The following is a 56,293-nucleotide window of genomic DNA, read 5'->3' as shown; positions in this document are numbered from 1 at the left end:
CAGGGCTACACCCGTTCCGAGATGCCGGATGACATTCACTGGATGATCAATCAGCTCAACCACGGTGTGTCCTGGCTGGACAACCAGGCCGGCTGGTTCAAGGCGCTGGAAAGCCTGTACAGCAGTGACTTCCGTGATCACTTCAGCGGGATCGACCCGTATCGCCAGTTCTTCGACCGCCTCGATCACAACCAGCTCGAAGGTCGCGACCCGGTGCACAAATCGATGTACCTGTGGGCCAAGTCGTACCTGCCAAACTTCGTGCTGACCACCCTGGGCGATCGCATGGAAATGGCCAACAGCATCGAAGGTCGCGTACCGCTGCTCGATCACCACGTGGTCGAGCTGGCCTGCAAGATGCCGGTCTGGATGAAAGTCCGTGGCTCGACCGAGAAGTTCATCTTCCGCGAAGCCATGCGCCCTTACCTGCCGCAAGCCTTGTATGAGCGCAAGAAGCATTACTTCCGTGCACCACCGGCCACGCTGCAGCAGCAAGGTCGTCTGTATCAACTGGTGCAGGACGTGCTGCACGGCAGCGAGCTGGACAACCTGCCGTTCTTCGATGCGGCAAAAGTCCGTCATCTGCTCGATCGTCTGCCAGGCCTGACGCCGAGGGAACAAGGCCTGCTTGATCCGATGCTAATGGAGCTGACCAGCCTCTGCCTGTTGCAGCGTCGCTACAAGATGCAAGCCACCGTCAACCCGCAGAGGGTACGAGGAGTCGCTGCATGAAAATCGCGATCATTGGCGCAGGCCTCAATGGCCTCGCCTGTGCGCTGATGCTCAAACGCTTCGGGCTGTCCTGTACGGTGTATGAACGCAGCCTGGGTCCTCGGGACTCAGGTACCGGGATCTACGTCTGGCCCCAAGGCGTGCAAGTACTGCGCTTTTTGTTCAATAGCCGCGAGTTCCTGGAGCACGGCAAGGCGATCGAGTTCCTCGACACCTACTCACGCGAAGGCCAGTTGATCCACAGCCAGCCGGTGCGACCGAGCGGGCTGGGGATCCCCGCACCGGCAATGATGTTCCGGCGTACCGAGCTATTCCGCCTGCTGTTGCAGGAACTGGGCGACGGCGCCGTGCGCTTTCAGATGGGCTGCAACCGCTTGCAGGATCTGGGACAAAAGACCCGGGTGAGCTTCAGCGACAACAGCGAGGAAGACTTCGACCTGGTGATCGGCGCCGACGGCGTCGGTTCCACCGTTCGCGAATTCATCAACCCGAACCTTGCGCCTTACGACACCGGTCTGGTGGCCAGCCGCGGCATGGTGGATTTCGGTTCGGACCTGCTCAAGTCCGATCGCTGCCAGATCTTCACCTCTGCCTTCGCGCGCGTGGTGACATACCCGCTGGATGCCCACAGTAACTATCGCTACTGGTTCGCCGCGTATCAGCATCATCACCAGCCCCTGCATGATCGGGCCGGCTTGCTGAAGCTGTTCGCCGAGCTGCCGAGCGAGGTGGTACGGATGATCGCCGCCACCGAGGAATCGGAGATTCTCACCCACAAGATGACAGCCCTGACCGGCGACGGCGCCTGGCAACGTTCACGGGTGGTGATGCTCGGCGACAGTATCCACGCGATGCTGCCGACCCTCGGCTATGGCCTGACCCTGGGTCTTGAGAACGGCTTCATGCTGGCCCAGGCGCTGATCGGCCATTGCGACGACAACCTCGACAGCGCACTGCAACGCTACGAGATTCGCGCCGCGGAACGCTCACGGTCGATGCTCAAGGTGATGAGCGACATGACGGATCTGTATTACTTCGAAGAAGACCGAGCCATGACACCGACGCGCATCTCCCCCATCGTCAACCGCTTCCAGGACCTGGCCCTGACCACGGTTTTTTGAGGGAATTGCCATGAGCGAACTCTTTCGCAAGCGGGTCGCACACTTTGTTGCGGAGCACATCACGCCCCATGTCGCCGAGTGGGAAACCCTCGGCACCTACCCGCCGGCACTGTACCGGCGGGCAGGCCTTGCCGGCCTGTTGGCACTGGGTCAGAACCAGAACCAACTCCCCGATGATCCACGCGCCGTGGCCATCCTGGTGCAGGAGCTGACCCGCAGTGGCGCGCAGGGCATCACCATGGGCCTGGCCTCACACTTTGTCAGCCTCAAGGCGCTGCAACGATGTGCACCTGAGCTTGCGAGCAGTGTGGTGCCCGCGGTGTTGAGCGGTGAATGCAGTATTTCCCTGGCGTTGACTGAACCCCAGGCCGGTTCGGACCTGCGCGGCATGAGCTGTCGTGCCGTACTCGAAAACGGGCAATACCGGCTGACCGGCACCAAGGCCTTCGTCTGCAACGGTGAAGGGGCGGACTGGCTGTTATTGATCGCGCACTCTCCGGACGGTCTGGCGCTGTTTCTCGCCGAAGGTCATGCCCCAGGCATCACGCACACCCCGCAGCGGTGCCTCGGTTGGCGGTGTCTGCCTTTGACCGACCTGCACTTTACGAACACCCCGGTGGTCCGCCTCACTCAAGGCTCCGGGGTCGGGCGCATCTTGCAAAACAGCCTGTTGCAGGAACGCCTGAATCTTGCGGTGATGGCCGTAACCTCCGCCGACATGGCGCTGCAAGCCAGTATCGACTGGTGCAAGCAGCGTCAGATCGGGGGCAAACCACTCTTCGACAAATCGGTGATCCGCCAACGACTGGCCGAGTACCACGCGGAACTCGCGGTGGCGCAACACTATGTCGAGTCGGCAGTGAACTGGATGGCCGACGGCAACCTCGATCCACGCCGGGTAGCCATCGCCAAGAACCAGTCGGTCGCCGTGCTGGAGAAAATCGCTCGTGGCGCGGTGCAAGTGCACGGTGCCCACGGCTGCATCGAACCGGCCCTGGTGGAGCGGATCCATCGCGACGCGCGCCTGCTGGCCATCGGCGGCGGCACCCACGAAATCATGCTGGACATCATCGGACGATCTTTATAGGAGCAGGGACATGCGCCAAATCAGCGAACACGCCGCCGCCCATTCCAGCGCGTTGCTGGAACACGCCTACCAGCGCTACTGCGGTTTGCGGCTGGTGGAACAACGAGAGGGGTTCTGCCAATGTCGACTGGTGGTCAGCGAGGCCATCGACAACCTCAGCCAAACGCTCCACGGCGGGGTCATTTACTCGATGCTGGATGTGGTGAGCATGCTTGCCACACTGCCGCTGCTAGGGCCAGAGGAATATGCGCTGACCAACAGTTTCAATAGCATGTTGATGTCAGCCACACCCCTGCACAGCGAAGTAATTATTGAGGCCGAAGTTGTAAGAAACGGCCGAAACCTGATATTTACTCAAGCAGCCGCTTGGAAAATAAACAGTGATCAAACCCGTACTAAAATCGCTTCAGCGCAATTAAGCAAGTTCCGCCTAAAACATCAGTGGTAACCTCGAAAGCCCCGCTCCTGGGGCTTTCCAGCCCTCCTCCAACGCTTGAGCCGCATCACCCCCCCCCAAAACGCCGACAAAGCTTCTGTAAGAGGGGCCTTGAGAAACACATGAATGTCATGGGTGGGTGAACCTGAATTTATGCGCTATTCCTGTCTCTCCGATTGTTCAAAACTTGCTCTCAAACAGCCGCTGCATTACCTGAGAGAGAGAAAGCAATGAGTCAAAAAATACTGGTGATACGTTCGTCGATCAAAAGCGATGGTGGTTTTTCCGGGCAACTGGTGGACTACTTCCTGGACCAACTCAAAGAAGTCATTCCTGAATCCTCCATCGTCGTTCGCGACATCGCCAAGACGCCGATTGCCCACCTCAATGCCAACACCATGGCTGCGCTGTATGGCCGCGAGCCGAGCGACGATGAAGGGCGCCAAGCCCTGAGCCTCTCGAACGAACTGATCGAAGAAATCAACGAAGCCGACCGCATCGTCATCGGCCTGCCGCGCTACAACTTCGGTGCGCCTTCGCTGATCCACGCCTACATCGATCAACTGGTCATCTCCGGCGTAACCTTCACGTACAACGAAACCGGTCCTGTCGGCCTGATCGACAGCAAGCCGGTGTACGTTCTGACCGCCAGCGGCGGCATCTACAGCAATGGCCCGGACACCATGGCCCTGTGGCTGTCGCAGATCCTCTGTTTCATTGGCCTGACCCAGATCAAATACGTCTACGCCGAAGGCCTGGGCATGGGTGAAGAAAGCCTGGCCAAAGGTCTCAAACAAGCGCGTCACGAGATCGACCAGGCAATCAACGAACTGGGCGAACGACCTCGCCTGAAAATGGTTGGTTCGCAAGGGAGGTAACATGACCAAAGCGGTGAACAACACCCTCAACGATCAGCTGTTTCTCTCCGAGCTCGTGGCTGAAACCGACCGTTACCATCTGTACATCTCGCAGGCTTGCCCTTTTTCGCACCGTGCCTATCTGGTCCTGAGCGTACTGGGGCTTGAGGGTGTGCTGAACGTCTCGTCGGTTGCCGCACGCCGTCATGACCAGGGTTGGGAGTTCGACAACGTGGACCAGGACCCTCTGCACGGTGAAGTGTCCTTGCTCTCCACGCTGTATGAACATTCCCGACCCGGGTTCGCCGGTAATCAATCGGTGCCCGTGCTGTGGGACAAACACCAGGAGCGGATCGTCCATAACGACTCCGCAGACCTCGCCTGGCAGATGGCGACCCGATTGCTGCCGCTGGCGAAGACGCCCATCGAACTGGTGCCCGACGACCTGAGCGACAAAATCGCGAGCCTCAACGACTGGTTGCACACGCACGTCAATCGCATGGTTTACAACATGGGGTTTGCCAGCGACCAGCAGAGTTATAGCGAGGCGTTTACGGTGTTCTTCAACGCCATGGACGAACTGGAAACGCGTCTCGCTGATCAACGCTACCTGTTCGGCGACCGACTGACGTTATCCGACCTGTTCCTGTTACCCACGCTGATTCGTTTCGAGGCTGTGTATTGCCTGCATTTCAAGGCCAATCTGCGCCCGCTGCAAGACTACCCGGCACTGTACGACTACCTGTGCCGGTTGACCCAACGCGAAGACGTGCGGCGCACCATCGACATGGAACACATCAAACTGCATTACTACTACTCCCACAACCACATCAACCCGACACGAATCGTTCCCGACGGCCCACAACTGGCCTGGCTGGCACAATCCGCCTGATCGAATATGCATCCTCCGAGTCCGGGCCCCACCCGGACTCATCTCCTCCGACATCCCTCTCGCCTGTATTCTTTCTGTCATACAACTAGAACGAGACAATTAACGCACCGTTTTTATTTATTTTTTTGTCCGCCAAAAGATCACCCGGCATCGGCTTCATGACTCACATGAAGATTCTGAATAGGTACTGGTTAATTAATTCACTTTAAACAATCAAGCCACTTATGAGAAAAATCGAACCCACGCAGAACGCTGTCTAATTACGTCATCGCAGGATTTGCTATTCACTGACATACCAAATACGCCCCCCCACCGTTCCCGACCAGAAAGCCCTACACACATCGGTGTGGCTATAGCTGTGGACACGAGTGGGAGTCTAAAAACAACAGACATCCAATGGTGAACGAACACAGCCGAGGAACACGGCCCAACAGTTGATAAAACCAAGCTGTTACAGGGGGCATGAAAGAGCGCCTGTTGCCGTAAATAACAACAAGATCAACTCGCACACATGAACCAGAACAACCAAGCGATTCAACAATCTCTCTATCGACTCCGCAGAAAAGAACGGAAAACTTGCATGCGCATTCAAGTAGCCAAACGCAATACCCAACTCTGGAAGTCCGCCGTTGAATTTGTAAAACGTCGGTACATGAAATCCTTTAATGCCATCATCGAGCCATCTCCCGAGTACTTTTTAATCGTTTTACAAAACAATGACTCCATTCAGTCTTGTGCAGGTTTTAGTTTTGCCAAGTCAGGCCCTCTGTTGTCCGAGTGCTATCTGGACTCAACGTGCGAGGAGACACTGTCCAGCATCACCAACACCCGGATCGAACGCGACTGCATCGTCGAAGTCGGCAGTACCGCGTCGATCAATCCGGTTGCCGGCCAGACCTTGTTCAACATGCTCTCGGTGGTGACCTGGTGCATGGGCGCACGCTACCTGCTGTGCACCTGCACCCCCCACTTGATCAAAGTGATGGGCAACTGCAACGTCAGGGTCAACAAGATCTGCGATGCCGACCCGCAACGCATGACCTCCCAAGCGGAAGTCGAATGGGGCTCCTACTACGACCAGACGCCTATCACCGGTTACATCAAGCTGGGCGAGATGGAGCGTCACTACCACGAGACCGTCCTCAAGACCGTATTCCGACTCGACGTGCAGAGCGAGCAAGCAGCATGACGCATTTTGTCGAACGCTTGCTGGCCCAGGCCCAACGCACACCGGATGCCGTCTGCGTCGTCGACATTCCTTCGGCGCAAGGCACGGGCGGGCGCCGTCTGACCTACGCACAGGTGCTGGACCATGCCCGGCAGCTTGGGCAACACATGAACCGCCAGTTCCCCCACGAAAAGCGCACCATCGGCATCGTCATGCGCAACAGCAGCGACTGGGTCATTGCCGACTTCGCCTGTCTGCTCTTCGGCTTCACCTCCTTGCCGCTACCTTTGGGTTTCAGTAAGTACCAGGCCGAACACCTGGCCTTCGAATGTTCGGGCTTCCTGGTCGATGACAAAGGCCTGGAGACTCTGGAAAAGCGCTGGGAAATCGACCTCAACGCCAGCCGTCTGGTCCATGTACCCAGCGCACTTCAGACCCCGATTCCAGTGCCGGAGGGCCCAAGCTTCATCGACAACGCCGATGCTGAATGGATCTGCAAAGTCATCCACACCTCCGGCACCACCAGCAAGCCCAAAGGAGTGAAGCAAAGTCTGGACGGCCTGAGCGCCGTGCTGCAATCGCTACTCGGCGTGGTTCCGGCCGCCTTTCAGAAACGCTACCTGTCGGTGGTGCCGCTGAGCCTGTTGATCGAACAGGTCACGGCGGTCTACCTGCCGCTACTGTCCGGCGGCACGGTATATTTCCTGGACGAGCACACGCCGCTGATCGGCGAGGCTGGCTACACCACCTCGGCGATCCTTGCGCAACTGCTCAAAACCCGGGCGAGCGCGGTCACCGTACCGCCGATGATGCTCGACGTGTTCCTTGAAGTGGCCGAGCAAAACACCGACCCAGAGCTGCTGTCGTTGCTGCGCAACGAGTTGTACATCACCGCCGGTGGCGCTCCGATCAGCAGCGAAAAACTGCAACGCCTGAGCGCGCAGGGTATTGAGGTTCATCAGGGTTACGGGCTGAGCGAGAACGGTTCGGTGGTGAGCGTCAACACCCCTACCCACAGCAAGCTGGGCAGCGTTGGCAAACCCTTGCCTCACGTCCAGGTCCGGGTGACGGATCAGCAACGGGTAGAAATCAAAAGCACCTCAATGTTCCGGGGTTACTCCTGGGTCGATCCGAGTGCCTGTTCCTTCACCGAGGATGGCTGGCTACGCACAGGTGATATCGGCGAGCTCGATGACGAGGGCTTCCTGTTCATCACCGGACGCGAGAAAAACATCATCTGCCTGCCCAACGGCCGCAATGTGTCTCCGGAGCAAATCGAGCTGGAGTTCAAAGAGCAAACCGGCGTGAACGATGCGCTGATGTTCATGACCGCAGACGGTCAACTGGCGATCGTGCTCAGCGTCGGGCCGCAGTTCAACCACCCACAAACCCAGGACTGGGCGCAACAGCGCTTCTCGGAAGTCGAGCTGCCGCAGACCATCTGGCCACTGGCGTCGGACGCCCCGCAGTTGCAAAGCCTCTATACCCTCAACGGCCCGGCCCGTAGAGCCCACGCCACTGACCTGCATCGTCAGACATGTACTCACTAAAGGACTAGCGACATGACTCAATCTACTTATCAGGCGCGGGTCATCACCGATCGCGAGTATGCCTTGAGCACCGACACCGCGGCGGTTTTCGAAGAGCTCTCGAGCGCCGGCGTGATTATCTTCCGCAACTGCATCCAGTCTCTGGACGAGTTCGGTGCCTTCGTGAAAAAACACAGCTCGCGCCTTAGCCTGGACCCGGGTCGCGTGATCGCCAAAGGCGTCGCACAATTGGTGGACGCTGGCACCGATGCCGTAGGCCTGCACTGCGAAAACGGCAACGCGCCAATCTGGCCGGACCTGACATGGTTCTTCTGCGAAATCGCCCCCACCAAAGGTTCGCAAACCACCTTGTGCGATGGGGTGAAGGTCTACCAGGAACTCAGCGAAGAGGCCCGTCAGCGCTTCGAGAGCAGCCGTATCCGCTACCGCCGCACCGTGCCGGGCGAAAAGTGGCGCAAGATCGTCTGCTACTACAAACCGGAAATCCAGCAGCTGGAAGACGCCAGTTTCGAGCACCTGAGCGAGATCATCGGCCAGGACCCCAACACCCGGATGGAATACAACCCGGGCACCGATTGCGTGGCCTACGCCTACAGCGTCCCGGCGTGCCAAATCTCCAGTTTCTGTGAGCTCCCCGCTTTCGCCAACAGCATTCTCGGGCCGTCCTTCAACTACGAGAAACCGGTGATCGATTTCGAGAACGGCGAAGAGATTCCCTCCGAGCTGCTGGCGGAAATCACCGAAATCACCAAACGCAATACTCACACCGTGGGCTGGCAGGACCTGGACCTGGTGATGATCGACAACCGCCGGGTCATGCACGGCCGACAAGCGATCATCGATGACCAGCGTCGCATCTTCAATGCGCTGAGCTACCGGTAATGGCCGCCATGACGAATCACCCAGGTCAGACCTGGGCTGTCGAAGGCCAGTACGAAAGCTTCATCGACAACCACGGCCATCAACTGATTGACCTCAGTGGCGGGTTCGGCCTGCAAGTACCCGAGGTGGTGCAAGCCGTGAGTCGGCAGGTCGATAAAATCGGCCTGTCCAACCGTGTCCTGCTGTCCGCGCCGTTGATCGAGTTGTGCAAGCAACTCAGCGACTTCATGCCCGAAGGGCTGGAGAACTCGTATGTCTGCAACTCCGGCGACGAGGCGTTTGAAGGTGCGCTGAAACTCGCACGCTCGATCAACCCCCATCGGCGTACGGTGATCGCCGTGGGTGGCGTGGCGTACGGCTCGTTGTCTTATGGACGCTACCTGAGCGCCCCCGAGCATTACCCGGAGTCCGGGGGATTTCTGGGGATCAAGGTGGTGCATGTCGACTCGGCGCACGACCTGCCGGACATGGCGATCTGGCAGGACTGTTTTGCCCTGTGCTACGGCCCGTTGCGCACGGCCGCCAACGGACTGCTGGAAGCGGTTGACCCGATGCTGATCGCCAGTCTGGAACGGATCGCCAACAGCCAGCGAATAGCGACCCTGTTCAACGACGTCGACACCTGTCTGGGTAGCGTCGGGCATCTGCTGTCGCAGAGTCTGTCCGGTGCGCGCCCGGACATCGTTGTTCTGGGCAAAAGCCTGGGCGGCGGCTGCATCCCCATCGGCACCTACACCTGCAGCCATGCGCTGGCCTACAAGGCCTACGGCAAAGTCTCGCCTGCCAAACACGGGAGCACCACCGCCGGTAACCCGCCATCGTGTATCGCGGCACGGACCGCCCTGCGCTATGCGCAGGAAAAGCGGCTGGACCAGCGCAGTCTCGACAACGGCAAGGCGCTGGCCACAGAGCTGGCCGACTTCAGTGCACGGGCCATCGGCGGCATCGTCAAGGTACCGCTGGCCAGCACTGAGCAAGCCATTGAGGCGCAACGGGCGCTGTACGCCGCCGGTGTGCATATTCGTCGGCCAAGCGGGCGTGAACTGCTCTTGCGTTGCCCATTGGTCGCGCGCACGGAGCGCGTCGTCGACGCCGCACGCCTTATAAAAAGGACCTTGCAATATGCTGCTTAACAGCCTGGTGGATGACTGCTACAAACACTGGACGCCCTCGGCGGCCAAGCTTTATCGAATCGCTAATACCGGAATCGAACGCTCCGCCGAAGGTGCGATCGTCACCGACCATCGCGGCAAGCATTTCATCGATTGTGCGTGCAGCTATGGAATATTTCTGGTCGGCCACCAGAACCCTCTGGTCAAGTACTCCAGCCAGCGTCAGTTGAACCGGATGGCCTGGCAGCCCGAAGGGCTGACCCACGACTCGCAACACCAGTTGAGTGAGACCCTCAAGCGTCTGGCACCCGGCGAGTGGGGCGATGTGCGCTACACCATGACCGGTGCCGAAGCCATCGAGCAAACCTTGCGCTACGTGCTCAAACGGCAGTTGCCGCGCAAACGGATCGTGGTCATGCGCAATGCCTACCATGGCAAGACCCTGACCACGATGGCGATCCTCGGCCAGCAGTACCAGAGCAACCAGCATGGCCTGAACCGCCTGACGGTCGACTTCATTCCCTACGGAGACTTCGCCGCACTGGAACACGCCATCACCGACCAGGTGGCGGCGGTCTACATCGAGCCGATCCTCGGCGGCGCCTACCTGACCCTGCCCGAGGTCGGCTACAACACGCGGATCCGCGAATTGTGCAGCGCCCACGGCTGCCTGATGATCGCCGATGAAATCCAGACGGCGTTCGGTCGCTGCGGTAAATGGTTCGCCGTCGATTACGACAATGTGGTGCCCGACATCATGGTGCTTTCCAAGGGCTTGACCGGCGGCTACGCAGCCATCGCGGCGGTGATGTACAGCCGCGCCTTGATCGAACAGTTGCCACTCGACCCTCTTGAAGATCAAGTCTGCGGCCAGGGTGGCTTGCCTTATGCCTGTGAAACGGCCCTGGCCGCAATCCATGCGATTGAAGACGGCCAACTGATCGAAAAATCCCGGGCTGCCAGCACACAGCTGTGCCGGGGATTGCAGCTACTGGCCGAAGCCTACCCGCAGATCATCAGCGACGCGCCAGCGATTGGCCTGATGACCGGTTTGCGCCTCAAGGGCGCGGTGTGGGAGAGCTTGATCGGCATGGAACTGACCAAACGCGGGGTTCACGCCGGGCACTCGTTGAACGAAAAAGCCTCGGCTCCGGTGTTGCGTTTCTATCCACCGCTGACCATCAGCACCGGGGAAATCAGCCAGGTCCTCAAGGCCCTGGAAGAATCGCTCGAAGCCGTTGCCAGCAAGCCGCGCTGGATGCTCAAACTGATGACTCCGATCATCCGTAACCTCTACCGCCTCCCTTACGCCATGACCCCACGGAGCGCAGACCAATGATTCGCGTAGACGATCTCTCCCTGGTTGAAATGGCCTCGCTGATCCGTCATTCAACCCTGACCAGCGAAGCCATCACCCGCCACTACTTGCAGGCCTTGAAAGAACGCAACCCTGCTGTCAACGCGGTGATCCAGAAGTACACCGACGAAGCGATCCTTGCGCAGGCCCGCGAGGCCGACGCCGCGGTTTCCCGGGGTCAGTCTCTGGGGCCGCTGCACGGTGTGCCGATCACCATCAAGGACGTGTTGCATGTCGAAGGTTATCGGCTGTCGCGCGGGCTCACCGAGTTTCTCGGTGACGCCAGTCAGAAAGATGCCACTGCCGTTGCCCGCCTGCGTGCTGCGGGAGCAATCATCATCGGGCTGACCAACGTACCCGAACTGTGCATGGCCTTTGAAACCGACAACTTCGTCTATGGCCTGACCCGCAATCCCCACAACCTGAACCGTTCCGCCGGCGGCAGCAGCGGTGGCGAAGGCGCCGCTATTGCCGCCGGAATTTCCCCGGCGGGCCTGGCGTCGGATGCCAGCGGCAGCGTGCGGGTTCCGGCGCACTTCAACGGGGTCTGCGGCTTCAAACTGACGCAAGGCCGAGTGCCGTTGACCGGACAGTTTCCACGCGAGCGCTCCGGGCTCTTTCACCACACCTCCAGCTTCGGAGTGATGGGTCGTTATGTCGCAGACGTCGAAGTCATGGGCCGACTCATCACCGGGCCCGACGGTCATGACCCGGACACCGTCGACGTGCCCTGGCAAGGACTGGATAAACCGCTGGATCAGCTGCGGGTGGCATTCCTGTATGAAACCTCACGGGTTTCACCGTCGCCCGCCGTCGCCCGCACGCTGGATACGGTACGCGAGCTGACCGGCAAGATAGTCGCCAGCATCAGCGACGAAGAGCCGCCGATGCTCGAAGAATCTTGCGATGTGCTGTGGCGTCTGTTCATCACTGGCGGCGATTCGGCCAGGGGCTGGAAACAGTTGTTCAGCGACATTGGCAAGAAGTCCTTCACCCCGGCCCTCAACACTCTGGTGGCCATGAGCGAGGAAGTCGAATGCAGCATCGACCAGGTGAAGCTCGACTGGAACAACCTTGATCGCATGCGCTACCAGCTGGCGGCGTTCTTCAGAACTCATGACCTGCTGATCACGCCGGTCCACCCCACGGTCGCGTTCGAGCATGGCCACTCCCTGAACGATCGTCACCAATATGGCTACGTGTTCCCGTTCAGCCTGTCCGGGTCACCGGTGCTGGTCATTCGGGCCGGGGTCGATGAAGCCAGCGGTTTGCCGATCGGTATCCAGATCGTCGCCCCGCACTGGCAGGAGGCGCGGCTGATCGAGTTCGGCAAGCGCCTGGAGGCCGCCTTGCCAAAATGGCAGGCGGTGATTCCCGCTCAGTAACCCTCCCCCCGCTGCAACCGTTGCCCATCGTTATCTCGGCAGCGGTTGCCGGACTTTGCTGTATCTCCCTACTTCCCAGGACATCCGCACCATGAACAACTACGTGGCAATCTACGACGGTATCGGCGAAAAGTTTGACCAGGCCATCAGCAAGGCCAGCGAGCGAGAGGTGGAGGTCAACACCTTCTTCCACATGCTCGGCGATGTGAACAACAAGCGAGTGCTCGACCTGGCCTGCGGCCATGGGTTCTTCGCCCGACAAATGATCGAACGCGGGGCTGATGAAGTGGTGGGTGTCGACATCTCAAGCGAGATGATCAAGCTTGCGATCAAGGACAGCCTGGACGTGCCGAACCTGCAGTACCACGTGCATGACGTGGCGCTGATGCCTCACTTGGGCAGCTTCGATCTGGTCAGTGCCGTCTGGCTGCTGTGCTACGCCGACAGCGAGGAAACCCTGGTGCAGATGCTGGTCAACATCCACGACAGCCTGCTGCCTGGCGGTCGGTTGATTGCCTACACCTCTAACCCGGACTTCCGCCTGGGGATCTGCAACTTCACCCGCTACGGCCTGACCATCCTCAGTGAAGAGCCCATAGAGGGCGGCTTCTCCTGTGATGCGCAGTTCGTCATCGAGCCACCGGTGCCCTTCCACTTTTATCGCCTCAGCCGTGAGGTCTACGAGCGCGCCATCCGACGAGCCGGTTTTAGTCACTTCGAATGGGTCGTCCCGATGATCCCGCAAAAGCATCTGGACGAATTTGGCGAAGCATACTGGTACGACTTTCAACGCAATTGCGATCAGGTGGGGCTGGTGTGCCAGAAATGAGCGTCCGGTGGGTTCTTCAGACCGGGGTAATGCGATAAGCGCAACGGCGGGCATTCATCAGAATGTGCTCCACGCGCTCAACCCTGGCTTGCAGAACCTGCTCGAACACATTCAGTTCGGCACGGCAGAAACCCTGACACGCGGCCGCCGCCGCGCAGATAGGACAATGGTTCTCGATCAACACGAAGGCCCCGTCCGGTTGCTCGCTCCACTCGGCCATATAGCCTTCACGGGCACGCAGGGCCGCAAGGCGTTTGACCCGTTCCTGAAGGGTCTCGGCACCGGCCAGTTCTTGCAGGTACAAGGTACGACTCTGCTGCTCGCGAACATCGATCAGACGATCGATGGCCTCGGGGCCGAAGGTCTCGCGCACGGTCTGCAAGAGCTGCACGGCCAGTTCCGAATGGGTATCGGGAAACCGCGCATGGCCAGCAGCTGTCAGATGCCAGACCTGCGACGGGCGTCCGACGCCCCGGACCTCGGACTGAGCGTGCACCAGGCCGCTGGCGGCCAGCTTGACGAACTGCTGGCGCGCCGCTTCCCCCGTGGTACCCAGTGCGCGTCCGGCATCGGCCGCCAATTGCGGGCCAAGGGTCTTGAGCATGTAAAGCAGTCGGTCGGCTGGCGACATCAAGACTTCATCCTGTTTTTCCAAGTATTTTCTTGACAAATAACGGCCCCCGCAGCTTCAATATTTAAAGAATTTACTTGGTAAATCTAACCCAAGCCTTGAAATCAGGCAATTGACTCTCGCAATCCGTCGGGTCGCGAGTCACAGCAGGAGGTTGTATGTCTACGGAAGAAAGCAGCTGGAGCGATTTACTCTCCGGAAAAAACGCCGCGCGATCCATCGCACTGTCAGGAGGCGTTGCGCTGCATGCGATCAATATTTACATCGCCACGACCATCCTGCCCTCCGTGGTCAAGGAAATCGGCGGGCTCGACCTGTACGCCTGGAACACCACACTTTTCGTCGTCGCATCCATCCTGGGCTCCGCGCTCACGGCCAAAGTCCTGCAACGCACAGGGCCACGCGTTTCCTATGCGATAGCCGCGTTACTTTTCCTCATCGGCAGCCTCATCTGCGCACTGGCACCGAGTATGCCGGTGATGCTGGTCGGTCGCTCGGTTCAAGGCCTGGGCGGTGGTTTGATGTTCGCCCTGTGCTACTCGATGATTCAGTTGGTGTTCGAAGAGCGTCTCTGGCCTCGAGCCATGGCTCTGGTCTCGGGTATGTGGGGGATCGCCACGCTGATCGGCCCGGCCATCGGCGGCATTTTTGCTGAAATGGATGCCTGGCGCGCCGCCTTTGGTTCGTTGGTCCCTGTGACGTTGGCGTACATCCTGCTGACCAGCAACGTGTTGCCCAAACGTGACATGAACCAACCGCCCGTGGGCCGCTTGCCCTTGCTGCAACTGTTTCTGCTGGCCGCGGCAGTGCTATCGGTATGCGCCGGCAGCGCCTCGTCGCTTCCAACCTGGAACCTGCTTGGCATAGGCCTCTGCCTGCTGCTGGTATTTTTCCTGGTTCGTCATGAATCCAGCACCCTGACGCGACTGCTGCCCAAGGACGCCTTGCGGCTCAATACCCCACTCTGTGCGCTGTACGCGACCATGGGACTGTTGGTGATCGGCATGACCAGCGAGATCTTCGTACCGTACTTCCTGCAAACCCTGCACGGGCAAACACCGCTGATTTCCGGCTACCTGGCGGCCCTCATGGCCGCTGGCTGGACGTTGTCTGAAGTGATGAGCTCCGGCTGGCGCGAGCGTGGCGTGCGCCGCGCAATCATCAGCGGCCCGGTGTTTGTACTGGTCGGACTGATCATCCTCGCCGTCGCCACACCGTTCAACAGTGGCGGAGACTGGGCGCTGCTCGCCCCAATCTGCATTGCCCTGACCTTGGTGGGATTCGGCATCGGCATCGGCTGGCCACACCTGCTGACCCGGGTCCTGCAAGTGGCCTCGGCCGAAGACCAGGACTCAGCCGCATCCTCCATCACCACCGTACAACTGTTCGCCACCGCGCTGGGCGCCGCACTGGCCGGCATGATCGCCAACATGGCCGGGCTCAACGACCCTTCCAACGCCGAAGGCACCGCCAACGCCGCGCGCTGGCTGTTTGCGCTGTTCACCATTGCGCCGATTCTGGCGTTGGTGACCGCAGTCCGTTCGACGCGCATTCGGCCAGACCTCGCAGCGGCCTGAAGCGGCTCTAGCGACAATAAAAAACGGTGTTGACCGCAATGCTGTTCACTTAAGCCGGAGACCGGAGCTTTTTGATTTCAAGCTCTACGGTGAAAAACCCAGTAAAACGCCGCTTTCTCATGTCGAGAAAAGCGGCGTTTTTCCTTATTTGCCATCGGTGCGGCAGGACGACGATAGCGCGCTGACTGACCACAGCTGTAGCACCCAGAGAGCTAGGCCGCGCAAGGGAACAAATGGGGGAACAGAAACAGCAGAAAGCAAAAAGGCCCCATAAAATGGGGCCTTTAAGTATAGATATGGCGGAGAGATAGGGATTCGAACCCTAGGTACCGGTGAAGGTACAACGGATTTCGAATCCGTCCCATTCGGCCACTCTGGCATCTCTCCAACGGCGCGCATCATAACAACACTTTTGCCGGAAGCGAACCCCCTAAGCGAAATTTTTCCGTGCTATCAGATGCTTGCGTCGATTAAAGCGGTACGCCCAGACGATTGGCAACTTCTTCGTAGGCTTCGATGACGTCACCGAGGCCCTGACGGAAGCGGTCCTTGTCCATTTTCTTGCCGGTCGCCTTGTCCCACAGGCGGCAGCCGTCCGGGCTGAATTCGTCGCCCAGGACGATGGAGCCGTCGGAGAACACGCCGAATTCGAGTTTGAAGTCGACCAGCAGCAGGCCAGCGTCGTCGAACAGTTTGCTCAGGACTTCGTTGACCTTGAGTGACAGTTCTTTCATGCGAACCAGTTGCTCGGCGGTGCCCCAACCGAAGGCCACAACGTGGGATTCGTTGATGAACGGGTCGCCCTTGGCGTCGTCCTTCAGGAACAGTTCGAAGGTGTAAGGGTTGAGCTTCATGCCCTCTTCGACGCCCAGGCGCTTGACCAGGCTGCCGGCGGCGTAGTTACGCACGACGCACTCGACCGGGATCATGTCGAGCTTCTTCACCAGGCATTCATTGTCGCCCAGCAGTTTGTCGAATTGGGTCGGCACGCCGGCTGCTTCGAGTTTCTGCATGATGAAGGCGTTGAACTTGTTGTTCACCATGCCTTTGCGGTCGAGCTGCTCGATGCGCTTGCCGTCGAACGCCGAAGTGTCGTTGCGAAACAGCAGGATCAAGCGGTCAGCGTCGTCGGTCTTGAAAACCGATTTGGCTTTGCCGCGGTAGAGTTCTTCACGTTTTTCCATGATGGGCTCCGCTTGCTAAGTAGGTGGGCTAGGCGATGTGTCGCCAGTCGAGCCCTGAATCTTGATCGGCCAGTTGCAGCCAGTCCGGGTCGCACCCGAGAGTGTCGACAAAACATTGCCGGGCCAGCTGCGGCAGGTTGTTCTTACTGCTCAGATGGGCCAGGACCAGGTGTTGCAGGCCTTGCCAGCCCAACTCGGACACCAGGAATGCCGCCTGATGGTTGTTCAAATGCCCCAGTTCACCGCCTACCCGTTGCTTGAGAAAGTACGGGTAGTGACCGCGAGCCAGCATGTCACGGCAATGGTTGGACTCGATCATCAACGCATCGAGGTCCCGATAGCCGTCCAGCACCTTGTTGCAATACGAGCCCAGGTCGGTCAACAGGCCGAAACGCCGCTCACCGTCACTGAAGACGTATTGCGTCGGCTCCTGTGCATCATGGGCCACGGCAATGACGCCGATGCTCAGTGCGCCGATCTGCAGTTGCTCGCCGCCGGCCAGAAGGCCAGCCGGTTCAATTGGTTTGCGCATCCCGCGCAGGGTACCGCGACTGAGGTAGACAGGCAGATTGTAGCGCCGAGACAGTAAACCCACGCCATGCACGTGGTCGGTATGTTCGTGGGTCACGAGTATCGCGCTCAGCTGCGCAGGGTTCACACCCAGGCGCAGCAGGCGTTTTTCGGTTTCCCGCAGGGAGAAACCACAATCCACCAGCACATACGTGTCAGCGCTGGCTATCAGCGTGCCGTTCCCTTGGCTACCGCTGCCGAGAACGGCAAAACGCATGTGATCAGCCCAGATTGTCCTGAATCACGCTCAATACCTTGCGCGCCACTTCTGCCGGCGCCACGGTGTTGATGTTTTTCTCGACGGTGACCTGGACGTTGTCGCCAACCTTGCTCAGGCGAACCTGATAACGCTCGGCACGGGCTTCAACTTCTTCCTTGTCCGGCTTGCTGCCGAACAGACCACTGAAGAAACCTGGCTTCTCGTCCTTCTTCTCGGCTTTTTCGGCCAGGTTGATGTAGTACAGACCCAGGCTGCGGTTGATGTCTTCAACGCGCCATTCGCCCTGTTCCAACGCACGACCGACGCTCGACCAGGCACGATCCAGGTCGGTGCCGACGTTCAGGACTGGGTTACCGCTGCCGTCTTCGCTCAGGCTGACACGACTTGGCGTATCGGAATCACGCGAAGCCAGCATGGAGACCGAACCGCCCTTCTCCGAGGTGCGGCTCATGCTCGCGAGCATGTCGTCGACCAGTGCCGCGTCCAGGCCAGTGTTGACCGAACGGTTGGTGAAGGCCACGTCGGAGGTGCTACCGGCAGGACGCTCGGCGCTGACCACGTAGATTTCACTGGTGTTGCGCTGCACGCCTGGCTCGATGCGGACCCGCACGCGGGTTTCGCTGTCGGCGCCGACACCGGCTGCGCTCAGGCGCTTGGCCATCGCGGCGGACAGTTCGTCGGAATGCTGCCAAGTGGTGGTGAATTCGCCGGTTTGCGGACGCTGTTCGTCCAGACGGAAACCGTTGTCCTGGAAGAACTGCACAGCCACTGGCCAGGCTTCGGCCGGCGGGTTCTGAGCGACGATCCAACGCGAATCACCGGTCTTTTGCAGGGAGTAGGCGCTGGCGTCAGCCCCTGCCGACAACGGCTGCGGACGAGGCACGATGTACTCGCCCTTGACGGTGTCATCGGCCACGTTGCGCGGGATCGGCAACAGCGGATCCAGACGTTTGGCGGTGCTGACATCCGACGGCAATTGCATGGGTGCAGTCTGTTGCGCTTCCAGGTAATCGCTACCGCGGTCACGGAAATAACCTTCCGGGCCCCAGACCCATCCGCAGCCACTGGTGCTGGAGATGATCAAGGCAAGTGCGGAAAGTCCGGCCAATCGCTTCATGCGTAGTACTTCCTCAATTAAACCAGGACGCCGCACTGGCGCAGGGCCGTGCGAAGCGTTTCATGACAAGGTGCGCTCAGCCAGGTCAGCGGCAGGCGAATGCCTTCGTGCATCAGGCCCATTTCGACCAAAGCCCACTTCACCGGAATCGGGTTGGCTTCGATGAACAGATCCTTGTGCAGCGGCATCAATTTTTCGTTGATTGCCCGTGCAGTCTCGGCGTCGCCCTTGAGCGCGGCCTCGCACAGGTCAGCCATTTCGCGCGGGGCGACATTGGCGGTGACGGAGATGTTGCCCTTGCCGCCCATCAGGATCAGCTCGACAGCGGTCGGATCATCGCCGGACAGCACGATGAAGTCCTTGCTCACGCCATCAAGGATTGCCTTGGCACGCTTCATGTCGCCGGTGGCTTCCTTGATACCGATGATGTTCGGCACAGTGGACAGGCGAATCACGGTCTCGGCCTGCATGTCGCAGGAGGTGCGGCCAGGAACGTTGTAGAGGATCTGTGGAATGTCGACCGCTTCAGCAATGTGCTTGAAGTGCAGGTACAACCCTTCCTGAGTCGGCTTGTTGTAGTACGGAACGACCAGCAGACAGGCGTCGGCTCCGGCCTCTTTGGCGTTGCGGGTCAGTTCTACGGCTTCGCGGGTCGAGTTGGCGCCGGTACCGGCAATGACCGGAATACGGCCATTGACCTGCTTGACCACGGCTTTGATGACGGCGATATGCTCGTCTACATCGAGGGTTGCCGACTCGCCGGTAGTACCGACCGCGACAATGGCATGGGTGCCGTTTTCAAGGTGGAAGTCCACGAGTTTGCTGAGGCTGTCCCAGTCAAGACGCCCTTGTGCATCCATGGGTGTGACCAGTGCCACCATACTGCCCGCAATCATGAAACCGCTCCTGCCGGAAAAAGAGAGCGGTAATGGTACTGGCGCCAAGATGCTTGTACAAGCGAAGTACTGCGCTGCTGCCATTCCCCTTGGCGCTGCTTTTCGCTACCCTTCAGACTTTGATCGGTACTGATAAGCTCGTACGCCGGGTTCCAGCCTCCATTTTCGGCATCACAAGCCCCGATCCAGCGTTGCCACCCCTCGCTCTTGCCACTCTGGAGCACGTTGCAACCTTGCGGCTCGGGTTTTTTGAATTCGCATCCGCAGGCTCGCTCCCGGTAAAAAAGCCCGTAGAAGTATCGACCGCTCATCGCTTTAGGAATGCTGCATGTCCACCCCCACAGTTCGCGAACAATTCCTTGTCATCAGTGCCCTCGGCGCCAACCCCATGGAGCTGACTAACGTCCTGTGCCGCGCCAGCCATGAAAACCGCTGCGCCGTGGTCACCTCTCGCCTGACGCGTCATGGCGAGTGCAGCGCGTTGATCCTCGAGATCTCCGGCAGCTGGGACGCCCTGGCGCGCCTCGAAGGCAGCCTGCCGAGCCTCGCCAAGAAGCACGCCTTTACGGTCAATGTGGTGCGCAGCGCGGCGCTGGAGAATCGTCCTCAGGCACTGCCATACGTCGCTTATGTCAGCTCGGCTTATCGCTCTGACATCATTAACGAGCTGTGCCAGTTCTTCATGGACCACAACGTCGAACTGGAAAACCTGACCTGCGACACCTATCAGGCTCCGCAAACCGGCGGCACCATGCTCAATGCCACGTTTACCGTGACCTTGCCGGCAGGTGTGCAGATCAGTTGGCTGCGCGATCAGTTCCTGGATTTCGCCGACGCGCTGAACCTGGATGCCCTGATCGAACCGTGGCGCCCACAAAACCCAATGTAAGGAAGCTTTCATGGCCGTTGCCATCGACCAACCGGTTGCCGACTTCGAAGCACCCGCCACCAGCGGGCAGACCGTCAACCTCGCGAGCCTCAAAGGCAAGCAGGTGGTGATTTACTTCTATCCGAAGGACAGCACGCCAGGCTGCACCACTCAGGGTCAGGGCTTTCGTGACCAGCTTGACGCCTTTAAAGCCGCCAATACCGAAGTCTTTGGCGTGTCCCGCGACAGCCTTAAATCACACGAAAACTTCAAGGCCAAGCAGGCGTTCACCTTCGAGTTGATCAGCGACAAGGAAGAAGCGCTCTGCCAGCAGTTCGACGTGATCAAGCTGAAAAAGCTCTACGGCAAGGAGTATATGGGCGTTGATCGCAGCACGTTCCTGATCGACAAGGACGGCGTGCTGCGTCAGGAATGGCGCGGAGTGAAGGTGCCGGGCCATGTGGATGCGGTATTGGCTGCAGCTCAGGCGCTGAACAAGGCCTGATCGTTGACTTCTGTGGGGGCCAGCTCCCACAGACGCTTCACAACAGCGGTGCCACCACCGGCTCTTTGCGCGGCCAGGCGTCCAGCACAGCCTTGAACAGGGTTGCTAGCGGAATCGCAAAGAACACCCCCCAAAAGCCCCACAGCCCGCCAAACAACAATACCGCGCAGATGATCGCCACCGGATGCAGATTGACCGCTTCCGAGAACAACAGCGGCACCAGCACGTTGCCGTCCAGCGTCTGGATGATCCCGTAGACCGCCATCAAATAGATGAACTGATCGCTCCAGCCCCACTGGAACAGCGCAATCAGCATGACCGGCACGGTCACCACCACGGCGCCGACGTAAGGCACCACCACCGACACGCCCACCAGCAATGCCAGCAGCGCCGCGTAGTTGAGGCCCAGAACAACGAAACCGATGTAGGTCACGCCACCGCAAATGAAAATCTCGATGACTTTGCCGCGAATGTAATTGGCGATCTGCCGGTTCATCTCATGAGCGACGCGGGTGATCAGCGCCCGCTCACGGGGCAAGTAATCCCGCACCCACTGACCGATCATCTCCCGATCCTTGAGAAAGAAAAACACCAGGATCGGCACCAGCACCAGGTAGATCATGATGTTCACCAGCAACGGCAGACTCGACAGCGAGAACGTCAGCGCCCACTGACCGAACTTGCCAATCTCGCCCCGCGCCACTTCGATGGCCTGCAGCACCTGCTCATCGGATACCAGATGCGGGTAGCGCTCGGGCAGCAGCAATAACAGCGACTGCCATTTGGCGAGCATGCCGGGCAACTCGTTGAACAGCGTAATCAACTGATGCCAGAGCAACGGCACCACAACCACGATGAACACCAGCAATAGCCCCATGAACAACGCAAAGACCAACCCCACCGCCACCCCGCCAGGCATGCGCAGGCGTTCGAGAGTGACGACCAACCCTTGCATCAGATACGCCAAGACCATCCCGGCCAGCACTGGCGCAAGCATGCCGCCCAGCGTCAGCACGGCGGTAAACGCCAGAAACAGCAGGACCGCCAGCACAACAGCCTCTTCATCGGAGAAGTAGCGCTGAATCCAGTCGCGCAACACTTTGAACATCAATAATCCTTAGAAACGAACGCAGCAGAATTCAGGCTTTTTTCAACCAGTAGCGGTAAACACCCGCTTCATCTTCTTCACGAAGCAGCGTATGACCGGCCAATCGGGCAAAGGTGCGGAAATCGCGCTGTGAGCCCGCATCGGTGGCAATTACCTTCAGCACTGCGCCGCTGGCCAGTCGATTGAGTTCCATCTTGGCCTTGAGCAACGGCAAGGGGCAGTTCAGGCCGCTGGCGTCGAGCTCGGCGTCATGGGCTACAGCGTCGGTCATTGCATCACTCCGGGGTCAGGTGGTCGAGCGGCTAGAATATCTGGTCCGAAGCGTAGTGTCCGGCTACAGTAAGGTCTTTGTCGACTAAGGCTTTGTGCATGACTTTTTTGCGCCCTACCCTGCTGACGCTCGCTTGCCTGCTCGCCTCACCGGGCTTCGCCGACGACCTGCCGTCACTCGGCGACGCCAGTTCTGCCATCGTCTCGCCGCAACAGGAACATCAGTTGGGCCGTGCCTGGCTGGCGCTGTTGCGCAGCCAGGTTTCGCAGCTCAACGATCCGCAGCTCAAGGACTACGTTGAATCCAGCGTCTACCGCCTGGTGGAAACCAGCCAAGTCAATGACCGGCGCCTGGAGTTCATCCTGATCAACAGCCCGCAGCTCAATGCCTTCGCGGCACCGGGCGGCATTGTCGGGGTTAACGGCGGCTTGTTCCTCAATGCCCAGACCGAAGGCGAATACGCTTCCGTACTCGCTCACGAATTGGCTCACTTGTCGCAGCGCCACTTCGCCCGTGGCGTCGAAGCCCAACAGCGCATGCAGGTGCCGATGATGGCCGCGCTGCTGGCCGGGATCGTGATTGCCGCAGCTGGCGCCGGCGATGCCGGGATCGCGGCCATTGCGGGTACACAGGCGGCGGCCATTCAGGAACAGCGGCGTTTCTCTCGCCAGAACGAACAGGAAGCTGACCGCATCGGCATCCTCAATCTGGAAAAGGCCGGTTACGACCCGCGCTCAATGCCGACCATGTTCGAGCGATTGGCTCGCCAGTACCGCTTTGACGCCAAGCCACCGGAATTTCTGCTGACTCACCCGGTGACCGAGTCGCGGATCGCTGACACGCGCAACCGCGCCGAACAGGCAAAACCTGGCGGCATCGAAGACTCTATGCGTTATCAGCTGATTCGTGCACGGGTCCAGTTGATCTATGAAGAAACTCCAGGCTTGGGCGCCAAACGTTTTCGCGCCCAGCTTGATGAAAACCCGAAAAACGATGTCGCTCGCTATGGCCTGGCCATCGCCCAGATCAAGGGCGGCCAGCTGAATGAAGCACGGGAAAACCTTAAGTTGCTGCTGGCCAAGTCGCCGAACGAGATCATCTACAACCTGGCGCAGGTCGATCTGGACATCACCAACAATCGTCTGCCGGACGCCCAGTCCCGGGTTGACCGAATGTTGACTCAGTATCCCGGCAACTACCCGCTGAACTCGGTGCGTGTTGACCTGCTGCTCAAGCAGAACCGTGCGCCCGACGCGGAAAAAGCACTGGAGAATCTGCTCAAGAGCCGGCCTGACGATCCGGACGTCTGGTACATGGTGGCCGAGACTCGCGGCCTGTCAGGCAACATCATCGGCCTGCATCAGGCCCGCGCCGAGTATTTCGCCCTGGTCGGGGATTACCGTCAGGCCATCCAGCAACTGGATTTCGCCAAGCGCAAGGCAGGCACCAACTTCCCGCTGTCATCTCGAATCGACGCACGGCTACGTGAGCTGATGGAACAGGAGCGCATGATCAAGGACATGATGGGCTGACGCTTGTCAGAAAAAATTGCAGATATAAAAAACCGCCTCTTTCGAGGCGGTTTTTTATTTAGCCAACAACCGGATTACTCAGCCAGTTTGAAGGTGATGAAGCTGGCGCGACCTTGACGCAGAACCCGCATCGACACCGAGCGGTTCTTTGGCAGCGCCTTGGCGATATCCGTGAACTCCTTGGCAGAACCGATTGCCTGATTGTTCAGGTGAGTGATCACATCGCCTGGCTGCAGGCCAATCAGAGAAGCAGGACCGTCCTGGACTTCCTTGATCACGACGCCGCCTTTGAGGTCGTAGGTTTTCTTCTGTTCTTCCGTCAGCTCAGCCACCGAAACACCCAGCCGATTGCTGCTGCGCTCGGTGCTGGATTTCGGCAGCGCATCCAGCTCTTTGCCTTCTTCCGGGATAGCGCCGACAGTCAATTCGACATTCTTGCGCTTACCTTCACGAATCACTTCCAGATCAGCCTTCGAGCCGGCCTTCAGCGCGCCCACCAGATGTGGCAGATCGGCAGACATGACGATCGGTTGGCCGTTCATGCTCAGGATTACATCCCCTACTTGCAGGCCACCCTTGGCAGCCGGGCCGTCATCCTGGATCTGAGCCACCAGCGCGCCGGCTGGCTTATCCAGACCGAAGGACTCGGCCAGGTCCTTGTTCACTTCCTGGATGACTACACCCAACCAGCCACGGCTGACTTTGCCGCCGCTTTTGAGCTGATTGGAAACGTCCATTGCGACATCGATAGGGATCGCGAACGAAACGCCCATGAAGCCGCCGGAACGGGTGTAAATCTGCGAGTTGATGCCCACCACTTCACCGGCCAGGTTGAACAGCGGACCACCAGAGTTACCTGGATTGATCGGCACGTCGGTCTGGATGAACGGTACATAGTTTTCGTTCGGCAGGCTGCGACCGATGGCACTGACGATACCTTGAGTCACGGTATGGTCGAAACCGAATGGCGAGCCAATAGCCACGACCCACTGGCCGGCTTTCAGATCCTGGGATTTGCCGAGTTTCAGGACCGGCAGATCCTTGCCTTCGATTTTCAACAGCGCCACGTCGGAGCGTGGATCGGTGCCGATCAGCTTGGCCTTCAATTCGCTGCGGTCGGCGAGACGAACGAGAATTTCGTCGGCGTCGGCGATTACATGGTTGTTGGTCAGGATGTAGCCATCAGGCGAGATGATGAAGCCCGAACCCAGAGATTGGGCTTCACGCTGACGATCACCGCGGGGCGTACGCGGCTGTGGCGGCATACCGCGCTCGAAGAACTCGCGCAACATGGGCGGCAAGCCTTCAAGGTCGGGCATCTGCTCGTTCACTTTGCGATCCGGTAGTTTCTGCGTGGTACTGATGTTCACCACCGCGGGCGAGGCCTGCTCGACCAACTGTGTGAAGTCAGGCAACTCAGCCGCTTGAACAGCGACCGCCTGACCAAGCACCAGCACGGTGGCAAAAATAGAGAGATAAGACTTCAAGCGTGGTATCGACATACGGCTCCCGTTACGACGAGCATGGTTAAGCGATATGGAGCAAGGAACACCGGGAACAATACGCCGGTATTTTTGTTCCGAGAACAACAAACAAGGCCAGAGCCGAGGGGCTCTGACCTATAGAAAAAATCGGGGATATTTGCAAGTTGAAATGCTCACCAAACATTTCGATTTCAGCTCACTACTTGGTTGCAGTGGCGTCGCTGCGCATGGATAGCGCAATCCGTTCGGCGGTGCCAATCGGAATCTCACCGACCACGGTCACCATCATCTCGCCTTGCGGGGTAGTCAAGCGTCGGGAAACTGCAACGGTCGGCCCCAACTGGGTGCGAGTGTCAGTAATTGTTGCGCCATTCAACGGCTCAAGGAAAACCGAGAAACGGGCCAGACCATCGTCATACATCAGACTGTTGACTTGGGTTTTGGTCTCTGGATCCTTGCGGGAGGTACTGCTGGTCAGCTCGAAACCAGGTGGTAACCAGTCCGAACGCCATACTTGCGCCGTCTTGATTGCAGAAGCCTTGTTGCTGTCGAGGGCAACCGTTTTGCAATCGGCGCCAGGCTGCAAGTCGCTGTCGGACGGAACATCGGCGGTATCCAGTTGCGTGAACTGGAATCGCTCCAGCAATTGCCCTTTTTCATTCAAAAGCAATGATTTGAGAGGCAGGCCGGTTTCTTTATCCAGATGCAATTCAAAACCGTAGCGGTGCTGATCGCGAGGTGTCAGTGAAACGATTACTGCCGCACGCCCGGCCACACGCGACTTGCCAATGACGGCAAGGTTGTACCAATTCTTTAGTTTTTGTGGATCGAGTGTACGAGCAGCGGAGCTGGAGGAATCTCCAAGCCCTGCTATCAGAATGCCGCTAACGCATTGAGTACGCCCATCAATACGCACGACTTCCTGTGCCGAGCCGTCGAGCTGGAGTAACCGCTCGCGGACCTTGCCATCCTGGACGCGGTGCCAGATGTTGTGGGTAGAAAAACTACCGTTACGCTCGTAGACGAATGTACCGTGAAAGCTTTGCTGTTGCTCGGCTTGGCCCAGACGGGTCAACCAGTCCTGGGCTTCATCAGCATGGGCTGGAACAACAAACCAGCCACCGAGCAGAAGCGTAAGTAGAGGGATGGCGCGCATGATCCTCCTTAACGGTTTTCCAGACTTGCTGCACGAGCGTAAGGCAGAGCGCTCTCAGTACCTTTCAGTGCAGCCTGTTGAGCATGTTGGCGCAAGTAGCCTGGCAGACGCTGATCGTGCCAGCCTGGCTGACCTTGCAATACGCCGTTGGCCATAGGGCCAGTGGCTTCCGAACTCTCATTGTAGCCTGCTAATACAGCTGGACCCTTGACCTGAGGAACGGCCAGACCTGGTTGACTGGATTGTTGAGCCAGTTCGACCCCAGCGATCTCGTCTTGGTTATACAGACGAACACCTGCCAGTACGGCGAGGGTTACCGAAGCAGCGACCGCCAGACGACCCAGGCTGCGCCACGGACCACGGGTGGTTTTTGCAGGTACGGCTTCGTCAGCCAGCGCAGCAGAGACTGCCGCAGCGATATCCAGACGTGGAAGCAGCAAATCCTTGTGCATAACTGCCCGAGCGATTTGATAACGAGCCCAGGTATCACGGGTTTCAACATCGTCAAAGGCATTCAATACCCGACGCAATTCCAATTCGTCCGCTTCGTTATCCATCACTGCGGACAGCGATTCCTGCAGGGCTTCACGACTCATGGCGTTCCTCTCTTGGCTGTCGCCGCTGTCTCAGTTTTCCTGCAACAACGGCTGCAGGGCTTTATCGATGGCTTCCCGAGCGCGGAAAATCCGGGAGCGCACGGTACCCACCGGACATTGCATGACGGCCGCAATGTCCTCGTAACTCAGACCATCGAATTCACGTAAAGTTAAAGCCGTACGCAAATCTTCTGGCAGTTGCTGAATGGTTCGATGGACGGTGCCTTCGATCTCATCCCGCAGCAATGCACGTTCTGGCGACTCGAGATCCTTGAGGCCATGATCGCCATCGTAGAACTCTGCATCCTCGGAACTGACATCGCTATCCGGCGGCCGACGGCCGCGTGAAACCAGATAGTTTTTCGCCGTGTTAATGGCGATGCGGTAAAGCCACGTATAAAACGCGCTGTCCCCGCGAAAATTTCCAAGTGCCCGGTACGCCTTGATAAAGGCTTCCTGCGCCACATCCTGGGCTTCATGGGTGTCGTGCACGAAACGCACGATCAACCCGAGAATTTTGTGCTGGTATTTCAGCACTAGCAGATCGAAAGCTCGCTTGTCGCCGCGCTGAACGCGTTCGACCAGCTGCTGATCCTCTTCCTGGGTTAGCATGAACTCTCCTCGATAAGCTCGGAGGAGGCTTGCATAACTAAACAACCAGACTTGCAAACATAGACTCGGGCTTTTCGCAAAAGTTCTCCCCCTCCAAGCAAGTTTCCTGCGGGCTCTGATTTGGCACGCACGAAAAGCGCAGCGCGGGTCAACCCGGCTGCGCGAATAATCTTGTCATCGGATTCGCCGGCAAGGATCAAATCACAGATCCCGCGTTGAAGCCGACACTGTCCCTTGAATCAGGCAACGGTCTATTGATCTTGGGCCTTTGGCAAAAGTTCCAAATACTTATAGCTGCGCACGACTGACATTGTGCAACCGTGAATAGAAAAAGACTGTTAAATCGTTGATACAGTCGTCTTGTCGCCGAACCGGCCGAAAAACCATCCGACGAAGCGTCAGGTATTTTCCGTCACAGTAGTTTCACAATGCCATGTGTGCTCGCTATTGTGCCGCTCCCCCCCTCTATATACTAGTGGGCTGTGTGGCTGTCTTGACTCGCCGATCCCAGGTGTCTTGCGCCAACCCCGACCCGGGTCGCTTTGAGCGGAATCCTGAAATGAGCCAACAGTTTCAACACGATGTTCTGGTAATTGGCAGCGGTGCTGCCGGCTTGAGCCTTGCGCTGACCTTGCCCGGTCATTTGCGCATCGCCGTACTGAGCAAAGGCGACCTCGCCAATGGCTCGACTTTCTGGGCCCAGGGTGGCGTCGCTGCCGTCCTGGATGACACCGACACCGTTGAATCACATGTCGATGACACCCTCAATGCCGGCGGCGGCCTGTGCCACGAAGACGCTGTGCGCTTTACCGTCGAGCACAGTAAAGAGGCGATTCAATGGCTGATCGACCAAGGTGTGCCCTTCACCCGCGATGAACAGTCCGGCACCGAAGATGGTGGATTCGAGTTTCACCTGACCCGCGAAGGCGGTCACAGCCATCGGCGCATCATTCATGCCGCCGATGCCACGGGCGCAGCGATTTTCAGAACCTTGCTCGACAAGACCAGGCAACGACCGAACATCGAACTGCTGGAGCAGAGGGTCGCGGTCGACCTGATCACCGAAAAACGCCTGGGCCTCGAAGGTGATCGCTGCCTCGGCGCCTATGTCCTCAATCGCGGGACCGGTGAAGTCGACACCTACGGCGCTCGTTTCGTGATCCTCGCATCGGGCGGCGCAGCAAAGGTCTATCTCTATACCAGCAACCCCGATGGCGCCTGCGGTGACGGCATTGCCATGGCCTGGCGTTCGGGCTGCCGGGTGGCGAATCTGGAATTCAACCAGTTCCACCCCACTTGCCTGTATCACCCGCAAGCCAAGAGTTTCCTGATCACCGAAGCCCTGCGCGGCGAAGGCGCACACCTGAAGCTGCCCAACGGCGAACGCTTCATGCAACGCTTCGACCCTCGCGCCGAGCTGGCCCCGCGCGACATCGTCGCCCGGGCCATCGACCATGAAATGAAGCGCCTGGGCGTCGATTGTGTCTATCTGGACATCAGCCACAAGCCGGAAGCGTTCATCAAGACTCACTTCCCGACGGTGTACGAACGCTGCCTCGAATTCTCCATCGACATCACCAAGCAACCGATTCCGGTGGTTCCGGCGGCGCACTACACGTGCGGCGGCGTGATGGTCGATCAGCAGGGTCGCACCGACGTGCCGGGATTATATGCCATTGGCGAAACCAGCTTCACCGGCCTGCACGGCGCCAACCGCATGGCCAGCAACTCGTTACTCGAGTGTTTCGTTTACGCGCGCTCGGCGGCGGCGGACATTCTTGAGCAGCTGCCGCAGGTTTCGATTCCGATCGCTCTGCCCGTCTGGGATGCGAGCCAGGTCACCGACTCCGATGAGGACGTAATCATTGCGCACAACTGGGACGAACTGCGGCGATTCATGTGGGACTACGTCGGTATTGTGCGCACCAACAAGCGCTTGCAACGGGCACAGCACCGCGTGCGTCTGTTGCTGGATGAAATCGACGAGTTCTACAGCAACTACAAGGTCAGTCGGGATTTGATCGAACTGCGTAACCTGGCCCAAGTGGCCGAGCTGATGATTCAGTCAGCCATGGAACGCAAGGAGAGTCGCGGCCTGCATTACACCCTCGACTATCCGAACATGCTACCGGTTGCCCTGGACACTATTCTGGTGCCGCCCACCTACGTCGACTGAACGTGAGCCGAACCCGCAGGCGCCGGTGCAGATCCGCCGCCTGCGAGTCGCGGGGAACGCAGATTGATCTGACCCGCCGCTCGTCTCGCAGTCGAAAACGCAGCACCACAATCAATGGCAATGCCAAGCTGTCCGGTCGCAACTGCACTGGCTGCCAAGCTGCTGCCTGATTCCACAACTGCCAGCCATCGGCATCGCGACGCAAGCCGCGAAATGCCTCAGGATGCGTCAGCAGAATATGCCTCGGCAACGCCCAACAGCCGTGAACCACGCACAGCACAACGCCGAGCAGACTGGCCCAGACCGGTATAGACAGAAGGAACAGCGAGCCCAGCGCGAACAGCTGGGCCAGAAGATACGCCGCCAGCAATTGCCGTGAGGCATGCCAGCGGCATTCGAACGCATTACTTGGGCTGGACACGATCCAGGATCATGCGAACCATGCGTTGAAGCTCCGGATCTTCCGATTCGGCGCGTTCCATGAACCAGCCGAACATGTCCTGATCTTCGCATTCGAGCAGCTTGCGGTAGCAATCGCGGTCGACATCATTGAGGTGCGGATAGACCTCTTTCACGAACGGCACCAGCAACACGTCAAGCTCAAGCATGCCGCGGCGGCTGTGCCAGTAGAGGCGATTCAGTTCAACATCTTCGACCATGGAGCGCTCCTCAAATAGGCGGCAAGTATACATTCCCAGTCAGAGTCGGGCACTCGGCTTTGGTCGGGCACCAACGATCTTTTGTGAACTACCCATTTCAAGAGCGCCCCCTTATGATGTCCCCCAGACTCTTTACCCTGCGATGACCCATGGCCGATTCTGCTTTTTTCTGCACCCTGTCTCACGAAGGCGTTCTCGCAGTACGCGGCGCGGATGCCGGCAAATTCCTGCAAGGCCAATTGACCTGCAACCTCAATTACCTGAGTGACACCCAGGCCAGCCTCGGCGCCCGCTGCACGCAGAAAGGCCGGATGCAGTCGAGTTTCCGCATCCTGCTGGAAGGCGACGGCGTTCTGATGGCCATGTCCACCGAATTGCTGGAACCGCAACTGGCGGACCTGAAAAAGTACGCGGTGTTTTCCAAATCCAAACTGACCGACGAAAGCGCCGCCTGGGTCCGCTTCGGCATCGACCATGGCGATGCGGCACTCTTCAGCCTCGGTCTTGAGCTGCCGGCCGACACCGACAGCGTCGCGCGCAATGACGGTTTGATCGCCATTCGCGTCTCGCCGGACCGCGCCGAACTCTGGGTCGCCGCCGACCAGGCCGAGCTTATCAAGGGCAAGCTGTCCGCCGTATTGGCCGAAGGCGATCTGAATCAATGGCTGTTGGGCCAGATCCGCGCAGGGATCGGTCAGGTCATGTCGAGCACTCGCGAGTTGTTCATCCCGCAGATGCTCAATCTGCAAGCCGTGGGTGGCGTGAGCTTCAAGAAAGGTTGCTACACCGGCCAGGAAATCGTCGCGCGCATGCAGTACCTGGGCAAACTCAAGCGCCGCTTGTATCGCCTGAAACTGGATGCCAGCGAATTGCCTGAATCTGGCACACAATTGTTCTCCCCTACCCACGGCAGCTCTATCGGCGAAGTGGTGCTGGCCGCCAACGCCGGGCAAAACATTGAACTCCTGGCCGTGCTGCAAGCCGAAGCAGCAGAAGGGGGTGATATCCATCTGGGCGCGCTCGAAGGGCCAGCCCTGCACCTGCTTGACCTGCCTTACCAACTGGATCGCGATCGCGAAATCCAGCGTTAACAGCAGCATTTGTCGCAATACCTAGAGAAACGAAATGAGCGAGCTGGCGGAAAAGGTCCAACAGGATTTGGTTGAGGCCATCGATAACGATGACCTGGTTCTGCCAACGTTACCGGAAGTGGCCCTGCAGATTCGCAAGGCCGCTGAAGACCCGGAAATCAGTGTCAGCACCCTGAGCAAAGTGATCGGCCGCGATACCGCGCTGTCGGCGCGGCTGATCAAAGTGGTCAATAGCCCGCTGTTGCGCGCGACCCAGGAAGTCACTGACCTGCACACGGCAATCACTCGATTGGGCATCAATTACAGCAGCAACCTGGCCATCGGTCTGGTCATGGAACAGATTTTCCATGCCCGCTCCGAGGTGGTAGAACAGAAAATGCGCGATGTCTGGCGCAAAAGCCTGGAAATCGCCGGGATCAGCTATGCATTGTGCCGTAGATACACGCAACTCAAGCCCGACCAGGCAGCCCTTGGCGGACTGGTGCATCAGATCGGTGTGTTGCCGATCCTGACCTACGCCGAAGATCACTATGAACTGCTGGCTGACCCGGTCAGCCTCAACCATGTGATCGATCACATTCATCCACTGCTCGGCGACAAACTGCTCAGGGTCTGGGACTTTCCGGAGATGCTGGTACAGGTGCCGGGGCTTTATCTGGACTTCAATCGACAGTCCGAGCGGGTCGACTATGTCGATCTGGTGCAGGTGGCCAGCCTGTATTGCCACAAGGACACCGACCATCCCCTCGCGCGCATCGACGCATTCAGCGTGCCGGCATTCAAAAAGCTGGGGATTGATCCGGAGAACGAGGCGATGTGCCGCGATCTGGAAGAGTCGCGGTCGATGTTCTATTAGTCGAGAGACCGTGTCGCACCCATCGTCGGAACGCCGCCCGGAGCAAGCTCACGATGGGGCCATAACAAACACCATCACTCTCCCGCAATAAAACTCACCCGCACCTTCAACCCGGCCTGCTCTCCATCGTGCAGGCTGATTTGAGCCAGGTGCGCGCGGCAGATCTCGCCAACAATCGCCAGCCCCAACCCCGAACCGGCCACCTGCTGGTTACGCCGGTAAAAGCGCTCGAACACCCGATCGCGCTCTTCAAGAGGAATGCCCGGGCCGTCGTCCTCGACCTCCAACACCGCCGGTGCCGTGACCCGAAGAATGACGTTGCCACCCGACGGCGTATGGGCCAGAGCGTTATCCACCAGATTGCTCAACAGTTCGTTCAACAGCGTTGGCTCGCCGCGCAACCACACCGGTTCGTCCGCTTCCAGCGCCAGCGCCACACCGCGTGCGTGGGCCAGCGGCGCCATGGCCATGCCGAGTTCACGAGCCAGCTGACTGAGGTCAAGCAACTGCGCCCCGCCCTCGGCGATGGCCCGTGCACCATTTTCGACCCGTGCCAGCGAGAGCAATTGATTGGCAAGGTGGGTCAGACGATCCGTGCCTTGGGCGGCGATTTCCAACGTATTGCGCCAGGTTTCAGGTTCGGTCGAGCGCAAACCCAGTTCCAGTCGTGCCTTGAGCGCCGCCAGGGGAGTACGCAGCTCATGGGCGGCATCGGCGATGAACTGCGCCTGACGCTCGAACTGCCCGCGCAGGCGCTCGGTGAAGTGATTGAGCGCCCGCACCAGTGGCCACAATTCGTGCTGCACTTCCACCAACGGCAATGGCCGCAGATCGTCCGACTGACGCTCTTCCACCGCGGTGCGCAAGCGTTCCAGCGGACGCAACGCGGCGCTGACCGCAAACCACACCAACAACAACGCACCCACCGCCAGCATGCCCAGACGCAGCAACGTGTCCGCCGCCAGGCTGCGGGCCATGCTGACCCGCGCCTCATCGGTTTCCGCCACGCGGATTTCCGCCATGCCGTTCATGTTCGGCTCGCTCACGGGTTTGAGCAGGCTCACCACGCGCACGTTCTGCCCCTGGTAATTGGCGTTATAGAAACGCGCCAGTGCCGGATAGTCATCGGTGCGCGGCGTTCCCGGCGGCGGTGGCGGAAGGTTTTCGTAACCGGAGATCAGCTTCTGATTGATGTCGTTGACCAAGTAAAAAATCCGTCCTGCGCTGTCGTAGGCGAAGGTGTCGAGGGCAACGTACGGCACGTCGGCGCTCAGCGTGCCGTCGCGCTGGGAGACGCCCGCAGCGATGGTCCTCGCAGAGGCCAGCAAGGTCCGGTCATAGGCGGTGTCGGCAGCTTCGCGACCGTTCCAGTAAGCGCTCAAACCACTGGCCAACATCAACACCACCAGCAACAGCGCCAGATTCCACAGCAACCGCCAGCGCAGGCTGCTGGGCTTATGCATCGCGGCTTTCCAGCAAGTAGCCGAGACCGCGGAAGGTCACGATGACGACCGGTTGGCCGTCTAGCTTTTTGCGCAGGCGATGGACATAGATCTCGATGGCGTCGGGGCTGGCCTCTTCGTCCAGTCCGAATACTTGCGAGGCCAGTTGTTCCTTGCTCATCACCCGGCCAGGTCGGGCGATCAGGGCTTCGAGCACTGCCTGCTCGCGGGAGGTCAGGGTCAGCAACTCTTCACCGAGGGTGAAGCGCCGAGTGTCCAGGTCATAGGTCAGCACACCGCAGCGCTGCTGGCGCTCACCACCGAGCACACTGCGGCGCAGCAAGGCTTTGACCCGGGCTTCGAGTTCGGTCAGTTCGAAAGGTTTGGCCAGGTAATCGTCAGCGCCGAGGTTCAGGCCGTGGACCCGATCCTTGACGTCGCTGCGAGCGGTCAACATCAACACCGGCAGGTTCTTGCCCCGCGCCCGCAGGCGCGCCAGCACTTCGAAGCCATCCATGCGCGGCAGGCCGACGTCGAGGATCGCCATGGCGTATTCCTCGCTGCTCAACGCCAGGTCCGCCGCCACACCGTCGTGCAGCACATCCACGGTCAGCCCGGTGCTCTTGAGCGCCTGGGCGACACTTTCGGCGAGCTGCAGATGGTCTTCGACGAGCAGAACACGCATGGATCTTTACCTCATTCAGGGATGGTCGACGCCATTCTTTGGCGCGGAGTTTACAGCCGCAACCGCCGCTGTGAAGCCCGAAAACCGTGAAAGTCTTCTGAAAGGTTAGCGAAAGGTTGGCCGGTTAGAGTCCAGCCACGGACAGTTTCGACTGCCCGTCGCTACCGCACATAGCGTACGAAAAACGCCTCGAAGCGTTTTCGCCAATAAGAACAATAAACGGAGTACTTCAAGATGCTGTCCATGCAGCTACAGGCTTGCCCGCCTGCTCGCTTTTCCCGCCTCAGCCACACCGCCCTTGCCAGTGCCGCCGCCCTCGCCGGCTTTTCGCCGTTGAGTCAGGCTGCCTTCTTCGAAGACAGTACGGCAACCTTCGAAACCCGCAACATGTATTTCAACCGCGACTTTCGCGACGGTACCAGCGCCCAGCAATCCAAGCGGGACGAATGGGCTCAGGGGTTCATGCTCAACCTGCAATCGGGTTACACCGACGGCACCGTGGGGTTCGGTGTCGATGCGCTGGGCATGCTGGGGGTCAAACTCGATTCGAGTCCCGACCGCACCGGCACCGGCCTGCTGCCAACCCATGACGACGGCCGCGCGGCCGATGAGTACTCCAAGCTTGGCTTGACCGGCAAAGTGAAAATCTCCGCCACGGAACTTAAAATCGGCAGCCTGATTCCGGAACTGCCGATCCTCAAGCCCAACGACGGGCGCATCCTGCCGCAGACCTTCGAAGGCGGCCTGCTGACCTCCAAAGAGATCAAGAACCTGACCTTCACCGGCGGGCGCCTGGAGAAAGCCAAGGACCGCGACAGCACCGACTTCGAAGACATCGCCCTCAACAACAAGAACAGCCGCTTTGCTGGTACCGCAGCCGGCAAGCATTTCGACTTTGGCGGCGTGGACTACAAGTTCACCGACAAAATCACCGGCAGCTACCACTTCGCGCACCTTGATGAAGTCTACAACCAGCACTTCCTCGGTGTTGTCGCTTCGCAACCGTTCGGCCCCGGCACTTTCGGCACCGATCTGCGCCTGGCCATCAGTGATGACCAGGGTGCGGCTCGTGGCGGCAATATCGACAACAAATCCCTCAACGGCTTGGTGAGCTACGCCTTGAGCGGGCATAAATTCAGCGCCGGCTATCAGCACATGTCCGGCGACAGCGCATTCCCTTATGTCGATGGCAGTGACCCGTACCTGGTCAACTTCGTTCAGATCAACGACTTTGCCGGTGCCGAAGAACGTTCCTGGCAAGCACGTTACGACTATGACTTCGCCAAACTCGGCATTCCGGGCCTGAGCTTCATGAGCCGTTACCTGAGCGGCGACAACATCAAGCTCAAGAACGGTGACGAAGGCAAAGAGTGGGAACGCAACACCGAAATCAAATACGTCGTACAAAGCGGCGCGCTCAAGGATGTCGCCGTGCGCCTGCGTAATGCCACTTACCGCTCCAACTATTCCGCTCGCGATGCCGATGAAGTGCGTCTGCTGGTGAGCTATAGCGTTGCCCTTTGGTAATTCAGTACACCTATAACAACAACTCCCAAGGAGACTTGAATGAACTTATCAATGCGTAAAGTCGCTCTCACCGCCAGCGCCCTGCTGTTCGCCGGCCAATTGCTCGCTGAACCCAAACGTCCGGAATGCATCGCCCCGGCCTCGCCAGGTGGCGGTTTCGACCTGACCTGCAAACTGGCGCAAAGCGCGCTGGTGAATCAGAAACTACTGACCAAACCGATGCGCGTGACCTACATGCCCGGCGGTGTCGGCGCGGTGGCGTACAACGCGGTGGTCGCTCAGCGTCCAGCCGATGCCGGCACCTTGGTGGCGTGGTCCAGCGGCTCGCTGCTGAACCTGGCCCAAGGCAAGTTCGGTCGTTTCGATGAAAACGCCGTGCGCTGGCTGGCGGCGGTTGGAACAAGCTACGGCGCCATCGCAGTGAAAAGCGATTCGCCTTACAAGACCCTGGACGATCTGGTTCAAGCGCTGAAGAAAGATCCGAGCAAAGTGGTGATCGGCTCCGGCGGCACCGTCGGCAGTCAGGACTGGATGCAGACCGCCCTGATCGCCAAGGCTGCCGGGATCAACCCGCGCGACCTGCGTTACGTCGCCCTCGAAGGCGGCGGTGAAATCGCCACCGCCCTGCTCGGCGGCCACATCCAGGTCGGCAGCACCGACATCTCCGACTCCATGCCGCACATCCAGAGCGGTGACATGCGCCTGCTGGCCGTGTTCTCCGAGAAGCGTCTGGACGAGCCGGAAATGAAAGACATTCCGACCGCCAAAGAACAAGGCTACGACATTGTCTGGCCAGTGGTTCGCGGCTTCTACCTCGGGCCAAAGGTTAGTGACGAAGACTACGCCTGGTGGAAAGACGCGTTCGACAAGCTGCTGGCTTCTGAAGAGTTCGCCAAGCTGCGCGATCAACGTGAGCTCTTCCCGTTCGCCATGACCGGCCCGGAGCTGGACACCTACGTGAAGAAGCAGGTTGCGGACTACAAAGTGCTGGCCAAAGAGTTCGGCCTGATTCAGTGATCGCCTCTGTCTAGCGGCTGCGGCCCCCGTTCTGGAGGGCTGCGGCACAGGAGTTTCCCATGCTCTTACAACGCATTTTTGCTTCGGTGCTGTTGCTGGCCTGTCTCAGTCTGGTGCTGATGGCCTGGCCCTACCAGGCGCCTTTTTCCTACGAACCGATCGGACCACGGGCCTTCCCCCTGTTGATGCTGGGGCTGATGGGGCTGGGGCTGGTTTACATGGTGTATCGCCCTTCGCCGATCAAACACACCGATGAAGATCCGCCGATGGATCGCGAAACCCTGAACAAGATTGGCCTTTGCGTACTGTTGTTGCTGATCTTTGCCGGGCTGTTCGAACCACTGGGTTTCATCCTCAGCAGCATGCTGATTGGCATTCCGATGGCGCGCCTGTACGGCGGACGCTGGTTGCCGAGCGTGGTGATCATCAGCCTGATGAGTATCGGTCTGTACCTGCTGTTCGACAAAGTCATGGACGTGCCACTGCCTCTGGGCCTGCTCGACGTTCTGGAGAACTGATATGGATACGCTTGGTTATTTGAGTCACGGCTTCGGCGTCGCATTGACCCCTTACAACCTGGTGACCGCACTCAGCGGCACGCTGATCGGCACCGTCGTCGGACTGCTCCCCGGCCTGGGTCCGATCAACGGCGTGGCGTTGCTGATCCCGATCGCCTTCGCTCTCGGCCTGCCACCGGAGTCGGCGTTGATCCTGCTGGCCGCGGTTTATCTGGGTTGCGAGTACGGCGGCCGGATCAGTTCGATTCTGCTGAACATTCCGGGCGAAGCCTCCACGGTGATGACCACCCTCGACGGCTACCCGATGGCCCGTCAGGGGATGGCCGGGGTTGCGTTATCGCTTTCGGCGTGGAGTTCCTTCATCGGCGCTTTCATTGCGACCTGCGGGATGGTGGTGTTCGCACCGATTCTGGCGAAATGGGCGATTGCCTTCGGTCCGGCGGAATATTTCGTACTGATGGTGTTCGCGATTGTCTGCCTCGGCGGCATGGCGGGTGATCGACCGCTCAAGACGTTTATTGCGGCGCTGATCGGTCTGTTCCTGTCGACGGTCGGCATTGATGCCAACAGTGGTGTCTACCGCTTTACCGGTGACAACATCCACCTCACCGATGGCATTCAGTTTGTGGTGCTGGTGCTGGGCCTGTTCTCGATCAGTGAAATCCTCCTGCTGCTGGAAAAAACCCACCGTGGCCAGGAAGCGTTCCAAGCCACCGGCCGGATGATGTTCAACTTTAAGGAGGCCGCGTCGGTGTTCTGGGTGAACATGCGTTGCGGTGTGCTCGGCTTCATCATGGGCGTGCTGCCCGGTGCCGGCGCGACACTGGCCAGCGCCGTGGCTTACATGACCGAGAAACGTATCGCGGGCCCAAGCGGAAAATTCGGACAAGGCGACAAGCGTGGTCTCGCCGCTCCGGAAACCGCCATCGGCGCTGAAGCCTGCGGCGCTCTGGTGCCAATGCTGACGCTGGGTGTTCCGGGCTCGGGCACGACAGCGGTGATGATCGGCGCACTGTCGCTGTACAACATCACCCCTGGCCCTCTGCTGTTTCAACAGCAACCGGACATCGTCTGGGGCCTGATCGCTTCGCTGTTTGTCGCCAACATCATGTTGGTCATCCTCAACATTCCAATGATCCGCATCTTCACCCGCATCCTCGCCGTGCCGAACTGGGCGCTGGTGCCGATGATCGCGATCATTACCGCCATCGGCGTTTTCGCGGTGCACGCCACCACCTTCGACCTGTTCCTGATGATCGGCATCGGCATCTTCGGCTACATTCTGCGTAAGCTGGATTTTCCGTTATCCCCCGTTCTGCTGGGCTTCATCCTCGGAGGCTTGATGGAACAGAACCTGCGCCGAGCCTTGTCGATCTCCAACGGTTCACTGGAGATTCTCTGGTCCAGCGGGATCACCATGGGTGTCTGGGCGTTGATCGCCGTGATGCTGCTGGTGCCGATCCTGCGAATCTGGCGCAAACGTTCGGTCGCCCGGCGCGTTATCGCCGATGTCTGATCGAACACCCTTCAAAGCCTGGTGGGGAACTCCGCTGGTCGGTCTGCTGGGCGGTTACCTGGCCAGCCAGATCGGCTGGCCACTGCCGTGGATGGTCGGCTCGTTGCTGGCGATCATCCTGGTGCGCTGCCTGACACCCTGGCAATTGGCGGAAATCCCTGGCGGCCGCAAGTGCGGCCAGTGGATTGTCGGCATCGGCATCGGCCTGCACTTCACCCCGGTGGTGATGGAGCAGGTCCTGAGCCACTTCGGTCTGATCTTCTTCGGTGCGTTGGTTACCAGCCTGTCGGCCGTAGTCGGGGTCTGGTTGATGCGGCGCACCGGTGAAGATCGCGCCACCGCGTTCTTTTCCAGCATGCCCGGCGGCTCCGGGGAGATGGTCAACCTCGGCGCGCGTAACGGCGCGGTGCTCAGTCGTGTTGCGGCGGGGCAAAGTCTGCGGGTGTTGGTGGTGGTGCTGTGTGTGCCGGCGGCGTTCAAGTATTTGTTGGGTGATGGTGCACCGCTGTCCCATGCCACGGTCGTTGATTGGCGCTGGCTGGCGATTCTGTTCCCGGCGGGCGCCCTCGCCGCCTGGCTATGGGAGCGTCTGCGGCAACCCAATCCGTGGTTGTTCGGACCGTTGTTGGTGAGTGCGGCGGTGAGCATTGGTTGGGACCTGCACATCGGTTTGCCCAACGGCGGCAGCCAGATCGGCCAATGGCTGATTGGCAGCGGGTTGGGGTGTCACTTCAATCGGCAGTTTTTCCGGCGTGCGCCTTCTTTTATGGGACGAACCTTGATCGGCACGGTGCTGACTATGTTGATCGCCACGCTGGCGGCATTGGGGTTGAGTGCGCTGACGCATTTGGATTTGCGTTCGCTGACCTTGGGCATGATGCCCGGCGGGATTGCGGAGATGAGCCTGACGGCAGAGACGTTGCAATTGTCGGTGCCGCTGGTGACGGCGATGCAGGTGATGCGGCTGTTGTTTGTATTGTTTCTGGCGGAGCCGTTGTTCAAGTATTGGAATCGGGTGCCGGATTCTGTCTGAAAGACCGGGTCGCCCCCTTCGCGAGCAGGCTCGCTCCCACAGGGTGTGGGAGCGAGCCTGCTCGCGAAGGGGGCGACCCGGTCAACGCATCAAACTGGCGGCAATCGCCATTCGATCGGTGTCTCGCCATTCTGCTCCAGATACTTATTGGTTCGACTGAAGTGCCCGCACCCGAGAAAGCCACGATAGGCGGACAGCGGTGACGGATGCACCGACGTCAGCACCAGATGCTTGGTGGCATCGATCAGTTTCTGCTTGCTCTGGGCATGCGCGCCCCACAGCAGGAACACCAGATGTGGCTGGTGTTCGCTGACCACTTCGATAATCCGATCGGTAAAGTGTTGCCAGCCTTTGCCCGCATGGGCGTTGGCGTTGGCGCGTTCCACGGTCATGGTGGTGTTGATCATCAGCACGCCCTGGTCAGCCCAGCTTTGCAGGCAACCGTGGGGCGGGATGTCGATGTTCAGATCGCGTTTCAACTCTTTATAGATGTTCACCAGCGACGGCGGCGCCGGTACGCCCGGTTGCACCGAGAAGCACAAGCCATGGGCCTGCCCCGGTCCGTGGTACGGGTCCTGGCCGAGGATGACGACTTTGACTTTATCCAGCGGCGTCGAGTTGAGCGCGTTGAAAATCATCGGTCCTGGAGGGTAGATTTCCTTGCCCGCCGCGCGCTCCTCTTGCAGGAAGTTGCGCAACTCTGCCATGTAGGGCTGGTCGAATTCGGCACGCAGTGCCTCCTTCCAGCTCGGTTCGAGTTTGATACGGTCGTCAGCAGTCATGGTTACATCCGGCAAAAACAATGGGGCGAACCCTAGGAAAGCCCATCACGCTTGTCAATTGATCTGACGCAGATCCGGCACTTTCCTGTACAGCGATCATACTGAACGCTCAAATTCCCGATCGAGGTCACGATGAATCTGCACTTCGAAGAACTCACTGGCACCGACGGCGCACGCATCGGAGTCGCCAGCCTGGATGCCGAAAAGTCCCTCAATGCCCTGTCCTTGCCGATGATCAACGCCTTGCGCGATCAACTGGACGCCTGGGCCAAAGAGCCGCAAATCGTCTGCGTCGTGTTGCGCGGCAACGGTGCCAAAGCCTTTTGCGCTGGTGGAGAAGTCCGCAGCCTGGTGGAAGCCTGTCGCTCCCATCCCGGCGAAGTGCCGCCGCTGGCCGCGCATTTCTTTGCGGCGGAATATCGCCTGGACTTCAATCTGCACACTTACCCTAAACCGCTGATCTGCTGGGGGCATGGCTATGTGCTCGGCGGCGGCATGGGGCTGCTGCAAGGGGCGGGCATTAGAATTGTTACGCCGAGCAGCCGCCTGGCGATGCCGGAGATCAGTATCGGTTTGTACCCGGACGTCGGGGCCAGTTGGTTTCTGTCTCGCCTGCCCGGCAAGCTCGGATTGTTTCTCGGCCTGACCGGCGCCCATATGAACGGTCGCGATGCGATCGATCTCGACCTGGCCGACCGTTTCCTGCTCGATGAACAGCAGGGAGAGCTGATGGAAGGCCTGCTGCAGTTGAACTGGCAGGAACAGACGCCGATGCAGCTCAACAGCCTGCTCAAGGCCTTGCAGCAGGAAGCGCTCGCGCAAATGCCCGAAGCCCAGTGGTTACCGCGACGCCAGCAGATCGATGAGCTGCTGGATGTCAGCGACGTGCGCTGCGCCTGGAAAGCCATCAGCCAGCTGCGCGACAACACGGATCTGCTGCTCAGCCGTGCGGCGAAAACCATGAGCGAGGGCTCGCCCCTGACCGCTCATCTGGTATGGGAACAGATCGCCCGCGCCCGGCACATGTCGCTGGCTCAAGTCTTTCAGATGGAATACACCATGAGCCTCAACTGTTGCCGTCATCCGGAGTTCAGCGAAGGTGTGCGCGCACGGTTGATCGACAAGGATCAAAAACCGCATTGGCACTGGCCAGACATCAGTAATCTGCCGGATGCAGTGGTAGACGCGCATTTCCACAAGGCCTGGGAAGGCCGGCATCCTCTGGCCGATTTGTAGGAATACTGAAATCCGGGCATAAAAAAGCGGCGCTTCATGCGCCGCTTTTTTCATGAGTGTTTAACGGTGGCCGCCTCGGCCATCGTGATCACCGCGACCGTTGTGGTCGCCCCTTCCGCCACGGTTGTCGCGTCCGCCATGACCGCCACGATAGTCGTTGTTTCCACCGCGGTTACGGCCGTCCCAACCGCCACGGTTATCGCCATCCCAGCCGCCACGTTTATGGCCATCCCAGCCGCGATTTTGATGAGCCCGGTAATCGGCTCGTGGCGACGACTGGTAATAACGTGGTGCCGGTTGATAAACCCGCGGTTGGTGATAATACCGCGGCGTTGGCTGGTAATACCGCGCTGGCGGGGCGTAGTACCGGCGTGGTTGCGTGTAATAACCGCCGCCGCCTGAGTAGTAAGGCCCGCCACCGGAATAATAGGCTGGCGAGGTATAGACCTCGGAACTGTAGTAGCTGGCTCCTCCATCGGAATAAGGCACGCATGCACCAAGTGACAATCCCAATACAGCAATCAGAAGAATTCGCAGATACATGGCGGCCTCCTGGACCGCGAGTGAGCCACACCAGCGACGCTGGCAGGCGACAGTCAATTATTCGGTGACTGTCGAAAGATCAGACATCGTTTTCCAAATCTGGTGCGTTCGCGAAACAGATTGAAACAAGTCGCCGATGAAAGGTTTTTCATCCATTCATCCGCTGATTAGTGGTGACCACCACGATATCCACCTCTGTAATAACGTGGCGAATGCCCGCCCCAATAGTAGTAGCGATAGCCGCCATAAAAGCGCGGTCCGTGGTAATAGCGCGGTCCGTAATAGTAGGGATAGGGTGAGTAGCCGGGGTAGTAATAAGGCGCGGAATACACCTCGTAGCCACCGGCATAGTAGGAGCAGGTCACCTTGCCGGCGATCAGGTATTGATCGGCTTTGCACGGGATCTGAAGAGCTGTCTGCGGCACTCCGACATCGTCTGCCGTTGGGGCGGGGAGGAATTTATCGTGCTGCTCAAGGACACTGACGGTGAGACCGGTCTGATGGTCGCCGAGAAAATTCGTCAGCATGTCGAGCAACAGCGTTATGCCTGCAACGATAAGGCCTTGCAGTTGACCGTAAGCATCGGCCTGACCACCCTGCAGACCGATGACACCTTGCACACGCTGCTCTCGAGAGCGGATCATGCGATGTACCGGGCCAAGCAAGCCGGCCGTAACCGCACCTGCGTGGAAATGCCTCACTCCAGTTATGAATAACCCTACATGAATAAGCCAGATTTCTGCCCGGCGTGCGGCGCCTCCAATGACTGCACTCTGGCCGACCCGCGAACTGCCGATCGGGCCTGCTGGTGCTACGGCGTCAGCATCGACCCGGCGGTACTCGAAGCGCTGCCGCCCGAACTGCGCGACAAATCCTGTTTGTGCCCACGCTGCGCGCAAGTCGAGGCGCAGCTGTAAGCAACCGCACAACCGATCACGTAAGATACGCGCCCCTTTCCTACCGATCCCTCGTCATGCGCATTGACCGTTTCCTCAGCAACCTGCCGCGCTTCAACCGTAAGCAGGTGCGTCTGTTGCTGGTGGAAAAGCGCGTCAGGATCGACGGAAAAGTTGTCAGCGACCCTCACGCCGACGTTCTGGAATTCAGCCGCGTGGAAGTCGACGATGAGCGGCTGCAAGTCGGCAAGCCTGCACGCTACTTCATGCTGCACAAACCGTCTGGCTGCGTCAGTGCCACCCGCGATCCGCAACACCCGACCGTGCTCGACCTGATCCATGAGCCGGACAAGGAGGACCTGCACATCGCCGGGCGCCTGGACTTCAACACCACCGGCCTGATGCTGATCACCAATGATGGCAGCTGGTCGCGCCGCCTGACCCAACCGCAGACCAAACTGCCCAAGGTCTACTACGTCGAGACCGAGCAAGAGATTGGCCCGGAATACGCATTGAAATTCACCGAAGGCCTGTACTTCGCCTTCGAAGACCTCACCACCCAACCCGCCGAGCTGGCCGTACTCGGACCAACATCCGCACGACTGAGCATCGTCGAGGGCCGTTATCATCAGGTGAAGCGGATGTTCGGCCATTTCGACAACAAGGTGCTGCGCCTGCACCGCGAAAGCATGGGCCCGCTGGTGCTCGACAGTGCCCTGAAACCGGGCGAGTACCGCGCATTACGCACCGAAGAGATTCAATTGATCTAAGCAGGCGACCGCTCAGCAGAAGTTGTCGAACAATTTACCAAAGACACTTGCGCGATGACATGACCCCTGCTTGAATCAGGACGTCGGCCGAAATGTGACCGATGAGTCACAACATACTTCCAAGAAACTTTTTGCCGGTAGAGAACCCTCAGGTTCCGCCTTCCCCCGGCAGACTGCCCGCCAATAACAATACCCGTCGACCGGACTGCAATGGATCGACATGGGCCTTTCAAATTCCAGGCGTATGCCTACCTGTCACAAAGCTCGTGCAATCTGATTTGCACGCATACCCGCTTGCCAGGAGTCTTATGACATGAGGCCAGAAATCGCTGTGCTGGATATACAGGGTCAGTATCGGGTTTACACGGAGTTCTATCGCGCAGATGCCGCAGAGAAGACCATTATTTTGGTCAACGGCTCGATGGCCACGACTGCGTCGTTTGCACAAACCGTGAAAAACCTTCATCCGCAGTTCAATGTGGTCTGCTACGACCAGCCCTACGCGGGCAGGTCCAAAGCCCACAATGTGCACGAAAAAATGCTGACCAAGGAAATCGAAGGGCAGATCCTCCTGGAGCTGATCGACCACTTCGGGGCCGAACACGTGCTGTCGTTTTCCTGGGGTGGCGCCGCGACCCTGGTCGCCCTGGCCCAACAGCCACGACGCATCGAAAAAGCCGTGATCAGCTCGTTCTCCCCGGAGATCAACTCGCACATGCTCGATTACCTCGAGCGCGGCGTCGATTACCTCGGCAGTCGGGACGGGGACCGGGTCGGCAACCTGGTGAACAGCACCATCGGCAAACACCTGCCGACGCTGTTCAAGCGTTTCAATTATCGCCACGTCAGCTCTTTGGCCGAGCATGAATACGGGCAGATGCATTTCCACATCAGCGATCTGCTGCACAGTGATCGCCAGTGCTTTTTCAAAGCCGCGGAGAAAATCAACGTGCCGGTGCTGTTCATGAACGGCGAATGGGACGAGTACACCGCTGCCGACGGCGCTCAACTGTTCGCCAACCACGTGCAACACGCTACTTTCACCACCCTGCAGGCCACCGGCCACTTTCTCGACATGGAACACAAAGCCGCTTGCCGAGACAGCCGCAACGCACTGTTAGGTTTCCTGAAACCGGCGCAACACGTCAGCCGACCGCGTTACCACTACGTCCAGGACCAGCATGCATTGGCCATCTGAAACAGAGTCATCGCGAGCAAGCTTCGCCCCGCAGCGTTAAACGCATTTCTGTAGGAGCGAGGCTTGCCCGCGAACGACCGTTACGCGGTGCATGGTTGTGTTTCACCCGGCGATAAAGCCATCGCGCGCAAAGAAAAACTTCATTTCCACGCCCGCATCTGGTACAAAGTCAGCCGCTCTGAGCGGGTGTCGTATAATGGCATTACTCCAGCTTCCCAAGCTGATAACGAGGGTTCGATTCCCTTCACCCGCTCCAATGTTTTCAAGGCCTCCAGCCTACCCCGCTACTCCAAGGTGTCTGTTAAGGTGTCTGTTTCTAGTTTTCTTAGTTACCGACCGAACTGAAACAGACCCCAGCGCTTAGCCACCCCTCAACCAATTTCGTCCCCTTCTGCATCCTGGCGACCGGCCACAAAATCCCTATTTGCATGCCACCACCCATAGCTGATTCAGCTTGGTCGCAAAACTCTGCCTCATCATCTCCCCCCGCATCCGCCAATCCGGATTGTGCGGACGCCTCGATTTAGGCACGGAACCACGTGGCTTTACCGTCTTTCACAAGTGGAATATGGCGATTTCTAAGCAAGCGCCCTACCAAAAATGTCAGCGGAGTGAATCTCCGCGAGTCACCTTTCAAAACAAGCCTGGTACAGTCGGCCCTGGTAAATTCGTTGACAGGGAGTCCGCATGGCAAAGCCAGCCGCACGTATCACAGATCCCACCAGCTGTCCCATGCCTGGGCATGGCCCCAAAGCCATCGCCTCCGGTTCTTCCGACGTGTTCTTCGACGGACTTGCTGCCGCTCGCAAAGGCGACACTTGTACCTGCGGTAGCGCGTTAGCCTCGGACGTGTCAGGCACAGTGTTCATCAACGGCAAAAATGCCGCACTGGTTGGCACCGTCGGCACCCATGGCGACGTCGTGATCGGCGGTTCGGGTACGATCATCATCGGTGACTCCCATACGCCGGCACATTTATTCCACCTACCTCCATTATCATCCACGGCAACTGGATCGGTTTTAAAATTCCGGCCGTCGAAAGCTATGAAGGGCTTTCCTGCGTTGCACACTTCGAAGACGGATCGGTGATGCAAGGCGTGTTTGACGCCAAAAACACCGTCAAATTTTCAAATCCCACAGGCAAGACCTGTACCGCAATCGATTACGGCATCGAAGAAACGTCCGACAGCGCTTCGATCCTCGAAACCATCCTAAGCACAATCCAGAGATAAGGATCATCTCATGACGGAACCCATGCTCATTACGGGCAGCTACATCTTAAAAAAAGAACATGATCTACATAGCTCACCTTTGGAAATGGCGATTGCCGGCATGGAAGGCGCTGCGGCACGCTTTGCCACTGATGCAATCAAAGACGCCAATACCCGTTTAAAGTACCAAAGTAAAATTAAGGAGATGTCTCGACTGGTTGAAGCCGAGGTGCTGGCGGGCAACGTTACGGCCAAAGATGGTGTGGCATACTGCCAAGAAATGCGTAACAACATCATGAACGAGCATCGGAAATTTACATCCGCTCAAGGTGTTGCCGTTGCGGAATATATCAAGCTCAACGGGCCAACCCTGCAAACAACCTTGGATAAGTATGCCCACTCGCTCTACAAGAAAAATTCTGATCTTTTAACCGATGTGGAAAAATCCAAAGTTCATTACCTGATTTTGAAAAAATCTGGTGTGGACAACGCCAAAGTTACTCGCGGCACCAGGAGAATGAATGTGGCAGGAAAAGTCGCGTGGATCGTGACAGCTGCCTTTGCCGCCTCGGAGATTTACAAAGCCGACAATAAAACCAAGGAAGCCGGACGCCAAGGAATCATCTTGGGTGGTGGCGCAGCCGGTGGGGCCTTGGCAGGACTAAGTATTTCAATGCTGTGTGGTCCTGCTGCCCCGGTGTGCGCCATTGCAGTGGTGGTCGCTGGCAGTATTGCGGGCGGCGTTCTTGGCGATTACGTCGCGGACAGTCTTGACGAAGAGCTGGAGGAATTTCTGACATGGGACGTTCAATGACTGACGAGGAACGTTCCTATGTCTACTGGGCTCTATCCGACGCGTTTGTTGACACAGAGGTTGACTATGAAGCCATTGCACGCCAAACCGAAGATTACGACCCAGAAGAGATCAAAAGAATTCTTTATCATGAGGTGGCACCGATCTGCCATACAAATCTTGAGACAGTAATTCCCATAATATGGTCAGCCTTCAATTTAGATAACTTGAAGGCCGATATCCAGAAATCGCTGCAAGCCAGAGAAAACAGTTACTTGCGACGACAGAAAGACAAACTACTCATACGCTGGCTTGAGTTTCGATACAAATATATATGGCAAGAGATATCCAAAAACTACCGAAAATAAACCTTGCATCTTATCACTCCAAAATAATCTGCTTTTTCTGACTTTTTTTGTTGTTGCTACATTCCACCGCCGTATTGTCAGCTGGTCGAACTCAGAAAAGTGTGTGGATGGTTACCCGAGTCTCGGATGGAAAGTATTTCAACCCACAAAGCACTCGTGACCTGCCGACATCCTCAACGACGACATTGAATTTCAACGTGCCATCCTCTTTGGATCGCCCTAGGCTGTAGATGTAACCAGCAAGAAGTTTTTCTTTGATCTTTAGGGCCAGTTCATCGTATCCGCTCCATGAACTCCACATTCCAAGCGGATAGCTGACGGCTGATGCTGTGCTCCCGATTTCCATCAGGAGCCCATCACCATGATGCGTCCCAATGCCAGCGTTGAAAAAGTGTACCTCTACCCGAAGCCTGTAGATTTTCGAAAGTCCATCGACGGCCTGGCTGCATTGGTCGAACTGGACATCAAAGTTGCGGTGTTCGACCCCGTGCTTTTCGTCTTTCTAAATCGCCACCGCAACCGCGTCAAAGTGTTGTACTGGGAGCGCAACGGCTTCTGCCTTTGGCTCAAGCGCCTGGAGTCTGAACGTTTCAAACTTTCCCCTGATGAGGTCGACGAGGCGATCGTGCTGACTGTCCAGGAATTAAACTGGTTACTGGATGGCTTTGATCTCTGGCGCAATCGTCCTCATAAGGTTTTAACGCCAAGATTCGTCGCCTGACGGGTATAATCCCCTGCATGAATTTGATACCCGAAGACCTTCCCGATGATCCTGTTTTGCTCAAGCAAATGTTGCTTGAGGTACTCAGTCTGTTGACGCCGACGCCGAATTGACCCACGTGCCGAGGCAAGACTGACCGTCTCCAAACCTGCACAAATCCAGCACAGACAATGATTCGCGAGGAGTCAGACTGGGTCAGTGAAATCTCGGCAACTGGGGCAATTCGGCGTCGGCGCGAACACCCCTATCTTCAACCACCCTCTCCCCTGCGCGGCCATCAGCGAACACGCGCCATAAACCTCCGAGGGAACCCAATCGGCCGCACATCAGGTGCTGCCCGTGAACGATCTCAACAGAGCCCCCAAAATATGACTCAAAACATCTACGACGACCCAGAATTTTTCCAGGGCTACAGCCAGATGGCCCGCTCCATTGCCGGCCTCGACGCAGCACCGGAATGGCCTTCGCTCAAGGCAATGCTGCCACCCATGAAAGGCCTGAAGGTGGTCGACCTCGGCTGCGGTTACGGCTGGTTCTGCCGCTGGGCCAGTGATCAAGGTGCCGATAGCGTGCTCGGCCTGGACGTCTCGGAAAAAATGCTGGAGCAGGCTCGCAACACTACGTCGGCGACGAATATCCAATACGCCCATGCCGATCTGGAACAACTCGCTTTACCCGCAGCCAGTTTCGACCTCGCCTATAGCTCTCTGGCGCTGCACTACATCAAGGATCTCCCAGGACTGTTCGCCAAAATCCACGCGGCCCTTAAACCCGGTTCACGCTTCGTATTTTCTATTGAACACCCGATCTTCATGGCCCCGCGCAATCCGGGCTGGCTGATTGATAGCGAAGGTAACAAGCGCTGGCCGGTGGACAGCTATCAACTGGAAGGAGAGCGTGTGACCAACTGGTTGGCCGAAGGCGTGATCAAGCAGCACCGAACCATCGGCACCTTGCTCAATACGCTGATTGGCGCAGATTTCAGGATCCAGCATGTCAACGAATGGGGGCCGACCAATGCAGAAATGGCGGCGCAACCGGCCCTGGCCGAAGAGCGGGAGCGCCCGATGATGATGCTGATCAGCGTTCAGCGCTGAGTGCCAAGCAAAGGGACAGATAAGGTTCAGCGTGATCCGTCCCTTTTTGCACTATCGGATCGCGACGATAAACAACCGCGGGAACGGCAACAGTACCGAACCATCGGCCAGCGCCGGGTAAGCCTGCTCGAGCGCGGCTTGATACTGCTTGAGGTATTGCGCTTTTTCCGCATCATCCAGCGGAGCAAGAAACGGCCGCAATCCGCTGCCCTTGAACCACTCGACCACACCGGCTGCGCCACCCGCGAGCGGGTGATGGTAGGTAGTGCGCCACACGTCGACTCGAGCACAGTGCGGTCGCAGCATCGAGTAGTAATCGCTGGCGCTAGCCATTTCCGTGCGTTGCCCGGCGGCGTCCGCCAACTTGCTGGCCCACGGCCCATCGGCAGCGACTTCGCGCATCAAGCGGTGTGACGGCTCATTGAGATTGTCGGGCATCTGAATGGCCAGGCTACCGCCCTGGGTCAGTCGGGCGACCAGCGAAGGCAGTAACTTCGCGTGATCGGGCACCCACTGCAATACCGCGTTGGCGAAAATCACATCGAACGGGCCGGTATCGTTCCAGGTATCGATGTCAGCGGTGTCGAACTGCACCTGCGGCAAGCGCTTGCGGGCGGCTTCGATCATATCGAACGAACTGTCCAGCCCCCGCACCGTGGCGTTGGCGAAGCGTTCCACCAACAACTCGGTCGAGTTACCCGGGCCACAACCGATGTCGATTGCCAAGCGCACGTCCGTGTCCGGTATGGCGGCCAGCAAGTCACGGGCGGGACGGGTGCGTTCATCTTCAAAAGCGACGTATTGTTTGGCGGACCAACTCATTGCGTTCTCCTGTCGGTGCGTTTTCTTCAAAACGGGTAAAAAGCCCCGGCCATTAAGATACAGCGCCCATGTCGATTTGCCCTCCCCTGAAGATGTATATGGCAATTGCAGAGGGGATACGTGTCAGGCAATCAGTTTTCAATGGTCACTTTCTTATCGCCAAATCCTTGGAGACCATAACCAAAGGCACCGTTCGTCGAGCCGAAGCAAAGCAATTTTGACAGCAAAAAATTCACACCTATAGTCCAATCGCGGCCTGTTGGAAGGAACCCGACCGTCATTGCAAGGCAAGGAGCAAGGCCAGCTCGTACCCCGTGATCGAGTGGGTTCCCCCGTAGTGTGTTCGCAACGGCCGCAAGGCAAGCAAACGTTGTTGTGCCTGGAAAGTAATCAGGCAATCACTCTGACCAAGGAGCTTTACTATGTCTCGAGTCACGGATGTACTTGTTTCAATCGACACTGAAACCATTCTGAAAAACTATCCGAACATCAGCAAAAACCCTGCCTCGCCGACGTTGATCGACGTCAATCATGTGTACATGGTGACCAATCAGAACAACGTGGTCAGCGGCCAGGCCGGCGGCGAACTCAACTTGAAAGCCCAGGTAGGCGACTTGATTCGCTGGCGTGAAACCAGTCTGTCGCAGAGCTTCGAGACAGCAGTGATTTTCTACAAGTTTGTTGGTAACGTCGGCAACGAGTTGATCTCCACACCCACGCCCCGCAAGGCTACAGCGTGCGTTGCCGTTCCCAACACCAGCAACCCGTCGGTTCCGAGCTGCCAGAAAGTCGATAACCATTACTGGTCTTCAGAAACACTTTCGTGCGGTAGCGTGACCTACCACTTCCATTTCCTGATCGTTGATCGCGACTGCAAGATCGTAGGCTGCTGCTCGTGGGATCCGTTCATTACCATCCGTAACTGACGATGACCAGGCCCCTTGGCGACGGGGGGCCTACCGAGTTCGTTGCCGCTTCGGCCGGGACGGGATGTCTTGCTTGAGCCGATGCGGCTTCCGTCTTGAATCAACATCATGAAAGGAATCCATGATGACTTCCGAACCGATTGCCTCCCCCTCGACGGGTATTGCGCCAGCCAATAATGTGCTGCTGATCGTCGATGCCGAATCGCTGCTTTCACATTATCCGCAGCCCAGTCTTGAGCCGAAAAATCCGACCGAGATTGAGGAAGGTTTCATCTTCGCCATCAGCGACACAAAAACAACACAAAGTACAATAAATGACAGCTCAATGACGCTTTTCGCCATTAACGGCAAGAACTTCCATATCCGTGGCAGGACCGTCAGCTTGCTCGCCGAACACAGCGTGGTGTTCTACGAGATATCTGTAGGTGATGCCGGGGTACTTTCACCGCCTGAACTGGTGGTCCACGCAAACCTGACAGTCCCCGCACCCGATCCCGAAACCCCGACCCAACCGGGCAGCCACACGGCCGATGATCATTATTGGCACTGCACGCAATTGGCGGCTGGGGTTGAGGCGTGCGAACTGAAGTTCATGCTGATCAATAAAAGCTGCGAGGCATTGGGGTACTTCAGTTGGGCAGTGGAAGTGAAGTTGGCGGAGTGACCAGAAATCAAAAAAACCGGCCTCAAGGGCTAATACCAGTCAGTGCGAGACGTATAAAAAAATCCGATGCCAGTACAGGCATCGGATTTTAAGCTAATCAAGCAGCTGATCAATCAAAACAGCGTTGCTATAGATCAAGCTTCCATCACTCGCTCGATGCCCGACCAGATGGAACTGACCGCGCTCGTTGTGTATATAGACGCGCATTTGGCAGTCGGACAAAGGGTCGTATCCCTCTGGCAGTTTCAACTCCAGTGTGTCCATGTCGACATCGACCATGGCTTCACGCTCATGGGTCTTCTGCAGGCGTTCTTCAGCTTGCTCCAGACCCAGATGGAGGGGGCCATCGACGTAAAAATGGATTTCACCCACCGGGGTCGACTTTTGTTCTCCGTTGACTTTGCACCAGCCTTCGATCGTCAAGGCACTCATGACGAAATCTCCGTTGTGGACGGCTGGACGCTATCGCTCTTGGCCGTCATTTGTCTGACCGCTATGCATAGGCGAGGATCTTTGCGGGCGCTTTTAGCCGATCTTTGCCTTCCGTAATCAGATTTTAATTATAGCTGGCAACCGGGCCTCGCTTGCTCGACGTGTCGTTCAGGCGAGATGTGTTGCTTAATAGTTACAGTTATATATAGCGAATAGATTTCAAGCGATCAAGCTGATGATGAAGTTGGAATATCCAGGCAACAAGGCTTTTCAGGAAAAGCGTTTGTTCTGGCCATGAACTATACTTCCTGCGGACTTTGTCACGAAGATAAGTGGTATTTGTCTAGCCTGTTTTGGCGTCAGATTAGTATTGATTTGACGATGTTGTTCTGTGGCGATGCCTAGGCATACCGATGAGTAACAGGAATAGGATGAAAGCAAAATGGCAATGGCAATTATTCTTGTACTAATCGTTATTGCATCAGTGCTGTTTCATATCCTAGCGCCTTGGCATGCGACACCGGCAGCTTCCAACTGGGGGTCAATAGACACCACCCTGTTCATCACCCTGATCATCAGCGGAATATTTTTCATCGCCATCACCGTATTCATGGCGGTGGCCGTGATGCGTTATCGTCACAAGGAAGGCTCCAGGGCGCACTATCAGCCAGAAAATAAAAAACTGGAAACATGGTTGATTATCGTGACCTCGGTAGGTATTGCCGCGATGTTGGCGCCAGGCCTGGTGGTTTACAACGATTTCGTCCGGGTGCCGAAAAATGCTCATGAACTTGAAGTGGTCGCCCAGCAGTGGCAATGGGCCTTTCGTTTTCCCGGCCAGGACGGGAAGCTGGGCAAATCGGATATTAAGTTTGTTGATTCCGCCAATCTCTTCGGCCTTGACCCCAAGGATCCTGTTGGGCAAGACGATGTGCTTATAAGAAGCAATGAAGTTCACCTTCCACTCGATCAACCGGTGAAGGTCTTATTGCGTTCCAAAGATGTACTGCACAACTTCTATATACCGCAGATTCGCAGCAAGATGGACATGGTACCTGGGATGGTGTCGTATTTTTGGTTTACACCAACTGTAATCGGGAAGTATGAAGTCCTTTGTGCTGAGTATTGTGGCCTAGGTCATTACAATATGCGCGGTCATATGATCGTGGAGGACCAGGCCGCCTTCGTTCTATGGCTGAACAGCCAACCGACCTTTGCGCAGACATTAACGACAGCTGCCAAACCCAGTCAGGACAGCGTGCTTGAAAAAGGTCGCCTGTTAGTCGAAAAATACGGTTGCGGTGCCTGCCATAGCCAGGATGGCAGTGCCAGTCTCGGCCCGGGATGGAAGGGGCTGTACGGCCGCACTGAACAGCTTGCCGATGGCACCAGTGCGCTGGTCGATGAGGCTTACCTGAAAGAGTCGATTCTCGATCCGATGGCCCGACTGGTACAAGGTTATCCGCCGGTCATGGTGGCCTATACTCTCAATGACGATGAACTGGGTGCTCTCGTCGCCCTGATCAAATCACTCGGTGCCGCGCAGCAAGAACCTTCTGCCAGCGAAAAATTGCACAGAGGTGACGACTTGGCGACGCAGGGGCAGCGGCTGGCCGAGTCGCTCGGCTGTCTGGCCTGCCACAGTGTCGATGGTAGCAAGGGTATTGGCCCCAGTTGGCAGGGCCTGTATGGCAAGACCGTAACCCTTGCCGACGGTTCGACGATAAAGGCCGATGAGGGCTATATAAAGGATTCGATTCTTAATCCCGGTGCCAAAATCGTCAAAGGCTATGCAGCCGTCATGCCGGCCTTTACCCCGAGTGATCAGGAGTTGAACGCACTGATCGCTTTTATCAAATCCAAAGCGAATGCCGACGCTGATGCGAGCAAGGCGGAGCCAGGGAAGTAGCCGTAAAGCAGCCAGGAATGCACCGAAACTTCGAACAGGAGGATGACGTGATGGCCTATGCGGAGCAAGCCGAAACAGAAGCGCTACACGAACCTAAAAGCTTCCTGACCAAATATATCTGGAGTCAGGACCACAAGGTCATCGCCATTCAATATTCCTTGACGGCTATATTCGTGGGCGTTATCGCCGTGGTGTTGTCCGGCTTGATGCGCATACAGATAGGCTTCCCCGGTAGTTTGGCGTTCATGGACGCCAGTGCTTACTATCAGGCGATGACCATGCACGGCATGATCATGGTCATTTATTTGCTGACGGCCTTGTTTCTGGGGGGCTTCGGTAATTATCTGATCCCGCTGATGGTGGGCGCCCGCGACATGGTGTTCCCCTATGTCAACATGCTGAGTTACTGGTTCTACCTGCTGGCGGTAGTGGTGTTGCTCGCCAGTTTCTTTGTACCGGGCGGTCCCACCGGTGCGGGCTGGACGCTCTATCCGCCACAGTCCATTTCTCAGGGGACACCGGGGGTCGAGTGGGGCATCGTCCTGATGCTCGTCTCACTGGCGATTTTTATTGTCGCAGCCACCATGGGCGGGTTGAACTACGTGACCACGGTGTTGCAGGCGCGCACGCACGGGATGACATTGTTTCGCATGCCGCTCTCCGTATGGGGAATTTTCATGGCCTCGATCATGGCCTTGTTGGCTTTCCCGGCGTTATTTGTCAGTGCGGTCATGATGCTGTTTGACAAGCTGTTGGGCACCAGCTTCTTTATGCCGGCGATGATCTCGCTGGGGCAGCAGCTCGATCACCAGGGTGGCAGCCCGATCTTATTCCAGCACCTGTTCTGGTTCTTCGGCCACCCGGAGGTCTACATCGTTGCTCTCCCGGCGTTTGGTTTGGTCTCCGACTTGATCAGCACGCATGCGCGTAAAAATATCTTCGGCTACCGAATGATGGTGTGGGCCATTATTGCAATTGGCGTACTCAGCTTTGTGGTCTGGGCGCACCATATGTATGTCAGCGGAATGAACCCCTACTTTGGCTTTTTTTTCGCCGTCACCACCTTGATCATCGCGGTGCCGACCGCACTGAAAGTCTACAACTGGGTGCTGACCCTGTGGCGCGGCGACATTCATCTGACCGTGCCGATGCTGTTTGCCCTTGCCTTTATCGTCACTTTCCTGGTCGGCGGTCTGACCGGCTTGTTTCTGGGCAATGTGATCGTGGATATTCCACTCTCCGACACCTATTTCGTAGTTGCCCATTTTCATATGGTCATGGGGGTTGCACCGGTACTGGTGGTGTTCGGCGGCATTTATCATTGGTTCCCGAAAGTAACCGGGCGCATGTTGAACGACACCCTGGGCAAGCTGCATTTCTGGATTACCTTCCTGGGCACCTACGCCATCTTCTTCCCCATGCACTACCTGGGTTTCCAGGGCATGCCACGCCGTTACTACGCCTATGAAAACTACGCGTTCATCCCGCAGTCGGCGCAAGATTTGAATGCTTTTATTACGGTGGTCGCATTGGCCGTCGGCGTTTCCCAGCTGCTGTTCCTGTTTAACCTGGCCTGGAGTGCGTTTAAAGGCAAACCCGCAGGCAGTAATCCCTGGGGTGCGGCCAGTCTGGAATGGCAAACGCCGAACACCCCGCCGATACACGGTAAC

Annotated in this window: 57 protein-coding genes, 2 tRNA genes and 2 pseudogenes (2 of these 61 only partly in view); 40 read left to right on the top strand and 21 right to left on the bottom strand. The window is 58.1% G+C overall.

Features of this window, described 5'->3' with window-relative positions; all coding sequences use genetic code 11:
- The 13 genes from asnB to QFX16_RS07245 all read left to right on the top strand — a co-directional run.
- Nucleotides 1-732 carry the final stretch of an asparagine synthase (glutamine-hydrolyzing) gene (gene asnB, locus QFX16_RS07305; RefSeq protein WP_283183395.1) on the top strand. Its footprint begins 1,215 nt before the window's first position, so the window shows 732 of its 1,947 coding nt (coding positions 1,216-1,947); its start codon lies off the left edge, out of view; its stop codon occupies nt 730-732.
- On the top strand, nt 729-1,853 hold the full coding sequence (locus tag QFX16_RS07300) for an FAD-dependent monooxygenase (protein ID WP_283183394.1): 1,125 nt from the start codon (nt 729-731) through the stop codon (nt 1,851-1,853). Before asnB ends, QFX16_RS07300 begins: the two co-directional genes overlap by 4 nt.
- A gap of 10 nt (nt 1,854-1,863) precedes the next feature.
- Complete coding sequence (locus QFX16_RS07295; RefSeq protein WP_283183393.1) at nt 1,864-2,940, top strand: acyl-CoA dehydrogenase family protein; 1,077 nt, start codon at nt 1,864-1,866, stop codon at nt 2,938-2,940.
- Nucleotides 2,941-2,950: 10 nt separating this feature from the next.
- Entirely contained in the window at nt 2,951-3,388 is a 438-nt protein-coding gene (locus QFX16_RS07290; RefSeq protein ID WP_283183392.1) for a PaaI family thioesterase, read from the top strand.
- A 218-nt stretch (nt 3,389-3,606) separates the two neighbouring features.
- On the top strand, nt 3,607-4,254 hold the full coding sequence (locus tag QFX16_RS07285) for an FMN-dependent NADH-azoreductase (protein ID WP_283183391.1): 648 nt from the start codon (nt 3,607-3,609) through the stop codon (nt 4,252-4,254).
- 1 nt (nt 4,255) lies between these two features.
- Complete coding sequence (locus QFX16_RS07280) at nt 4,256-5,125, top strand: glutathione S-transferase C-terminal domain-containing protein (RefSeq protein WP_283183390.1); 870 nt, start codon at nt 4,256-4,258, stop codon at nt 5,123-5,125.
- A 580-nt stretch (nt 5,126-5,705) separates the two neighbouring features.
- The gene (locus QFX16_RS07275) at nt 5,706-6,314 is read left to right on the top strand and encodes a thermostable hemolysin (RefSeq protein ID WP_283183389.1); all 609 of its coding nucleotides are present in this window, start codon (nt 5,706-5,708) and stop codon (nt 6,312-6,314) included.
- Complete coding sequence (locus QFX16_RS07270; protein ID WP_283183388.1) at nt 6,311-7,843, top strand: AMP-binding protein; 1,533 nt, start codon at nt 6,311-6,313, stop codon at nt 7,841-7,843. Before QFX16_RS07275 ends, QFX16_RS07270 begins: the two co-directional genes overlap by 4 nt.
- A 12-nt stretch (nt 7,844-7,855) precedes the next feature.
- Nucleotides 7,856-8,725, top strand: a complete 870-nt coding sequence (locus QFX16_RS07265; protein ID WP_283183387.1) for a TauD/TfdA family dioxygenase — start codon at nt 7,856-7,858, stop codon at nt 8,723-8,725.
- 8 nt (nt 8,726-8,733) lie between these two features.
- Nucleotides 8,734-9,858, top strand: coding sequence for an aminotransferase class III-fold pyridoxal phosphate-dependent enzyme (locus QFX16_RS07260; protein WP_283183386.1), 1,125 nt, complete (start codon nt 8,734-8,736; stop codon nt 9,856-9,858).
- Nucleotides 9,848-11,176 carry an aspartate aminotransferase family protein gene (locus QFX16_RS07255; RefSeq protein WP_283183385.1) on the top strand — a complete coding sequence of 443 codons (1,329 nt, stop codon included), beginning with the start codon at nt 9,848-9,850 and terminating at the stop codon, nt 11,174-11,176. The genes QFX16_RS07260 and QFX16_RS07255 overlap by 11 nt, the downstream gene beginning before the upstream one ends.
- Nucleotides 11,173-12,579 (top strand): amidase, encoded by a 1,407-nt coding sequence (locus tag QFX16_RS07250; RefSeq protein WP_283183384.1) that lies wholly within the window; start codon nt 11,173-11,175, stop codon nt 12,577-12,579. Before QFX16_RS07255 ends, QFX16_RS07250 begins: the two co-directional genes overlap by 4 nt.
- Nucleotides 12,580-12,670: 91 nt before the next feature.
- The gene (locus QFX16_RS07245) at nt 12,671-13,408 is read left to right on the top strand and encodes a class I SAM-dependent DNA methyltransferase (RefSeq protein ID WP_283183383.1); all 738 of its coding nucleotides are present in this window, start codon (nt 12,671-12,673) and stop codon (nt 13,406-13,408) included.
- A gap of 16 nt (nt 13,409-13,424) precedes the next feature.
- On the opposite strand, the gene QFX16_RS07240 is transcribed toward QFX16_RS07245, so the two are convergent.
- Nucleotides 13,425-14,039, bottom strand: a complete 615-nt coding sequence (locus QFX16_RS07240) for a helix-turn-helix transcriptional regulator (RefSeq protein ID WP_283183382.1) — start codon at nt 14,037-14,039, stop codon at nt 13,425-13,427.
- A gap of 158 nt (nt 14,040-14,197) precedes the next feature.
- Here QFX16_RS07240 and QFX16_RS07235 point away from each other — a divergent pair, with 158 nt between their 5' ends.
- Entirely contained in the window at nt 14,198-15,616 is a 1,419-nt protein-coding gene (locus tag QFX16_RS07235; protein ID WP_283183381.1) for an MFS transporter, read from the top strand.
- 297 nt (nt 15,617-15,913) lie between these two features.
- On the opposite strand, the gene QFX16_RS07230 is transcribed toward QFX16_RS07235, so the two are convergent.
- The 5 genes from QFX16_RS07230 to dapA all read right to left on the bottom strand — a co-directional run bounded on the left by QFX16_RS07230 (nt 15,914) and on the right by dapA (nt 19,603).
- A tRNA-Ser gene (locus QFX16_RS07230) sits at nt 15,914-16,003 on the bottom strand.
- 83 nt (nt 16,004-16,086) lie between these two features.
- Nucleotides 16,087-16,800 carry a phosphoribosylaminoimidazolesuccinocarboxamide synthase gene (purC, locus tag QFX16_RS07225; RefSeq protein ID WP_008034929.1) on the bottom strand — a complete coding sequence of 238 codons (714 nt, stop codon included), beginning with the start codon at nt 16,798-16,800 and terminating at the stop codon, nt 16,087-16,089.
- 28 nt (nt 16,801-16,828) lie between these two features.
- Nucleotides 16,829-17,587 carry an MBL fold metallo-hydrolase gene (locus tag QFX16_RS07220; protein WP_283183380.1) on the bottom strand — a complete coding sequence of 253 codons (759 nt, stop codon included), beginning with the start codon at nt 17,585-17,587 and terminating at the stop codon, nt 16,829-16,831.
- A 4-nt stretch (nt 17,588-17,591) separates the two neighbouring features.
- Complete coding sequence (gene bamC / locus QFX16_RS07215) at nt 17,592-18,707, bottom strand: NlpB/DapX family lipoprotein (protein WP_283183379.1); 1,116 nt, start codon at nt 18,705-18,707, stop codon at nt 17,592-17,594.
- Nucleotides 18,708-18,724: 17 nt separating this feature from the next.
- The gene (gene dapA / locus QFX16_RS07210) at nt 18,725-19,603 is read right to left on the bottom strand and encodes a 4-hydroxy-tetrahydrodipicolinate synthase (RefSeq protein WP_074874285.1); all 879 of its coding nucleotides are present in this window, start codon (nt 19,601-19,603) and stop codon (nt 18,725-18,727) included.
- A 328-nt stretch (nt 19,604-19,931) separates the two neighbouring features.
- Here dapA and QFX16_RS07205 point away from each other — a divergent pair, with 328 nt between their 5' ends.
- Together QFX16_RS07205 and QFX16_RS07200 are read left to right on the top strand one after the other, a co-directional pair.
- On the top strand, nt 19,932-20,492 hold the full coding sequence (locus QFX16_RS07205; RefSeq protein ID WP_008034925.1) for a glycine cleavage system transcriptional repressor: 561 nt from the start codon (nt 19,932-19,934) through the stop codon (nt 20,490-20,492).
- Between the two features lie 10 nt (nt 20,493-20,502).
- Nucleotides 20,503-20,976 (top strand): peroxiredoxin, encoded by a 474-nt coding sequence (locus QFX16_RS07200; protein WP_008153083.1) that lies wholly within the window; start codon nt 20,503-20,505, stop codon nt 20,974-20,976.
- Nucleotides 20,977-21,013: 37 nt separating this feature from the next.
- Here QFX16_RS07200 and QFX16_RS07195 read toward each other — a convergent pair whose 3' ends face one another.
- Entirely contained in the window at nt 21,014-22,084 is a 1,071-nt protein-coding gene (locus QFX16_RS07195) for an AI-2E family transporter (protein ID WP_283183378.1), read from the bottom strand.
- A 31-nt stretch (nt 22,085-22,115) separates the two neighbouring features.
- On the bottom strand, nt 22,116-22,355 hold the full coding sequence (locus tag QFX16_RS07190; protein WP_007930235.1) for a sulfurtransferase TusA family protein: 240 nt from the start codon (nt 22,353-22,355) through the stop codon (nt 22,116-22,118).
- A gap of 98 nt (nt 22,356-22,453) precedes the next feature.
- On the opposite strand from QFX16_RS07190, the gene QFX16_RS07185 reads away from it, so the two are divergent.
- On the top strand, nt 22,454-23,887 hold the full coding sequence (locus tag QFX16_RS07185) for a M48 family metalloprotease (protein WP_283183377.1): 1,434 nt from the start codon (nt 22,454-22,456) through the stop codon (nt 23,885-23,887).
- A gap of 74 nt (nt 23,888-23,961) precedes the next feature.
- On the opposite strand, the gene QFX16_RS07180 is transcribed toward QFX16_RS07185, so the two are convergent.
- The 4 genes from QFX16_RS07180 to rpoE form a co-directional block, all read right to left on the bottom strand.
- Complete coding sequence (locus tag QFX16_RS07180) at nt 23,962-25,389, bottom strand: DegQ family serine endoprotease (RefSeq protein WP_283183376.1); 1,428 nt, start codon at nt 25,387-25,389, stop codon at nt 23,962-23,964.
- A gap of 181 nt (nt 25,390-25,570) precedes the next feature.
- Nucleotides 25,571-26,527, bottom strand: coding sequence for a MucB/RseB C-terminal domain-containing protein (locus QFX16_RS07175; protein WP_283183375.1), 957 nt, complete (start codon nt 26,525-26,527; stop codon nt 25,571-25,573).
- A gap of 8 nt (nt 26,528-26,535) precedes the next feature.
- Nucleotides 26,536-27,123, bottom strand: coding sequence for a sigma-E factor negative regulatory protein (locus tag QFX16_RS07170; RefSeq protein WP_283183374.1), 588 nt, complete (start codon nt 27,121-27,123; stop codon nt 26,536-26,538).
- A gap of 30 nt (nt 27,124-27,153) precedes the next feature.
- The gene (rpoE, locus tag QFX16_RS07165) at nt 27,154-27,735 is read right to left on the bottom strand and encodes an RNA polymerase sigma factor RpoE/AlgU (RefSeq protein WP_007944079.1); all 582 of its coding nucleotides are present in this window, start codon (nt 27,733-27,735) and stop codon (nt 27,154-27,156) included.
- Between the two features lie 559 nt (nt 27,736-28,294).
- On the opposite strand from rpoE, the gene nadB reads away from it, so the two are divergent.
- Nucleotides 28,295-29,911, top strand: a complete 1,617-nt coding sequence (nadB, locus tag QFX16_RS07160; protein ID WP_283183373.1) for an L-aspartate oxidase — start codon at nt 28,295-28,297, stop codon at nt 29,909-29,911.
- Here the strand turns inward: nadB and QFX16_RS07155 are convergent.
- Both QFX16_RS07155 and QFX16_RS07150 read right to left on the bottom strand, forming a co-directional pair.
- A complete protein-coding gene (locus tag QFX16_RS07155) occupies nt 29,880-30,332 on the bottom strand; it encodes a protein YgfX (RefSeq protein WP_283183372.1) in 453 nt (150 codons plus the stop codon). The genes nadB and QFX16_RS07155 overlap by 32 nt on opposite strands.
- The gene (locus QFX16_RS07150) at nt 30,316-30,570 is read right to left on the bottom strand and encodes an FAD assembly factor SdhE (protein WP_007944081.1); all 255 of its coding nucleotides are present in this window, start codon (nt 30,568-30,570) and stop codon (nt 30,316-30,318) included. Before QFX16_RS07150 ends, QFX16_RS07155 begins: the two co-directional genes overlap by 17 nt.
- 149 nt (nt 30,571-30,719) lie before the next feature.
- Here QFX16_RS07150 and ygfZ point away from each other — a divergent pair, with 149 nt between their 5' ends.
- Nucleotides 30,720-31,661: a CAF17-like 4Fe-4S cluster assembly/insertion protein YgfZ gene (gene ygfZ, locus QFX16_RS07145; protein WP_283183371.1), complete on the top strand. Its 942-nt coding sequence runs from the start codon at nt 30,720-30,722 to the stop codon at nt 31,659-31,661.
- 34 nt (nt 31,662-31,695) lie between these two features.
- Nucleotides 31,696-32,517: an HDOD domain-containing protein gene (locus QFX16_RS07140; RefSeq protein WP_283183370.1), complete on the top strand. Its 822-nt coding sequence runs from the start codon at nt 31,696-31,698 to the stop codon at nt 32,515-32,517.
- A 74-nt stretch (nt 32,518-32,591) separates the two neighbouring features.
- On the opposite strand, the gene tctE is transcribed toward QFX16_RS07140, so the two are convergent.
- A complete protein-coding gene (tctE, locus tag QFX16_RS07135; protein WP_283183369.1) occupies nt 32,592-33,980 on the bottom strand; it encodes a sensor histidine kinase in 1,389 nt (462 codons plus the stop codon).
- On the bottom strand, nt 33,973-34,644 hold the full coding sequence (gene tctD, locus QFX16_RS07130) for a response regulator (protein WP_283183368.1): 672 nt from the start codon (nt 34,642-34,644) through the stop codon (nt 33,973-33,975). The genes tctE and tctD overlap by 8 nt, the downstream gene beginning before the upstream one ends.
- 234 nt (nt 34,645-34,878) lie before the next feature.
- Here tctD and QFX16_RS07125 point away from each other — a divergent pair, with 234 nt between their 5' ends.
- Genes QFX16_RS07125 through QFX16_RS07105 form a run of 5 tightly spaced genes read left to right on the top strand, consistent with a single transcriptional unit; the run spans nt 34,879 to nt 40,255 of the window.
- Complete coding sequence (locus QFX16_RS07125) at nt 34,879-36,171, top strand: OprD family porin (RefSeq protein WP_283183367.1); 1,293 nt, start codon at nt 34,879-34,881, stop codon at nt 36,169-36,171.
- A 39-nt stretch (nt 36,172-36,210) separates the two neighbouring features.
- Nucleotides 36,211-37,188 (top strand): Bug family tripartite tricarboxylate transporter substrate binding protein, encoded by a 978-nt coding sequence (locus QFX16_RS07120; protein ID WP_283183366.1) that lies wholly within the window; start codon nt 36,211-36,213, stop codon nt 37,186-37,188.
- A 59-nt stretch (nt 37,189-37,247) separates the two neighbouring features.
- Complete coding sequence (locus tag QFX16_RS07115) at nt 37,248-37,706, top strand: tripartite tricarboxylate transporter TctB family protein (RefSeq protein WP_283183365.1); 459 nt, start codon at nt 37,248-37,250, stop codon at nt 37,704-37,706.
- 1 nt (nt 37,707) lies between these two features.
- On the top strand, nt 37,708-39,222 hold the full coding sequence (locus tag QFX16_RS07110) for a tripartite tricarboxylate transporter permease (protein ID WP_283183364.1): 1,515 nt from the start codon (nt 37,708-37,710) through the stop codon (nt 39,220-39,222).
- On the top strand, nt 39,215-40,255 hold the full coding sequence (locus QFX16_RS07105) for an AbrB family transcriptional regulator (protein WP_283183363.1): 1,041 nt from the start codon (nt 39,215-39,217) through the stop codon (nt 40,253-40,255). Before QFX16_RS07110 ends, QFX16_RS07105 begins: the two co-directional genes overlap by 8 nt.
- A gap of 89 nt (nt 40,256-40,344) precedes the next feature.
- Here QFX16_RS07105 and ung read toward each other — a convergent pair whose 3' ends face one another.
- Nucleotides 40,345-41,037, bottom strand: coding sequence for a uracil-DNA glycosylase (ung, locus tag QFX16_RS07100; RefSeq protein WP_283183362.1), 693 nt, complete (start codon nt 41,035-41,037; stop codon nt 40,345-40,347).
- A gap of 132 nt (nt 41,038-41,169) precedes the next feature.
- On the opposite strand from ung, the gene dspII reads away from it, so the two are divergent.
- Entirely contained in the window at nt 41,170-42,273 is a 1,104-nt protein-coding gene (dspII, locus tag QFX16_RS07095; protein WP_283183361.1) for an enoyl-CoA hydratase/isomerase DspII, read from the top strand.
- 60 nt (nt 42,274-42,333) lie between these two features.
- Here the strand turns inward: dspII and QFX16_RS07090 are convergent, their stop codons facing one another.
- Both QFX16_RS07090 and QFX16_RS07085 read right to left on the bottom strand, forming a co-directional pair.
- Nucleotides 42,334-42,816: a hypothetical protein gene (locus QFX16_RS07090; protein WP_283183360.1), complete on the bottom strand. Its 483-nt coding sequence runs from the start codon at nt 42,814-42,816 to the stop codon at nt 42,334-42,336.
- Between the two features lie 167 nt (nt 42,817-42,983).
- Nucleotides 42,984-43,220: a hypothetical protein gene (locus tag QFX16_RS07085; RefSeq protein ID WP_349294214.1), complete on the bottom strand. Its 237-nt coding sequence runs from the start codon at nt 43,218-43,220 to the stop codon at nt 42,984-42,986.
- Between QFX16_RS07085 and QFX16_RS07080 the strand changes: the two are divergent.
- The 10 genes and pseudogenes from QFX16_RS07080 to QFX16_RS07035 form a co-directional block, all read left to right on the top strand.
- A pseudogene (locus QFX16_RS07080) lies at nt 43,176-43,532 on the top strand (GGDEF domain-containing protein); the annotation flags it as partial. The gene QFX16_RS07085 and the pseudogene QFX16_RS07080 overlap by 45 nt on opposite strands.
- 6 nt (nt 43,533-43,538) lie before the next feature.
- A complete protein-coding gene (locus QFX16_RS07075) occupies nt 43,539-43,733 on the top strand; it encodes a cysteine-rich CWC family protein (protein WP_008153014.1) in 195 nt (64 codons plus the stop codon).
- Between the two features lie 56 nt (nt 43,734-43,789).
- Complete coding sequence (locus QFX16_RS07070) at nt 43,790-44,482, top strand: pseudouridine synthase (RefSeq protein WP_283183358.1); 693 nt, start codon at nt 43,790-43,792, stop codon at nt 44,480-44,482.
- Between the two features lie 313 nt (nt 44,483-44,795).
- The gene (locus QFX16_RS07065) at nt 44,796-45,680 is read left to right on the top strand and encodes an alpha/beta fold hydrolase (RefSeq protein WP_283183357.1); all 885 of its coding nucleotides are present in this window, start codon (nt 44,796-44,798) and stop codon (nt 45,678-45,680) included.
- A gap of 182 nt (nt 45,681-45,862) precedes the next feature.
- Nucleotides 45,863-45,936 (top strand) — tRNA-Gly (locus QFX16_RS07060).
- A 431-nt stretch (nt 45,937-46,367) separates the two neighbouring features.
- Nucleotides 46,368-46,912 (top strand): annotated as a pseudogene (locus tag QFX16_RS07055) (PAAR domain-containing protein).
- A gap of 10 nt (nt 46,913-46,922) precedes the next feature.
- Entirely contained in the window at nt 46,923-47,705 is a 783-nt protein-coding gene (locus QFX16_RS07050; protein WP_283183356.1) for a hypothetical protein, read from the top strand.
- Nucleotides 47,702-48,052, top strand: a complete 351-nt coding sequence (locus tag QFX16_RS07045) for a DUF7079 family protein (protein WP_439900126.1) — start codon at nt 47,702-47,704, stop codon at nt 48,050-48,052. The genes QFX16_RS07050 and QFX16_RS07045 overlap by 4 nt, the downstream gene beginning before the upstream one ends.
- A 361-nt stretch (nt 48,053-48,413) precedes the next feature.
- Nucleotides 48,414-48,773 (top strand): IS66 family insertion sequence element accessory protein TnpB, encoded by a 360-nt coding sequence (tnpB, locus tag QFX16_RS07040; protein WP_225924317.1) that lies wholly within the window; start codon nt 48,414-48,416, stop codon nt 48,771-48,773.
- Nucleotides 48,774-49,141: 368 nt separating this feature from the next.
- Complete coding sequence (locus QFX16_RS07035) at nt 49,142-49,870, top strand: class I SAM-dependent methyltransferase (RefSeq protein ID WP_283183354.1); 729 nt, start codon at nt 49,142-49,144, stop codon at nt 49,868-49,870.
- A gap of 51 nt (nt 49,871-49,921) precedes the next feature.
- Here the strand turns inward: QFX16_RS07035 and tam are convergent, their stop codons facing one another.
- Nucleotides 49,922-50,692, bottom strand: coding sequence for a trans-aconitate 2-methyltransferase (gene tam / locus QFX16_RS07030; protein WP_283183353.1), 771 nt, complete (start codon nt 50,690-50,692; stop codon nt 49,922-49,924).
- 422 nt (nt 50,693-51,114) lie between these two features.
- Here tam and QFX16_RS07025 point away from each other — a divergent pair, with 422 nt between their 5' ends.
- Both QFX16_RS07025 and QFX16_RS07020 read left to right on the top strand, forming a co-directional pair.
- Complete coding sequence (locus tag QFX16_RS07025; protein WP_033061388.1) at nt 51,115-51,618, top strand: inclusion body family protein; 504 nt, start codon at nt 51,115-51,117, stop codon at nt 51,616-51,618.
- Between the two features lie 124 nt (nt 51,619-51,742).
- Nucleotides 51,743-52,282 (top strand): AidA/PixA family protein, encoded by a 540-nt coding sequence (locus tag QFX16_RS07020; RefSeq protein ID WP_283183352.1) that lies wholly within the window; start codon nt 51,743-51,745, stop codon nt 52,280-52,282.
- Between the two features lie 93 nt (nt 52,283-52,375).
- Here the strand turns inward: QFX16_RS07020 and QFX16_RS07015 are convergent, their stop codons facing one another.
- Nucleotides 52,376-52,714, bottom strand: a complete 339-nt coding sequence (locus tag QFX16_RS07015; RefSeq protein WP_283183351.1) for a hypothetical protein — start codon at nt 52,712-52,714, stop codon at nt 52,376-52,378.
- 442 nt (nt 52,715-53,156) lie between these two features.
- On the opposite strand from QFX16_RS07015, the gene QFX16_RS07010 reads away from it, so the two are divergent.
- Nucleotides 53,157-54,623 carry a cytochrome c oxidase subunit II gene (locus QFX16_RS07010; RefSeq protein ID WP_283183350.1) on the top strand — a complete coding sequence of 489 codons (1,467 nt, stop codon included), beginning with the start codon at nt 53,157-53,159 and terminating at the stop codon, nt 54,621-54,623.
- Between the two features lie 50 nt (nt 54,624-54,673).
- A protein-coding gene (gene ctaD / locus QFX16_RS07005) for a cytochrome c oxidase subunit I (protein WP_283184529.1) crosses the window boundary here: on the top strand, nt 54,674-56,293 show its 5' portion. It continues 156 nt past the right edge of the window; only the first 1,620 of its 1,776 coding nucleotides appear in the window; its start codon is at nt 54,674-54,676; its stop codon lies beyond the right edge, outside the window.

Origin of the sequence: Pseudomonas svalbardensis, from assembly GCF_030053115.1 — a bacterium.
Taxonomy (GTDB): Bacteria; Pseudomonadota; Gammaproteobacteria; order Pseudomonadales; family Pseudomonadaceae; genus Aquipseudomonas; species Aquipseudomonas svalbardensis.
The sequence above is the reverse complement of the archived record's forward strand: the minus strand, read 5'-3'. Positions and strand labels throughout refer to the sequence as shown.

Coding starts and splice junctions, on each gene's coding strand:
- nadB (WP_283183373.1), top strand. CDS start 28,295: ATGAGCCAACAGTTTCAACACGATGTTCTGGTAATTGGCAGCGGTGCT.
- tctE (WP_283183369.1), bottom strand. CDS start 33,980: ATGCATAAGCCCAGCAGCCTGCGCTGGCGGTTGCTGTGGAATCTGGCG.
- QFX16_RS07025 (WP_033061388.1), top strand. CDS start 51,115: ATGTCTCGAGTCACGGATGTACTTGTTTCAATCGACACTGAAACCATT.
- QFX16_RS07170 (WP_283183374.1), bottom strand. CDS start 27,123: ATGAGTCGTGAAGCCCTGCAGGAATCGCTGTCCGCAGTGATGGATAAC.
- QFX16_RS07050 (WP_283183356.1), top strand. CDS start 46,923: ATGACGGAACCCATGCTCATTACGGGCAGCTACATCTTAAAAAAAGAA.
- QFX16_RS07070 (WP_283183358.1), top strand. CDS start 43,790: ATGCGCATTGACCGTTTCCTCAGCAACCTGCCGCGCTTCAACCGTAAG.
- ygfZ (WP_283183371.1), top strand. CDS start 30,720: ATGGCCGATTCTGCTTTTTTCTGCACCCTGTCTCACGAAGGCGTTCTC.
- QFX16_RS07250 (WP_283183384.1), top strand. CDS start 11,173: ATGATTCGCGTAGACGATCTCTCCCTGGTTGAAATGGCCTCGCTGATC.
- tnpB (WP_225924317.1), top strand. CDS start 48,414: ATGATGCGTCCCAATGCCAGCGTTGAAAAAGTGTACCTCTACCCGAAG.
- QFX16_RS07010 (WP_283183350.1), top strand. CDS start 53,157: ATGGCAATGGCAATTATTCTTGTACTAATCGTTATTGCATCAGTGCTG.
- QFX16_RS07105 (WP_283183363.1), top strand. CDS start 39,215: ATGTCTGATCGAACACCCTTCAAAGCCTGGTGGGGAACTCCGCTGGTC.
- QFX16_RS07150 (WP_007944081.1), bottom strand. CDS start 30,570: ATGGTCGAAGATGTTGAACTGAATCGCCTCTACTGGCACAGCCGCCGC.
- QFX16_RS07205 (WP_008034925.1), top strand. CDS start 19,932: ATGTCCACCCCCACAGTTCGCGAACAATTCCTTGTCATCAGTGCCCTC.
- QFX16_RS07090 (WP_283183360.1), bottom strand. CDS start 42,816: ATGTATCTGCGAATTCTTCTGATTGCTGTATTGGGATTGTCACTTGGT.
- QFX16_RS07195 (WP_283183378.1), bottom strand. CDS start 22,084: ATGTTCAAAGTGTTGCGCGACTGGATTCAGCGCTACTTCTCCGATGAA.
- QFX16_RS07065 (WP_283183357.1), top strand. CDS start 44,796: ATGAGGCCAGAAATCGCTGTGCTGGATATACAGGGTCAGTATCGGGTT.
- QFX16_RS07175 (WP_283183375.1), bottom strand. CDS start 26,527: ATGCGCGCCATCCCTCTACTTACGCTTCTGCTCGGTGGCTGGTTTGTT.
- QFX16_RS07280 (WP_283183390.1), top strand. CDS start 4,256: ATGACCAAAGCGGTGAACAACACCCTCAACGATCAGCTGTTTCTCTCC.
- dspII (WP_283183361.1), top strand. CDS start 41,170: ATGAATCTGCACTTCGAAGAACTCACTGGCACCGACGGCGCACGCATC.
- QFX16_RS07240 (WP_283183382.1), bottom strand. CDS start 14,039: ATGTCGCCAGCCGACCGACTGCTTTACATGCTCAAGACCCTTGGCCCG.
- bamC (WP_283183379.1), bottom strand. CDS start 18,707: ATGAAGCGATTGGCCGGACTTTCCGCACTTGCCTTGATCATCTCCAGC.
- QFX16_RS07075 (WP_008153014.1), top strand. CDS start 43,539: ATGAATAAGCCAGATTTCTGCCCGGCGTGCGGCGCCTCCAATGACTGC.
- QFX16_RS07180 (WP_283183376.1), bottom strand. CDS start 25,389: ATGTCGATACCACGCTTGAAGTCTTATCTCTCTATTTTTGCCACCGTG.
- QFX16_RS07255 (WP_283183385.1), top strand. CDS start 9,848: ATGCTGCTTAACAGCCTGGTGGATGACTGCTACAAACACTGGACGCCC.
- QFX16_RS07200 (WP_008153083.1), top strand. CDS start 20,503: ATGGCCGTTGCCATCGACCAACCGGTTGCCGACTTCGAAGCACCCGCC.
- QFX16_RS07265 (WP_283183387.1), top strand. CDS start 7,856: ATGACTCAATCTACTTATCAGGCGCGGGTCATCACCGATCGCGAGTAT.
- QFX16_RS07110 (WP_283183364.1), top strand. CDS start 37,708: ATGGATACGCTTGGTTATTTGAGTCACGGCTTCGGCGTCGCATTGACC.
- QFX16_RS07275 (WP_283183389.1), top strand. CDS start 5,706: ATGCGCATTCAAGTAGCCAAACGCAATACCCAACTCTGGAAGTCCGCC.
- QFX16_RS07115 (WP_283183365.1), top strand. CDS start 37,248: ATGCTCTTACAACGCATTTTTGCTTCGGTGCTGTTGCTGGCCTGTCTC.
- QFX16_RS07260 (WP_283183386.1), top strand. CDS start 8,734: ATGACGAATCACCCAGGTCAGACCTGGGCTGTCGAAGGCCAGTACGAA.
- QFX16_RS07235 (WP_283183381.1), top strand. CDS start 14,198: ATGTCTACGGAAGAAAGCAGCTGGAGCGATTTACTCTCCGGAAAAAAC.
- QFX16_RS07285 (WP_283183391.1), top strand. CDS start 3,607: ATGAGTCAAAAAATACTGGTGATACGTTCGTCGATCAAAAGCGATGGT.
- QFX16_RS07300 (WP_283183394.1), top strand. CDS start 729: ATGAAAATCGCGATCATTGGCGCAGGCCTCAATGGCCTCGCCTGTGCG.
- QFX16_RS07245 (WP_283183383.1), top strand. CDS start 12,671: ATGAACAACTACGTGGCAATCTACGACGGTATCGGCGAAAAGTTTGAC.
- QFX16_RS07140 (WP_283183370.1), top strand. CDS start 31,696: ATGAGCGAGCTGGCGGAAAAGGTCCAACAGGATTTGGTTGAGGCCATC.
- QFX16_RS07125 (WP_283183367.1), top strand. CDS start 34,879: ATGCTGTCCATGCAGCTACAGGCTTGCCCGCCTGCTCGCTTTTCCCGC.
- QFX16_RS07120 (WP_283183366.1), top strand. CDS start 36,211: ATGAACTTATCAATGCGTAAAGTCGCTCTCACCGCCAGCGCCCTGCTG.
- ung (WP_283183362.1), bottom strand. CDS start 41,037: ATGACTGCTGACGACCGTATCAAACTCGAACCGAGCTGGAAGGAGGCA.
- QFX16_RS07035 (WP_283183354.1), top strand. CDS start 49,142: ATGACTCAAAACATCTACGACGACCCAGAATTTTTCCAGGGCTACAGC.
- QFX16_RS07185 (WP_283183377.1), top strand. CDS start 22,454: ATGACTTTTTTGCGCCCTACCCTGCTGACGCTCGCTTGCCTGCTCGCC.
- QFX16_RS07045 (WP_439900126.1), top strand. CDS start 47,702: ATGACTGACGAGGAACGTTCCTATGTCTACTGGGCTCTATCCGACGCG.
- tctD (WP_283183368.1), bottom strand. CDS start 34,644: ATGCGTGTTCTGCTCGTCGAAGACCATCTGCAGCTCGCCGAAAGTGTC.
- rpoE (WP_007944079.1), bottom strand. CDS start 27,735: ATGCTAACCCAGGAAGAGGATCAGCAGCTGGTCGAACGCGTTCAGCGC.
- QFX16_RS07020 (WP_283183352.1), top strand. CDS start 51,743: ATGACTTCCGAACCGATTGCCTCCCCCTCGACGGGTATTGCGCCAGCC.
- QFX16_RS07270 (WP_283183388.1), top strand. CDS start 6,311: ATGACGCATTTTGTCGAACGCTTGCTGGCCCAGGCCCAACGCACACCG.
- dapA (WP_074874285.1), bottom strand. CDS start 19,603: ATGATTGCGGGCAGTATGGTGGCACTGGTCACACCCATGGATGCACAA.
- QFX16_RS07190 (WP_007930235.1), bottom strand. CDS start 22,355: ATGACCGACGCTGTAGCCCATGACGCCGAGCTCGACGCCAGCGGCCTG.
- QFX16_RS07295 (WP_283183393.1), top strand. CDS start 1,864: ATGAGCGAACTCTTTCGCAAGCGGGTCGCACACTTTGTTGCGGAGCAC.
- purC (WP_008034929.1), bottom strand. CDS start 16,800: ATGGAAAAACGTGAAGAACTCTACCGCGGCAAAGCCAAATCGGTTTTC.
- QFX16_RS07015 (WP_283183351.1), bottom strand. CDS start 52,714: ATGAGTGCCTTGACGATCGAAGGCTGGTGCAAAGTCAACGGAGAACAA.
- tam (WP_283183353.1), bottom strand. CDS start 50,692: ATGAGTTGGTCCGCCAAACAATACGTCGCTTTTGAAGATGAACGCACC.
- QFX16_RS07220 (WP_283183380.1), bottom strand. CDS start 17,587: ATGCGTTTTGCCGTTCTCGGCAGCGGTAGCCAAGGGAACGGCACGCTG.
- QFX16_RS07290 (WP_283183392.1), top strand. CDS start 2,951: ATGCGCCAAATCAGCGAACACGCCGCCGCCCATTCCAGCGCGTTGCTG.